The sequence below is a fragment of the Curtobacterium oceanosedimentum genome, from assembly GCF_020297365.1.
Classification (GTDB): Bacteria; Actinomycetota; Actinomycetes; order Actinomycetales; family Microbacteriaceae; genus Curtobacterium.
Genome location: NZ_JAIXIG010000024.1, coordinates 1 through 55,213, shown reverse-complemented (window position 1 = coordinate 55,213; position 55,213 = coordinate 1). Strand labels below are relative to the sequence as shown.

At 72.3% G+C, this 55,213-nt stretch carries 54 protein-coding genes and 1 other RNA gene (1 of these 55 cut by a window edge); 33 read left to right on the top strand and 22 right to left on the bottom strand.

Features of this window, described 5'->3' with window-relative positions; genetic code table 11:
* Both LEL83_RS11765 and LEL83_RS11760 read left to right on the top strand, forming a co-directional pair.
* Nucleotides 1-296, top strand: the 3' portion of a protein-coding gene (locus LEL83_RS11765) for a phenolic acid decarboxylase (protein ID WP_225558954.1). The gene continues 232 nt to the left of window position 1, outside the view; only the last 296 of its 528 coding nucleotides appear in the window; its start codon lies beyond the left edge, outside the window; its stop codon occupies nt 294-296.
* The gene (locus tag LEL83_RS11760) at nt 296-1,096 is read left to right on the top strand and encodes an alpha/beta fold hydrolase (RefSeq protein WP_225558953.1); all 801 of its coding nucleotides are present in this window, start codon (nt 296-298) and stop codon (nt 1,094-1,096) included. The genes LEL83_RS11765 and LEL83_RS11760 overlap by 1 nt, the downstream gene beginning before the upstream one ends.
* Here the strand turns inward: LEL83_RS11760 and LEL83_RS11755 are convergent.
* Both LEL83_RS11755 and chrA read right to left on the bottom strand, forming a co-directional pair.
* Entirely contained in the window at nt 1,074-1,478 is a 405-nt protein-coding gene (locus tag LEL83_RS11755; RefSeq protein WP_225558952.1) for an arsenate reductase ArsC, read from the bottom strand. The two genes, LEL83_RS11760 and LEL83_RS11755, sit on opposite strands and share 23 nt — an antisense overlap.
* Nucleotides 1,479-1,495: 17 nt before the next feature.
* Nucleotides 1,496-2,716 carry a chromate efflux transporter gene (gene chrA / locus LEL83_RS11750; RefSeq protein WP_225558951.1) on the bottom strand — a complete coding sequence of 407 codons (1,221 nt, stop codon included), beginning with the start codon at nt 2,714-2,716 and terminating at the stop codon, nt 1,496-1,498.
* Nucleotides 2,717-2,761: 45 nt separating this feature from the next.
* Here chrA and LEL83_RS11745 point away from each other — a divergent pair, with 45 nt between their 5' ends.
* The 4 genes from LEL83_RS11745 (at nt 2,762) to LEL83_RS11730 (ending at nt 8,776) form a co-directional block, all read left to right on the top strand.
* Nucleotides 2,762-3,430 (top strand): arsenate reductase/protein-tyrosine-phosphatase family protein, encoded by a 669-nt coding sequence (locus LEL83_RS11745; protein ID WP_225558950.1) that lies wholly within the window; start codon nt 2,762-2,764, stop codon nt 3,428-3,430.
* Nucleotides 3,431-3,663: 233 nt separating this feature from the next.
* The gene (locus LEL83_RS11740; protein ID WP_225558949.1) at nt 3,664-5,370 is read left to right on the top strand and encodes an aspartate:alanine exchanger family transporter; all 1,707 of its coding nucleotides are present in this window, start codon (nt 3,664-3,666) and stop codon (nt 5,368-5,370) included.
* 17 nt (nt 5,371-5,387) lie between these two features.
* Complete coding sequence (locus LEL83_RS11735) at nt 5,388-7,046, top strand: bifunctional aspartate transaminase/aspartate 4-decarboxylase (protein WP_225558948.1); 1,659 nt, start codon at nt 5,388-5,390, stop codon at nt 7,044-7,046.
* Entirely contained in the window at nt 7,043-8,776 is a 1,734-nt protein-coding gene (locus LEL83_RS11730; RefSeq protein WP_225558947.1) for a collagen-binding domain-containing protein, read from the top strand. Before LEL83_RS11735 ends, LEL83_RS11730 begins: the two co-directional genes overlap by 4 nt.
* An 85-nt stretch (nt 8,777-8,861) precedes the next feature.
* Here the strand turns inward: LEL83_RS11730 and LEL83_RS11725 are convergent, their stop codons facing one another.
* Both LEL83_RS11725 and LEL83_RS11720 read right to left on the bottom strand, forming a co-directional pair.
* Nucleotides 8,862-9,359, bottom strand: a complete 498-nt coding sequence (locus LEL83_RS11725; protein WP_198658398.1) for a hypothetical protein — start codon at nt 9,357-9,359, stop codon at nt 8,862-8,864.
* A 116-nt stretch (nt 9,360-9,475) separates the two neighbouring features.
* A complete protein-coding gene (locus tag LEL83_RS11720) occupies nt 9,476-10,309 on the bottom strand; it encodes an SDR family oxidoreductase (RefSeq protein WP_198658399.1) in 834 nt (277 codons plus the stop codon).
* Nucleotides 10,310-10,548: 239 nt separating this feature from the next.
* Here LEL83_RS11720 and LEL83_RS11715 point away from each other — a divergent pair, with 239 nt between their 5' ends.
* Entirely contained in the window at nt 10,549-10,863 is a 315-nt protein-coding gene (locus LEL83_RS11715; RefSeq protein ID WP_225558946.1) for a hypothetical protein, read from the top strand.
* Nucleotides 10,864-10,882: 19 nt separating this feature from the next.
* On the opposite strand, the gene LEL83_RS11710 is transcribed toward LEL83_RS11715, so the two are convergent.
* Nucleotides 10,883-11,221, bottom strand: a complete 339-nt coding sequence (locus LEL83_RS11710) for a hypothetical protein (protein WP_225558945.1) — start codon at nt 11,219-11,221, stop codon at nt 10,883-10,885.
* A 104-nt stretch (nt 11,222-11,325) separates the two neighbouring features.
* On the opposite strand from LEL83_RS11710, the gene LEL83_RS16270 reads away from it, so the two are divergent.
* Both LEL83_RS16270 and LEL83_RS11700 read left to right on the top strand, forming a co-directional pair.
* On the top strand, nt 11,326-12,279 hold the full coding sequence (locus tag LEL83_RS16270) for an AraC family transcriptional regulator (RefSeq protein ID WP_225558944.1): 954 nt from the start codon (nt 11,326-11,328) through the stop codon (nt 12,277-12,279).
* 156 nt (nt 12,280-12,435) lie between these two features.
* Entirely contained in the window at nt 12,436-12,852 is a 417-nt protein-coding gene (locus LEL83_RS11700) for a VOC family protein (RefSeq protein ID WP_225558943.1), read from the top strand.
* Here LEL83_RS11700 and LEL83_RS11695 read toward each other — a convergent pair.
* The 3 genes from LEL83_RS11695 to LEL83_RS11685 all read right to left on the bottom strand — a co-directional run bounded on the left by LEL83_RS11695 (nt 12,833) and on the right by LEL83_RS11685 (nt 15,067).
* Entirely contained in the window at nt 12,833-13,819 is a 987-nt protein-coding gene (locus LEL83_RS11695) for a methyltransferase family protein (RefSeq protein WP_225558942.1), read from the bottom strand. The genes LEL83_RS11700 and LEL83_RS11695 overlap by 20 nt on opposite strands.
* 106 nt (nt 13,820-13,925) lie before the next feature.
* Complete coding sequence (locus LEL83_RS11690) at nt 13,926-14,063, bottom strand: hypothetical protein (protein ID WP_225558941.1); 138 nt, start codon at nt 14,061-14,063, stop codon at nt 13,926-13,928.
* A gap of 104 nt (nt 14,064-14,167) precedes the next feature.
* A complete protein-coding gene (locus LEL83_RS11685; protein WP_198658406.1) occupies nt 14,168-15,067 on the bottom strand; it encodes an SDR family oxidoreductase in 900 nt (299 codons plus the stop codon).
* Nucleotides 15,068-15,183: 116 nt separating this feature from the next.
* On the opposite strand from LEL83_RS11685, the gene LEL83_RS11680 reads away from it, so the two are divergent.
* Together LEL83_RS11680 and LEL83_RS11675 are read left to right on the top strand one after the other, a co-directional pair.
* A complete protein-coding gene (locus LEL83_RS11680) occupies nt 15,184-15,522 on the top strand; it encodes a DUF3140 domain-containing protein (protein WP_225558940.1) in 339 nt (112 codons plus the stop codon).
* Between the two features lie 37 nt (nt 15,523-15,559).
* Nucleotides 15,560-15,757 carry a hypothetical protein gene (locus LEL83_RS11675; protein ID WP_198658408.1) on the top strand — a complete coding sequence of 66 codons (198 nt, stop codon included), beginning with the start codon at nt 15,560-15,562 and terminating at the stop codon, nt 15,755-15,757.
* Nucleotides 15,758-15,763: 6 nt separating this feature from the next.
* Here LEL83_RS11675 and LEL83_RS11670 read toward each other — a convergent pair whose 3' ends face one another.
* Nucleotides 15,764-16,570: a glycoside hydrolase family 16 protein gene (locus LEL83_RS11670; RefSeq protein ID WP_225558939.1), complete on the bottom strand. Its 807-nt coding sequence runs from the start codon at nt 16,568-16,570 to the stop codon at nt 15,764-15,766.
* Nucleotides 16,571-16,697: 127 nt separating this feature from the next.
* A complete protein-coding gene (locus LEL83_RS11665; RefSeq protein ID WP_198658410.1) occupies nt 16,698-16,958 on the bottom strand; it encodes a hypothetical protein in 261 nt (86 codons plus the stop codon).
* A 76-nt stretch (nt 16,959-17,034) separates the two neighbouring features.
* On the opposite strand from LEL83_RS11665, the gene LEL83_RS11660 reads away from it, so the two are divergent.
* Nucleotides 17,035-17,997, top strand: coding sequence for an SDR family NAD(P)-dependent oxidoreductase (locus LEL83_RS11660; RefSeq protein ID WP_225558938.1), 963 nt, complete (start codon nt 17,035-17,037; stop codon nt 17,995-17,997).
* A gap of 120 nt (nt 17,998-18,117) precedes the next feature.
* Here LEL83_RS11660 and LEL83_RS11655 read toward each other — a convergent pair whose 3' ends face one another.
* From LEL83_RS11655 to LEL83_RS11640, 4 genes are all read right to left on the bottom strand, one after another.
* Nucleotides 18,118-19,506 carry an ABC transporter substrate-binding protein gene (locus LEL83_RS11655; protein WP_225558937.1) on the bottom strand — a complete coding sequence of 463 codons (1,389 nt, stop codon included), beginning with the start codon at nt 19,504-19,506 and terminating at the stop codon, nt 18,118-18,120.
* A complete protein-coding gene (locus LEL83_RS11650) occupies nt 19,503-20,420 on the bottom strand; it encodes a carbohydrate ABC transporter permease (RefSeq protein WP_225558936.1) in 918 nt (305 codons plus the stop codon). The genes LEL83_RS11655 and LEL83_RS11650 overlap by 4 nt, the downstream gene beginning before the upstream one ends.
* Nucleotides 20,421-20,424: 4 nt before the next feature.
* The gene (locus tag LEL83_RS11645; protein WP_225558935.1) at nt 20,425-21,426 is read right to left on the bottom strand and encodes a carbohydrate ABC transporter permease; all 1,002 of its coding nucleotides are present in this window, start codon (nt 21,424-21,426) and stop codon (nt 20,425-20,427) included.
* A gap of 162 nt (nt 21,427-21,588) precedes the next feature.
* Nucleotides 21,589-22,149, bottom strand: a complete 561-nt coding sequence (locus LEL83_RS11640; protein ID WP_225558934.1) for a histidine phosphatase family protein — start codon at nt 22,147-22,149, stop codon at nt 21,589-21,591.
* A gap of 36 nt (nt 22,150-22,185) precedes the next feature.
* Here LEL83_RS11640 and LEL83_RS11635 point away from each other — a divergent pair, with 36 nt between their 5' ends.
* From LEL83_RS11635 to LEL83_RS11620, 4 genes are all read left to right on the top strand, one after another.
* Nucleotides 22,186-22,437: a DUF4287 domain-containing protein gene (locus LEL83_RS11635; protein ID WP_225558933.1), complete on the top strand. Its 252-nt coding sequence runs from the start codon at nt 22,186-22,188 to the stop codon at nt 22,435-22,437.
* Between the two features lie 39 nt (nt 22,438-22,476).
* Nucleotides 22,477-23,445 (top strand): putative endonuclease domain-containing protein, encoded by a 969-nt coding sequence (locus tag LEL83_RS11630; protein WP_225558932.1) that lies wholly within the window; start codon nt 22,477-22,479, stop codon nt 23,443-23,445.
* A gap of 76 nt (nt 23,446-23,521) precedes the next feature.
* Nucleotides 23,522-24,895, top strand: a complete 1,374-nt coding sequence (locus LEL83_RS11625; RefSeq protein WP_225558931.1) for an alpha/beta fold hydrolase — start codon at nt 23,522-23,524, stop codon at nt 24,893-24,895.
* On the top strand, nt 24,892-26,442 hold the full coding sequence (locus LEL83_RS11620; RefSeq protein ID WP_225558930.1) for a GMC family oxidoreductase: 1,551 nt from the start codon (nt 24,892-24,894) through the stop codon (nt 26,440-26,442). Before LEL83_RS11625 ends, LEL83_RS11620 begins: the two co-directional genes overlap by 4 nt.
* Nucleotides 26,443-26,450: 8 nt before the next feature.
* On the opposite strand, the gene LEL83_RS11615 is transcribed toward LEL83_RS11620, so the two are convergent.
* Nucleotides 26,451-27,017: a GIY-YIG nuclease family protein gene (locus tag LEL83_RS11615; protein WP_198658419.1), complete on the bottom strand. Its 567-nt coding sequence runs from the start codon at nt 27,015-27,017 to the stop codon at nt 26,451-26,453.
* 64 nt (nt 27,018-27,081) lie between these two features.
* Complete coding sequence (locus LEL83_RS11610; protein WP_225558929.1) at nt 27,082-27,927, bottom strand: siderophore-interacting protein; 846 nt, start codon at nt 27,925-27,927, stop codon at nt 27,082-27,084.
* Between the two features lie 81 nt (nt 27,928-28,008).
* Here LEL83_RS11610 and LEL83_RS11605 point away from each other — a divergent pair, with 81 nt between their 5' ends.
* The 9 genes from LEL83_RS11605 (at nt 28,009) to LEL83_RS11565 (ending at nt 37,473) form a co-directional block, all read left to right on the top strand.
* Entirely contained in the window at nt 28,009-28,692 is a 684-nt protein-coding gene (locus tag LEL83_RS11605; protein WP_225558928.1) for a biliverdin-producing heme oxygenase, read from the top strand.
* A gap of 124 nt (nt 28,693-28,816) precedes the next feature.
* A complete protein-coding gene (locus tag LEL83_RS11600) occupies nt 28,817-31,474 on the top strand; it encodes a phosphoenolpyruvate carboxylase (RefSeq protein WP_225558927.1) in 2,658 nt (885 codons plus the stop codon).
* A gap of 60 nt (nt 31,475-31,534) precedes the next feature.
* The gene (locus LEL83_RS11595) at nt 31,535-32,743 is read left to right on the top strand and encodes a multidrug effflux MFS transporter (protein ID WP_225558926.1); all 1,209 of its coding nucleotides are present in this window, start codon (nt 31,535-31,537) and stop codon (nt 32,741-32,743) included.
* A gap of 61 nt (nt 32,744-32,804) precedes the next feature.
* Entirely contained in the window at nt 32,805-33,140 is a 336-nt protein-coding gene (locus tag LEL83_RS11590; protein WP_017886068.1) for an STAS domain-containing protein, read from the top strand.
* Nucleotides 33,140-33,553 carry an ATP-binding protein gene (locus LEL83_RS11585; RefSeq protein ID WP_225558925.1) on the top strand — a complete coding sequence of 138 codons (414 nt, stop codon included), beginning with the start codon at nt 33,140-33,142 and terminating at the stop codon, nt 33,551-33,553. Before LEL83_RS11590 ends, LEL83_RS11585 begins: the two co-directional genes overlap by 1 nt.
* Nucleotides 33,554-33,653: 100 nt before the next feature.
* Nucleotides 33,654-34,637, top strand: coding sequence for a helix-turn-helix transcriptional regulator (locus tag LEL83_RS11580; protein ID WP_225558924.1), 984 nt, complete (start codon nt 33,654-33,656; stop codon nt 34,635-34,637).
* A gap of 181 nt (nt 34,638-34,818) precedes the next feature.
* Nucleotides 34,819-35,817, top strand: a complete 999-nt coding sequence (locus LEL83_RS11575) for a hypothetical protein (RefSeq protein ID WP_225558923.1) — start codon at nt 34,819-34,821, stop codon at nt 35,815-35,817.
* Between the two features lie 73 nt (nt 35,818-35,890).
* The gene (locus LEL83_RS11570; protein ID WP_225558922.1) at nt 35,891-36,736 is read left to right on the top strand and encodes a Nif3-like dinuclear metal center hexameric protein; all 846 of its coding nucleotides are present in this window, start codon (nt 35,891-35,893) and stop codon (nt 36,734-36,736) included.
* A gap of 2 nt (nt 36,737-36,738) precedes the next feature.
* The gene (locus LEL83_RS11565; RefSeq protein WP_225558921.1) at nt 36,739-37,473 is read left to right on the top strand and encodes a zinc ribbon domain-containing protein; all 735 of its coding nucleotides are present in this window, start codon (nt 36,739-36,741) and stop codon (nt 37,471-37,473) included.
* A 350-nt stretch (nt 37,474-37,823) separates the two neighbouring features.
* Here the strand turns inward: LEL83_RS11565 and rnpB are convergent.
* The 3 genes from rnpB to map all read right to left on the bottom strand — a co-directional run bounded on the left by rnpB (nt 37,824) and on the right by map (nt 39,953).
* Nucleotides 37,824-38,184, bottom strand: an RNA gene (gene rnpB, locus LEL83_RS11560) — RNase P RNA component class A.
* A gap of 62 nt (nt 38,185-38,246) precedes the next feature.
* Nucleotides 38,247-38,996 carry a polyphosphate--glucose phosphotransferase gene (gene ppgK / locus LEL83_RS11555; protein WP_198658428.1) on the bottom strand — a complete coding sequence of 250 codons (750 nt, stop codon included), beginning with the start codon at nt 38,994-38,996 and terminating at the stop codon, nt 38,247-38,249.
* A gap of 93 nt (nt 38,997-39,089) precedes the next feature.
* Nucleotides 39,090-39,953, bottom strand: a complete 864-nt coding sequence (gene map / locus LEL83_RS11550; protein ID WP_225558920.1) for a type I methionyl aminopeptidase — start codon at nt 39,951-39,953, stop codon at nt 39,090-39,092.
* An 86-nt stretch (nt 39,954-40,039) separates the two neighbouring features.
* Between map and LEL83_RS11545 the strand changes: the two genes are divergently transcribed.
* From LEL83_RS11545 to LEL83_RS11520, 6 genes are all read left to right on the top strand, one after another.
* The gene (locus tag LEL83_RS11545) at nt 40,040-40,219 is read left to right on the top strand and encodes an SPOR domain-containing protein (protein WP_225558919.1); all 180 of its coding nucleotides are present in this window, start codon (nt 40,040-40,042) and stop codon (nt 40,217-40,219) included.
* 184 nt (nt 40,220-40,403) lie between these two features.
* On the top strand, nt 40,404-41,741 hold the full coding sequence (glnA, locus tag LEL83_RS11540; protein ID WP_225558918.1) for a type I glutamate--ammonia ligase: 1,338 nt from the start codon (nt 40,404-40,406) through the stop codon (nt 41,739-41,741).
* Between the two features lie 36 nt (nt 41,742-41,777).
* Entirely contained in the window at nt 41,778-44,729 is a 2,952-nt protein-coding gene (locus LEL83_RS11535; protein WP_225558917.1) for a bifunctional [glutamine synthetase] adenylyltransferase/[glutamine synthetase]-adenylyl-L-tyrosine phosphorylase, read from the top strand.
* 527 nt (nt 44,730-45,256) lie between these two features.
* Entirely contained in the window at nt 45,257-46,903 is a 1,647-nt protein-coding gene (locus LEL83_RS11530; RefSeq protein WP_225558916.1) for a glycosyltransferase family 2 protein, read from the top strand.
* Complete coding sequence (locus LEL83_RS11525; RefSeq protein WP_225558915.1) at nt 46,896-48,467, top strand: glycoside hydrolase family 26 protein; 1,572 nt, start codon at nt 46,896-46,898, stop codon at nt 48,465-48,467. Before LEL83_RS11530 ends, LEL83_RS11525 begins: the two co-directional genes overlap by 8 nt.
* On the top strand, nt 48,464-49,891 hold the full coding sequence (locus LEL83_RS11520; RefSeq protein ID WP_225558914.1) for a UDP-glucose dehydrogenase family protein: 1,428 nt from the start codon (nt 48,464-48,466) through the stop codon (nt 49,889-49,891). Before LEL83_RS11525 ends, LEL83_RS11520 begins: the two co-directional genes overlap by 4 nt.
* Before the next feature lie 274 nt (nt 49,892-50,165).
* Here LEL83_RS11520 and glnA (LEL83_RS11515) read toward each other — a convergent pair whose 3' ends face one another.
* The gene (glnA, locus tag LEL83_RS11515) at nt 50,166-51,590 is read right to left on the bottom strand and encodes a type I glutamate--ammonia ligase (protein ID WP_198658436.1); all 1,425 of its coding nucleotides are present in this window, start codon (nt 51,588-51,590) and stop codon (nt 50,166-50,168) included.
* A 142-nt stretch (nt 51,591-51,732) separates the two neighbouring features.
* On the opposite strand from glnA (LEL83_RS11515), the gene LEL83_RS11510 reads away from it, so the two are divergent.
* The gene (locus LEL83_RS11510) at nt 51,733-52,188 is read left to right on the top strand and encodes an RDD family protein (RefSeq protein ID WP_225558913.1); all 456 of its coding nucleotides are present in this window, start codon (nt 51,733-51,735) and stop codon (nt 52,186-52,188) included.
* Nucleotides 52,189-52,306: 118 nt separating this feature from the next.
* Here the strand turns inward: LEL83_RS11510 and LEL83_RS11505 are convergent, their stop codons facing one another.
* The gene (locus LEL83_RS11505) at nt 52,307-53,023 is read right to left on the bottom strand and encodes a DUF4191 domain-containing protein (protein ID WP_225558912.1); all 717 of its coding nucleotides are present in this window, start codon (nt 53,021-53,023) and stop codon (nt 52,307-52,309) included.
* A gap of 128 nt (nt 53,024-53,151) precedes the next feature.
* On the opposite strand from LEL83_RS11505, the gene LEL83_RS11500 reads away from it, so the two are divergent.
* A complete protein-coding gene (locus LEL83_RS11500) occupies nt 53,152-53,970 on the top strand; it encodes a hypothetical protein (protein ID WP_225558911.1) in 819 nt (272 codons plus the stop codon).
* Between the two features lie 133 nt (nt 53,971-54,103).
* Here LEL83_RS11500 and sucB read toward each other — a convergent pair.
* Nucleotides 54,104-55,213, bottom strand: a 1,110-nt coding sequence (gene sucB / locus LEL83_RS11495; protein ID WP_225558910.1) for a 2-oxoglutarate dehydrogenase, E2 component, dihydrolipoamide succinyltransferase, incomplete at its 5' end; no start/stop codon positions are given.

Sequence of the window (55,213 nt, the reverse complement as noted above, 5' to 3'; positions counted from 1 at the left end):
ACGAACCGACCGGCACCAGCGTCGTCGTGAACGTGGTGCCGGGGGAGCGCGTGCTGCACGGCACGATCTTCTTCCCGCACTGGGTGGAGCAGGACGGCAGCAAGACCGTGCTGTTCCAGAACGACCACCTGGACCGGATGCGGGCGTTCCGCGACGCCGGCCCGACCTACCCGATCTACGTCGTCCCGGAGTTCGCGCACATCACCCTGTTCGAGTACGTCGGCGCGGACGACGAGACCGTGGTCGACACCGCGCCGGGCGACCTGCCCGCGGGCTTCGCCGACCGGAGCAACTGATGGCGGCCCTCGACCGCCCGCGGCACCGCGACCTGACGGCCGTCGACCTCGACCACCGCGGCGGCACGCTGCGCGGCTGGGAGCTCCGGCCCGCCGCTCCCGACGCGCACGCAGCGCCGGTGCTGTTCGTGCACGGCTTCGGCGACACCGCGACGGGCCCGCGGCAGCTGTTCGTGCAGGCCGCGGACGCGCTGGCGGCGGTCGGGGTGTCGGCGCGCTCGTACCACCGGCTCGGGCACGGCACGAGCGACGGCACCTTCGCCGACATCACCATCCGGGACGAGGTCGACCAGGTCACCGCGATGATCGACGCCCTGGCCTCGGAGCGCGGCGGGGCCGTCCACGTCGTCGCGCACAGCCTGGGTGCCGTCGAGTCGGCGATGGCCGCCGCGCGGGTGCCGGAGCGGGTGCGGTCCCTGACGCTCTGGTCGCCGGCCGGCGTCGTCGTGGACGACATCACCGTGCACGACGCGATCCAGGGACAGCCCCTGGCCCCGGTCCGCGAGCGCGGCTGGTTCGACTTCGGTGGGATGCGGCTCGGCCGGGTGTTCATCGACGACGTGCAGGACGGCCTCGACGTCTACGCCGAGGCCACCGGTTACGACGGGCCGGTCGACGTGCTGCACGGCACCGCCGACGAGATCGTGCCGGTCGCGTACGGACAGCGCTACGGCGAGCTCCTGCGCGGGGCGTCGTTCACGGCCGTCGAGGGTGCGGACCACGCGTGGTCGGCGGTCCCGTTCCGCGAGCAGCTCGTCGGACGGCTGCTCGAGCGGGTCACTGGACGGTCCGCGCGATGAGGTCCTCGACCCGGGCCCGCACGTCGTCGCGGATCGGCCGGACGGCCTCCAGGTCCAGGCCGGCGGGGTCGCGCAGCTCCCAGTCCTCGTAGCGCTTGCCCGGGAAGACCGGGCAGGCGTCCCCGCACCCCATCGTGACGACGACGTCCGCTGCCCGGACGGCGTCGGTGCTGAGCAGGGCGGGCTGCTCGGCCCGGATGTCGATGCCCTCCTCGAGCATCGCCTGCGCGACGACCGGGTTGAGCTGGTCGGCGGGTTCGGAGCCGGCGCTGCGCACGTCGACCCGATCGCCGGCCAGGTGCTGCAGGTACCCGGCCGCCATCTGCGAGCGACCGGCGTTGTGGACGCAGACGAACAGGACGGTGGGGACGGTGGTGGTCATGGTGGGGGCTCTTCCGGTCAGAGGACGACGGCGCCGAGTAGACCGGCGCCGATGACGACGGCCCACGGGGGTGCGGACCAACGGGTGAGTGCGACGAACGCCGCGACGGCGAGCGCGAGTGCCACGGGGGACCGCACCCCCTCGGTCAGCACGGGGTCCCACAGCGCCGCTGCCAGCAGACCGACGACGCCCGCGTTCACGCCGGCCAGCACGCGGCGCGCCCACGGCAGCCGGCGGAGCGTGTGCCACGACGGCAGGGCGGCGACCACCAGGAGCGCCGCGGGCAGGAAGACGGCGACGAGTGCCACCGCCGCGCCGACGATGCCGCCCGCTCCGCCGTCCGACACGGCACCGAGGTAGGCGGCGAACGTGAACAACGGACCGGGCACGGCCTGCGCGGCACCGTAGCCGGCCAGGAAGTCCGCGTGCCCGACCAGGTCGGTGGCGACGGTCTGCGACTCGAGCAGCGGCAGCACGACGTGGCCGCCCCCGAAGACGAGCGCCCCCGCCTGCGCGAAGAGCCCGGCCGACCGGACCAGGCCGGTGCCCGCCGCCGCGGCCACCGGGGCGGCGACGAGCACGGCCCCGAACGCCACGAACGCGGTCGGTGCGACCCAGCGGGGGAGCCGCACCACGATGCCGTCGCCGGTGTCGTCGCCCGCGGGCTGGACGACGCCGCGCAGCCACAGGGCGCCGACGAGGCCGCACGCCGCGATGACCGCGACCTGCGCTGCCGGTCCGGGCGCCAGGAGCACCACGATCGTCACGGCCGCGGCGATGGTCGCGCGTCGGGCGTCCGGGGCCAGCGACCGGGCCATCCCGAGCACGGCCTGGGCGACGACCGCGGCCGCGGCGGCCTGCAGCCCGAGCAGCCAGCCGGCGTCGGCGAGGTCGGGTGTGCCGGACACGAGCAGGGCGAACGCCACCAGGAGCACCGCGGACGGCAGCGTGAACCCGCACCACGCGGCGAGCAGCCCGAGCAACCCGGCCCGCTGCAGTCCCAGGGCCATCCCGACCTGGCTCGAGGCCGGCCCGGGCAGGAACTGGCAGAGCGCGACGAGGTCGGCGTAGGCGGCCTCGGTCACCCACCGTCGCCGCACCACGAACGCGTCGCGGAAGTACGCCAGGTGCGCGACCGGGCCGCCGAACGAGGTCAGCCCGAGCCGCAGGAACACCAGGAAGACCGACACGGCGGAGGACGACGACGCCGTCGGCGCGGTCGGGTCGGTCGTCGTCACGGGCTCATCTTGACGGCGGCCGATGGTTCAGTCAACATTGAACAGATGAACGACCGGCAACCGGAGCGCGAGCGACGTGCGGCGCAGCACGCGGCCCTCGGCGACGCCGCCCGGCTCGCGATCGTCGACCTGCTCGCCGCGTCCGACGCCACCCCGACCGAGGTCCGGCGCGCCGTCGGGATCTCCGCACCGCTGCTCGCCCACCACCTCCGCGTCCTCGAACAGGCGGGCCTCGTCACCCGGCGCCGGTCCGACGGCGACGGGCGCCGGAGCTACCTGCACCTCGAGCCGGTCGGCCTCGCGCACGGCGTCCCCGCGGTCGGCAGGGACGTCACCCGGGTGCTGTTCGTCTGCACCGGCAACTCGTCACGCTCCCCGCTGGCGGCGGGCGTGTGGTCCCAGGTGAGCGACGTCCGCGCCCTCTCCGGCGGCACCCGGCCCGCCGTCGCCGTCGCGCCGGGAGCCGTCGCCGTCGCCGAACGGCACGGCCTCGACCTCGGTCACCACGTGCCCCGGTCGTTCCGCGACGTCGCGACGGACGGCGACCTCGTGGTCACCGTCTGCGACCAGGCGCACGAGACGATCGACGACCGCGGCAGCCTGCACTGGTCGCTCCCGAACCCGGCACGCCGGGGGACGGCCGAGGCGTACGAGGACACGTACGCGGCCCTCCGCTCCCGTGCCGCCGCGCTGGCCGAGCGCATCGCCGCCTGACGCGGCCTCACGAACGGAACGCCCCGATGGGATCCCCCCTCCTCATCGGGGCGTTCTCTGCGTGCGCGCGACCCCGCTGCGGACGGGAGGCACGGGGCGGCGCCGCACCGCGCCTCCCGTCCGTCGGGTGGTGACCCCACTGCTGGACACAGGTTCCTGGGAACGACCGGTGTGCGCGTGGTTGTCTGTCCGCCGTCGGCACAATCAGGGGTGCCGGGGGCGAAGGCGGCCGCATGTCGTGGTTCAGGGACACCATCATCGAGCACCCGGAGATCGCCGTGTTCCTGGCGCTCGGGATCGGCTTCTTCGTCGGACGGTTCAGCTACCGCGGCATCGGTCTCGGGGCGGTGACCGGGACCCTGCTCGCGGGCGTCGTCATCGGCGCGGTCCTCGGTGACGACCTGCAGGTCGACCCGATCGTGAAGCAGATCTTCTTCCTGGTCTTCCTGTTCGCCCTGGGGTACAAGCTCGGGCCGCAGTTCGTCGCGGGGCTCAAGGGCTCCGGGCTGCCGCAGGCGGTGTTCGCGGTCGTGCTGGCCGTGGTCGGGTTCGGCACCACCATCGCCATCAGCAGCATCCTCGGGTACAACCCGGGTCTCGCCGCGGGACTGGCCGGCGGCGGGCTGACCCAGTCGTCGATCATCGGCGTGGCGCAGGACTCCATCGCCGGGCTGCCGGTGCGCGCGGAGACCGCCGAGGCGTGGAGTGACCTCGTCCCGGTGGCCTACGCGGTCACCTACATCTTCGGCACGGTGGGGGCCGCGCTCTACATCTCGCTCGTGGCCCCGCGGTTCCTCGGCATCCGGGACCTGCCAGCAGCGGCGCACGAGCTCGAACAGCAGCTCGGCGTGCACGACGACAACCCCGACGTCCACAGCGCGTACCAGCAGGTCGTCCGGCGCGCGTACCGCCTGACGTCTGCGTTCCGAGCCCAGACCGTGGGCGAGTTCGAGGACGCCTCGGACGCCCGGGTCGGGTCGCGCGTCTTCATCGCCCGGGTCCGCCACGGGGACGAGATCGTGGAACCGCACCTGGACCAGCCGCTCGCGCCTGGCGACGTCGTCGTGGTCGCCGGGCACCACGCCGCCGTCATCGAGGACCACCTGACCTCGTTCGCCGAGAAGGTCGACGACCCGGCGCTGCTCGACATCCCGATCGAGGAACTGACGGTCGTCGTGACGAACACGGCCGTCGTCGGCAGGACGGTCGAGCAGCTCCGCCGCACCCGTCGCGCCCGCGAGATCTTCCTGAAGCGCGTCACGCGCGGCGGCCAGTCCATCCCGTTCGGGTCGGACACCGTGCTGCACGCGGGCGACGAGCTGCGGGTGCAGGGTCCGCTGCCGTTGCTGGAGCAGGGCATCCGGTACGTCGGGTTCCCGGAGCGGACCGACCCGAAGACCGACATGGTGACCGTGGCGCTCGGGATCACCGTCGGTGCCGTCGTCGGCGTCCCCTCGATCACGCTCGGCACCGTCCCGCTGTCGCTGACGACGAGTGTCGGCGCCCTGATCGTCGGCCTCCTGCTGGGGTGGCGGCGGTCGAAGAGCCCGACGTTCGGGCACGTCCCGCCGGGAGCGCAGTGGTTCTTCGAGACCGTCGGACTGACACTCTTCGTCGCCGTCGTCGGCATCGACGCGGGTCCGGGATTCGTCGACGGCCTGGCGCAGTACGGCGTGCAGCTGCTCGTCGCGGGCGTGGTCGTCACCCTCGTCCCACTCGTCGTCATGACCTTCGTCGGACGCTTCTGCTTCCGGAGGACGCACCCCGTCCTCATCCTCGGCATGCTCACCGGCGCCCAGACCACCACGGCGGCGGTCGGGTCCCTGCAGGAGACGGCGAAGAGCACCGTGCCCCTGCTCGGCTTCACCGTCCCGTACGCGATCGGGAACATCGTCCTCAGCATCGGCGGCGCCGTCGTCGTCGCGATCACCGCCCACTGACCGTCCAAGGAGTCCACATGCCCGTCGCCAGCGTGTCCCGCGAGGAGATCGCGCGGTTGCAGCAACCTTCCCCGTTCGAGCTGAAGGCCGAGCTCCAGCGCATCGCCGGCGAGCACGAGGCGCGCACCGCGTTCCAGATGCTCAACGCGGGTCGCGGCAACCCGAACTTCATCGCGCCGACCCCGCGCGAGGCGTTCTTCGCGCTCGGACAGTTCGCCCTCACCGTGTCGCGCGAGAACCGGGAGTGGGACCACGAGCTGGTCGGCGTCCCGCAGAAGGACGGCATCGCCGAACGCTTCGGGTCCTGGCTGACCGAGCACGAGGGTGAACCGGGCGTCGACCTGCTCCGCCGGGTGCTCCGGCACGGCGTCGACGACCTCGGGTTCTCGCCCGACTCGTTCGTGTGGGAACTCGCCGACTCGGTCATCGGCGACCACTACCCGGAGCCGGACCGGATGCTGCACCACGCCGAGCAGATCGTCCACGAGTACCTCGTGCAGGAGATGTGCGACGGACAGCCGCCCGCGGCGCCGTACGACCTCTTCGCGGTCGAGGGCGGCACCGCCGCCATGTGCTACGTCTTCGACACCCTGCTGGAGAACCGGCTCGTGCACCGCGGCGACCGGATCGCGTTGATGACGCCGATCTTCACCCCGTACCTCGAGATCCCGGCGCTGGAGGACTACGCGCTCGAGCAGGTGCACCTGCACGCCAGCACCGTGGACGACGACGGTGTGCACACCTGGCAGTACCCGCCCGAGGAGATCGACCGTCTCCGTGACCCCTCCATCAGGGCCCTGTTCGTCGTCAACCCGACCAACCCGCCCTCGGTCCGCATCGCGCAGGAGACGCTCGACGCGATCGCGGACGTCGTCGCGACGGACAACCCGGAGCTCACGATCATCACCGACGACGTGTACGGCACGTTCATCGACGGCTTCCGCTCCCTGATGTCCGTCGTCCCGAGGAACACCATCGGCGTCTACTCGTTCTCGAAGTACTTCGGCGCGACCGGATGGCGTCTCGGCGTCGTCGCGGTGAACCAGGACAACGTCTTCGACGACCGGCTCGCGGCCCTGCCCGAGGAGGACCTCCGAGCGCTCGACGCCCGCTACGGGTCGCTGTCGCTGCACCCCAGGGACATCCGGTTCGTCGACCGGCTGGTGGCGGACAGCCGGTCCGTCGCGCTGAACCACACCGCCGGGCTCTCGCTGCCGCAGCAGTGCCAGATGCTGCTCTTCGCAGCGTACGCCGTGCTCGACGAGACCGGGCACTACAAGCGCGAGGCACAGGCACTCATCCGACGGCGCCTGCAGCTGCTGCTCGACGGCATGCAGGTCACCCTGCCCGAGGACGTCGACCGCGTCGGGTACTACGTGGAGCTCGACGTGCTCGCCTACGCCGAGCGCCTGCGCGGTCCGGGGATCGGCGCGTTCCTGCGCGAGCACTACGAACCGACCGACATCCTGTTCCGGCTCGCCGACCAGACGGGCATCATCCTGCTGAACGGCGGCGGGTTCGACGGTCCGGAGTGGTCCGTCCGGGTGTCCCTCGCCAACCTGCGGGACGAGGACTACACGCAGATCGGGCGGAGTATGCGCGCCATCGGCAAGCAGTACTTCGACGAGTGGCGGGCCGAGCAGGGGACCGACGTCGACCAGGAGACAGCACGATGAACCGAAGCGTGTTCCGCCGCTGCGCGATCGCGGGGGTCGCCGCGCTCGCGGTGCCAGCCGCCCTGTTCGCCTCGGCGCCGGCGACGGCCGCCGACGTCGCGCCGGTCAACCCGGTCTCGGTGCCGGTCGACGGCCACCCGGCGAACCAGGGGTTCCTGGTGTTCGTCGAGGGCGACGTCCAGCTCGCTGCCGACGAGTCCGAGGGCACCCTCGCGGCCGGCGGCGACCTGGGCTTCGCGACCAGCTACAACGTCGGCGCCGGCAACACGCCGCCGGACGCGCTGACGCTACCGGGCGACGACCGGCCGACCTTCCTGTACGTCGGCGGCGGGATCCGGTTCCCCGCTGACCAGTCGTCGGTGCTCCGCGTGCTGAACGGTGGGTACACCCACGTCGGGGACACCACGACGTACGACGCCTTCGACACCGACCAGAACGGGGCGACGATCAACTACCGGCTCGCTCCCGAGGGCACGACGGCGGAGACCGTGCCCCGCATCGAGGGGACCGTACAGCAACCGGCGGCCGACGTCCCGGTGCTGGCGGACCCCGCAGTGCTCGACTTCACGGCGTCCTTCGCCCGCTACCGGTCGCTCTCGACGGACATCGGGACGTGCCCCACGACCACCGAGCTGCAGGACGCGTCGGGCGCTCCGGTGGCGTCACCGGTACCGCAGGGCACCGCCGCGTTCGTCGACGTCCGTCCGGGCGCCACCAACGTCCTCACCGTGCCCGGGACCGACCTCGACGCGCTCGACCTGCTGACCTTCCGCGGCCTGCCCGACCCGTCGTCGCCGCTCGTCGTCAACGTCACCGGTTCGTCCTTCGACGGGACGATCCCGAACCTGGCCAACCTGACGAGCGCGAACGCCCCCTTCGTGCTCTGGAACTTCCCGGAGGCCACGAGCGTCCACGTGACCGGCGCCGACGTGCTCGAGGGCACGATCTACGCCCCGCGCGCCGACGTCCGGTGGGACGTCACCCAGAACATCGAGGGCAACGTCATCGCGGCGTCCTTCACGCACGGCGTCGCCTCCGCACCGGGCCCGCTGCCCCTGGAGATCCACTCGTTCCCCTTCTCGACCACCGTGTCCTGCCTGTCGACGACCGTGGCGGAGGGATCGCTCACACTGGTGAAGCGGGTCGTCGGCGGTGACGCAGCCCCCGACGACTGGACGCTCACCGCGACCGGTCCGGCGACGGTCAGCGGTCGTTCCGGCAGCGATGCCGTGACCGACCAGACGGTGCCGGCGGGGGACTACCAGCTGAGCGAGTCGGACGGACCGGACGGCTACGAGTCCGGTGACTGGGCCTGCACGGGGGCCCCGGTGGCCGACGCCGTCGTGTCCGTCTCGGACGGCGACGACGTCGTGTGCACGATCGTGAACACCGCGACCGAGACGCCGGGCGGCGGGGACGGCAACCCCGGTGGGGGAGACCCGAGCACGCCACCTGGCGACCCCGGGACGGGCGGGACACCGCCGGGCGACGGCGGCAGCACGCCACCGCCCCCGTCCGGCGGGTCCGGCGGTGGCGGGCAGGTCGGCGACGGCGGGACCGGGCCGATCGACGCCGGCGACCCGGGAGCGTCCGACGGTGAGGCGGCCGACGGAGGTTCCCTCGCGTTCACCGGGTACGACCCCGGTCCGCTCGCCGTGCTGGCCGTCGGGCTGCTGGCGTCGGGCGCCGCGCTCGGTCTCCGCCGAAACCGTAGGGACCATCAGCGCTGACCCACCGCGGGAGGTCAGCGCTGACCCACCGCCGGGAGGGTCAGCGCTGCTCCACGACCGGGACCGACAGCGCTGACCCGGAGCCTCAGCGGTCGGACGCCTCCACGACGCAGCTCTCGACCTGCTGGGCGGCCTCGGAGTCGTCGGCGAAGGGCGACGGTGCGTCCGAGGTCGTCGTCGACTCGTCGGCCACGGCGGTCTTCGCGACGTCGTTCACCGCGTACAGCGGGCCGTCGAAGTCCTCGGACGTCGGGTCGGCGGTGGTCGCCCAGATCGTGACCTCGTCGTCGTTCGAGTCGTTGCTGTCGGCGGGGACGATCGCGGCACCGAGGTACCACCCGCCGTCGCCCTCCTGGACGTTCGCGAACTCCGTGGTGTCGTGCGAGCCGACGGCCTCGTCGATCATGTCGACGACGGCGCTCGAGGCGACGTCGCACTGCGCCGCCTGCGACTTCTCCTCGGAGCCGGGCACCTTGCCGACGGGGTTGATGTTCTGCGCCCCACCGGGGTCGCAGGCGGTCAGCATGAGGGCCAGGGTGGCGGCGCCGAGCAGCGCCGTGACGGTCTTCGCTCGCGTGGACATGCCCTGACCGTAGGCTCCGCGCGGTGGGTGGGGACTCAGGAGGGACGCACCCCGCGGACGGACGGGAGGCCCGGCGCACGACGTGCACCGGGCCTCCCGTCCGTCGTCGGGTGCGGTCAGAGGATCGGCGTCCCGCCGGTGACGGCGACGCGCGCGCCGGAGACGTAGCTGCCGTCGTCGCTGGCGAGCAGGACGTAGACGGGGGCCAGTTCGGCCGGCTGCCCGGCGCGGCCGAGCGGCGTCTGCTTGCCGAACTGTTCGACCTCCTCCGACGGCATCGTCGACGGGATGAGCGGCGTCCAGATCGGACCGGGCGCCACGCTGTTCACCCGGACCCCGCGGCTGCCGAGCAGCTGGGCGAGGGCGGCGGACAGGTTCGCGACGCCGGCCTTGGTGACGTCGTACGGGGCCAGCGTCGGCTTCGGGTTGTCCGAGTTGATCGAACTCGACCCGATGATCGAGGACCCGGCACCGAGGTGGGGGAGCGCCGCCTTGACGAGGTGGAAGTAGGCGCTGAGGTTCGTCGCGATGGTGTGGTCCCACTCCTCGTCGCTGATCTCCTCGAGCGTCTCGTGGCTCATCTGGAACGCGGCGTTGTTGACCAGGACGTCGAGCCCGCCGAGCTCGCTGACCGCGCGGTCGATCACCGAACGGCAGTAGGCGGGATCGCTGAGGTCGCCGGGGAACAGCACCGCGGTGCGGCCGGCGTCCTCGACCCACCGCTTGGTGTCCTGCGCGTCGTCCTCCTCGTCGGGGAGGTAGCTGATCAGGACGTCGGCCCCCTCGCGGGCGAAGGCGATGGCGACGGCCTTCCCGATGCCGCTGTCGCCACCGGTGATGACGGCACGCTTGCCGGTGAGCTTGCCGGATCCGCGGTACGACTGCTCGCCGTGGTCGGCCTGCGGGCTGAGCTCGTGGTCGCTGCCCGGGGGCTGCTGCTGGTCGGTCATGGCACTCCCTGTCGTCGCTGCGTCCGACCCGGTGGTCGGCTCTGACCACCACGATGGTCGGCGACACGCACTGGGCGTCCGTCCAGCCGCGGCTGCGTCGAGTACGAGGCCGTGCGATCGACGCCTCCTGGACAGCGGTCGTCGCCGAACATGTGAGCCGCGCAGCGACCGCCGCCTATCGTCCGACGGGACCAGGGGGTCGTCATCTCGGCGGTTCCCCCGGCCGGTCGGGAGCCGTCGTGAAGTACGTGAACTACGCGGGCACGGTCCGCATCCTCACGAGCGATGCGGTGGCCGACGCCGTGATCCGCTACGCGGCAGCGCTGCACCAGAGCCGTCTGAGCGACGTCGTCTCGGTGCCGACGAGCGACGAGTTCGGCTGTGCGACCACCGTCGAGGTCCTGCTCGCCCCCGCGGTCGCGCTGGCGGTCGAGCCGGCACCGGACGACGACCTCGAGCCGGAGGGCGCCGCGTTCCTGCGCGAGATCGACGCCCGCACCGGCGCGGTGCTGTCGATGGACGACCACGCGGCGCGGATCGGCCGGCGGCGCTGACACCGACGCTGCCTGCCGGTCACACCGGGTCCGGTGCGTCACCCTCGACGAGGTCGGTCCGCTGGTCGGCGTGGATCGCCGCCTCGTGCTCGAACGTCAGCGTCGCCGCCCGCAGCCGGGCGACGAACTGGTCGTGCTCGCCCTCGAGCTCGTCCTCCTCGGCGTCCTCGACGACGAGTTGGCTCGCGGGTCCGATGAGCACCTTCGTCGTCGTCATCGTGCCGTCGGCGGCGACGGCCGGGATGGAGACCGTGTCGGCGCGGTCACCACCGGCCAGTGCCGCGGCGTACTCGATCACGGCGTCGGCGACGTCATCGGTCGTCAGGATCGACGAACGGTCGTACTGGATGTGCTTCATCTCCGGGCCTCCACGACTCACCCAACCGCCCGGAGGCTGGTGATCGTCCAGGAACCGGCGCGTCGCCCGTTGCGCGGAGTGCCCGTTGTCGTCAGGATCGACTCGTGCCCGAGACGATGCACCGCATGCAGCGGGAGATCCAGACCGACCAGCCCTCCGTGGCGGCCGAGGCGATGGTCCGGACGCACGTCATCCACGAACTGTCGGTCGAGCCGGGGGACGCAGACTTCGTGTTCGAGGAGCGGGTGCGGGGGACCGATCTGCTGTCCCTCGAGTCCACGAACTGCTCGGGCACGCTCAGCGGGTCCATGGAGCCCGGCAGCACCGTGATGATCTACTGGATGAAGACCGGTGCCGGGTCCGTCGACGACGAGCCCGTGGCGATCGGACGGCCGGTGCTGTTCCGCCAGCGGCCGCAGCGCTTCCGGTGGACCGAGTGCAGCAAGGACCTGCTGCGCATCGATCGCAGCATCGTCGAGCAGGTCGCTGCCGAGCGCGGGGACTGGGCGCCGGGTCCGCTCGAGTTCCGCCCGCACCACGTCCCCGAGGGGCCCACGCTGGCCGCCTGGTGGTTGATGGTGCGTGCGGTGGCGCAGGAGGTCATGGCCGGCCCGGACGAGGTCCCCGTGGAGCGCGAACGCGAGCTCGCTCGGTTCGCCGCCGGTGGCCTGCTCTCCGCGATCCCGCACTGGCCGGTCGGCCAGGTCGAGCGACCGCTCGCCGCCACGGCGCGCTTCGCTCGCGCCGAGACCTTCCTGCTGGAGCACGCGACCGAGCAGATCACCGTCGACGACGTCGCCGCGGCCGCGGGACTGAGCGTCCGCGGTGTGCAGGCGGCGTTCCAACGGCACCACGGCATCACGCCGACGATGTACCTGCGCCGGATCCGACTGCTGCTCGCGCGCGAACAGCTCGAGGCGGCGGACGGCCGCAGCGTCGCGGAGATCGCCCGGGCAACCGGGTTCGCCCACCTCGGACGGTTCGCCGGCAGCTACCGCCGCGAGTTCGGCGAGCTGCCCCGGCAGACCGCCGCCTCGGCCCGCGACGACCGCCCCTGACGCGCGCGCCGGCCGACCCCGACGCGCGGGCGTGGACCGCCCCTGACGCGGGCGCCGCACCGCCACGTGCGACGAGCTGTTCCGTCCGGGCCGGCGGTCTGCCACGATGAGCGTGTCGCGGGCGGACGGTGCCCGCGCGGGACGAAGGAGACCGTGATGTCCGTGCGCCTCAACCCCTACCTCGGGTTCCGCGACGGGGCCCGTGCAGCCCTGGAGTTCTACCACTCCGTCTTCGGCGGGACGCTCACCGTCGGCACGTTCGGCGAGGCGGGGATGAGCCAGGACCCGGCGGAGGCCGACAAGGTGATGCACGGGCAGCTCGACGGCGAGCACGACCTCGTGCTGATGGCCTCGGACGCCCCCTCGGGCATGCCGATGCCCCCGGCGAGCAGCATCTCCCTGTCGCTGAGCGGCGACGACCCCGAGGTGCTCACGCGCTGGTGGAACGGCCTGGCCGAGGGTGCGACGATCATCGAACCGCTGACGGTGGCACCGTGGGGCGACACCTTCGGCATGCTGACCGACCGTCACGGGGTGTCGTGGATGGTGAACATCAGCGGCGCGTCGAGCTGACCGACGCCGACGCCGACCCCGGCGTCGGCCCTGGCAGGACCGGCACCGCGCCCACCCGGGCGGGCACCGGCCACCGCGGCACCCAGCACCGGACCTGCCGGGCGTAGCGCCGGAAGTCGTCGCCGAAGCGGGCCTCCAGGTCGGCCTCCTCGAGCGGCCGGACGACGCAGTTCCAGACGACGGAGCCGGCGACGGCGTAGACGACGACGAGCCACGACGACATCGCCAGTCCCACCGCCGCACCCTGCGTGATGCCGGCGAGCGCCATCGGGTTGCGCACCGAGCGGTACGGGCCGGCGACGACCAGCCGGTTCGCCGTGGCCGAGGGCAGCGGGGTGCCGTCGCCCTTCGTGGACATCGCGGCGGCCGATGCGATGCCGAGCGCACTCGCCAGGGCGAAGACGACCGCGCCGACGACGGCGAGGCCGTCGGCGAGCGGTGCTGGCAGGGTGGGGTGCAGCCGCCACCGGTGCTCGGCCGCGGCGATGACGAGCGGGAACACGCCGAGGAACAGCCCCCAGAACACGACGATCTGCACCGCCGTCGCCGTCACGTGCCGCCAGCGGGGTGCGTCCGGGTCCGCCGTGCGCAACCGCAGCGGCCCGGTCGTCACCCACTCCGTCGGGATCCGACCGAGCACGACCAGCGCGAGCGCCAGGACCGAGCCGATCGCCGCACCGACCATGACGAGCACGCCTGCGCCGGCCTCACCCGTGACGGTCGCCCAGACGGCGAGCGCGGCGAGCACGAGGAGCGTCCACACGGTGGTGACGACCGCGGCGGTCCGCAGGCCCAGTGCCGCCAGCGCCGACGCGACGACGAACAGCGGGACGTCGAAGACCGCGACGGCGACGGGGTCGAGCGACCCGAGTGTGGCGGTGCGGACCCCGGGCAGCACGGCGACGGCGATCCACCAGGCCGCTCCGCCGAGGGCCTGCAGTGCGAAGTACAGCCGACCCCGTGCCATGCGTGCACGCTAGCAGGGCACGTGGCGGGTGCCGCGGGGCACCGGGCGATCCGGGACCGGGGCCGGGCCCGGACCCGGGGCCAGGCCGGGGCCGTCCGGCCCGGGGTCAGTCGGCGTGGTTGATCTGACCGAGCCACCGTCCGAACGACGCCGACGGCTCGTCGTGCAGCGAGGTCAGCACGGGCTTCGGCAGGCAGCTGCGGTCGTCGTCGAGTCCGGTGCTCCCGTGCAGGTCGATGCTCATGGTGTGCTCCTTCGTGGTCGGTGGAGTGTTCGACACCGGACGGGCCCGATCCATTCCCACCCGGTGTCGGTGACCGCGGAGCGCGGCCGGACGACGGGCTGCGGTCAGGGGGTGACCATGCCGCCGTTCACGTTGAGCGTCTCGCCGGCGACGAAGCTCGACTCCTGCGAGGCCAGGAAGACGTACGCGGGTGCGAGCTCGGCCGGCTGGGCCGCCCGGCCCATCGGGGACTCGCTGCTGCCGAACTCCGGCAGGGTCGACGGGTCGACACCGCCGCTCGGCTGCAGGACGGTCCAGGTCGGTCCCGGTGCGACGACGTTCACGCGGATGCCGCGCTCGACGAGCGACTGCGACAGCCCCTTCGAGAAGTTGTTGATCGCACCCTTCGACGCGGCGTAGTCGAGCCGGTCGGGAGCGGGCTGGTACGCCTCCATCGACGCTGTCGTGGTGATGGTCGCGCCCGGCTGCAGGTGCGGCAGGGCGGCCTTCACCAGTCGGAACAGCCCGAAGACGTTCACGTCGAAGGTCGCCTCGAACTGCTCGTCGGTGATGTCGAGCAGGTCGGGCTGCCAGCGCTGCTTGCCGGCGACGCTGACCAGGGCGTCGATGCCGCCCAGGCCCTCGACGGCCTGGTCGACGAGCTGCTGCGCGTACGCGCGGTCGCGCAGGTCGCCGGGGATCGCGACGGCCGTGCGTCCGGCTGCCCGGATCTGCTCGATCACGTGGTCGGCGTCGGACTGTTCCTCGGGCAGGTAGGCGAGCGCGACGTCGGCGCCCTCGCGGGCGAACGCGATCGCGACCGCCCCGCCGATGCCGGAGTCGGCGCCGGTGATGAGCGCCTTGCGGCCGGCGAGCCGGCCGGTGCCCCGGTAGCTCGTCTCACCGAGGTCGGGCACCGGGTCCATGGCGGACTGGAGGCCCGGCTCGGCCTGGGTCTGCGGCTTCGGCTCGACGTTCGGGTACCGCGTGCGCGGGTCGCCGTGTTCGTACTGGTCGGTGGGCATGGAATCCTCCTGACGGTTTCGCTCGACCAGCAAACGCTCCACCGCTGGACGACCGGGGGACGCCGTCCGCGGTGCGCACTCCGCCGTCGTCCAGGACCGGCGGGTTGGCTCGGCGCATGAGCGAGCACGACGACGAGCAGACCCGGGCCGACTTCGACCAGGCGGTCACCATGACGGCCACGCAGCTGCGGAAGTGGCTCGACACCGACGAGTCGAAGTCCGTCGGACAGAAGCCCTCCGGCGGTGGGGAGTCGACCGGGCACGAGAGCGGTCGGCACATCGTGCGGATCCTCGAGAAGCACAAGGCCGACCTGACCGACGACGACCTCGCCCACATGCGCAAGGTCGTCGGGTACGTCGCCCGGCACACCAAGCAGCGCCCGGACGGCGACGTGCACGACACCCCGTGGCGGTACTCCCTGATGAACTGGGGACACGACCCGGAGCAGCACTGACGGCATCGGGCAGAATGGTCCCGTGAACGAGACGGGCATGCCACGCTTCCGACGGATCTGGTCGACCGTGCAGGTCGGGGTCCTCGCCGTGGCCGTGGCGTTCTGCATCGTCATGCTCGTGATCGGGCAGGGCGAACTCGACCGCGTCTACGCCGTCGGTGCCGTGTTCTTCGGGCTGGCGCTCGTCGGACACAGCACCTACCTGTGGCTCCTCGCGCGGAACCGACGCCCCTGACCCCGCCTAGGCGTTCTGGAAGACGCGGAGCCAGTCGATCGTCATCTGCTGCGGGAACGACGTCGACGCGTCCGGCGACCCGGGCCACGTCCCGCCGACCGCCACGTTGAGGATGACGAAGAACGGCTTGTCGAACACCCACGGGTTCGAGCCGACGTCGGCTCGGGTGATCGTGCGGTACGCGACGCCGTCGACGGTCCAGGTGACCGACCCGGGGCGCCAGTCCACCCCGTAGACGTGGAAGTCGTCGGCGAAGGGCGCTCCCGTCGGGTTCTGGCGGGTCGACGAGATGCCCTGCGCGCCGGAGTACCCCGGCCCGTGCACGGTGCCGTGCACCAGGGTGGGCTCGTACCCGACGTTCTCCATGACGTCGATCTCGCCGCACGCCGGCCAACCGACCTGGCCGATGTCGGCGCCGAGCATCCAGAACGCCGGCCAGATGCCCTGGCCGCGGGGGATCCGGATCCGGGCCTCGATGCGCCCGTACTGCGCGGTGTACGTGCCCTCGGTCTTCAGACGGGCGGACGTGTACGTCCCGTCGGCCTCGCGTCGTGCGGTGATGACGAGGTTGCCCGCCCCGTCGAGCGCGGAGTTGCGCCGGGTGTCCGTGTAGGTCTGCAGCTCGGCGTTGCCCCACCCGCCGGCACCGAGGTCGTACCGCCAGATGGCGGGGTTCGGTGCGCTGCCTGCCGGACCGTCGAACTCGTCCGCGGCGAGCAGGACCGGTGCGGTCGCGGCCGTCCCGAACGCGGTGGCAGCGGCCCCCGCGAGTCCGAGTGCCATGAAGCGGCGTCGATCGAGGTGCTCTCCCATGTCGTGCTCCCTGCAGCGCGATGGTGGTGTGGTGGTCGGATCATGCCCCACTCGGAGCCGTGACTCCAGCACCGGGACGGAATCGTCCGCAGGACGCAGGACGAAGGACCGCCGGACGCAGGACCGCTCAACCGAAGTGCACGGCGAGCGGCCCGATCAGCGCCGCGACCCACACGAGCACCATCACGAGGGCACCGACGGCGATGATCCGCCTGCGTCGCCGGAGCTTCGGGCTCCGCTCCTCGCCCCACATCTGTGTGCGGACGAGCACCCGGTTCGCCTGCTCGACGACCTTGCGGACCTCGGGGTCCTGCAGGTCGAGTGCGCCGGAGCGCGCGTGCTCGGCGATGACCGTGGCCTCGTCGACGGTCAGGTCGTCGTTGCGCATGCTCCATCATCGCACCGGGCGGCGGGGTACGCCGGGACTGGACGGTGCCGCACCGACGTGCGGGTACCAAGGACCCATGGGACATCGGTACCGCGGGAAGATCGTCGTCATCACCGGAGCATCGAGCGGCATCGGGAGGGCCGCAGCGCACGAGTTCGCCCGACAGGGCGCCACGCTCGTCCTCGCTGCACGTGGTCACGACTCGCTCGAGGCCGCGGCCGCCGAGTGCCGGAAGCTCGGTGCCGAGGCGATCGCGATCCGTACCGACGTGGCCGACGAGCACCAGGTCAAGGACCTCATCAGCACGGTGACCACCCGGTTCGGCCGCATCGACGTCTTCGTCGGCAACGCCGCGCTGTTCGTCTACGGGCTGTTCGAGCAGACCCCGACCGAGGCGTTCAAGCGTGTCGTGGACACGAACCTGTACGGGCACCTCAACGCGATCACCCACCTGCTGCCGCACTGGAAGCAGCGCGGCAAGGGCACGTACGTGCTCGTCGGCTCGATCCAGTCGCTGCTGTCGGCGCCGTACCAGTCGGCGTACGTCACGAGCAAGCACGCGGCGCTCGGCCTGGTCGACGTGCTCGGCGACGAGTTCGCGGGCACCGGCATCCAGTTCACGGCGCTGCTGCCGTCGACCATCGACACCCCGATCTACCAGAACGGGGCCAACTACACCGGCAAGGCCTCGCACCCGCTGCCGCCGACGGTGTCCGTCGAGCGCGCCGGCCGCGCCGTCGTCACGGCCGCCACCCACCCCAAGCGGTACCGCTTCGTCGGTCGCATCCAGGCCTCGCTCGTGCCGCTGCAGTACGTGTTCCCGGGGCTGTTCCACAAGATCACGAAGCCGATGGTGCAGACGTTCGCGCTGCGCGGCAAGCAGCAGCCGACCGACGGCAACCTGTACGCGCCCGCCGACGCGGGCAACGCCACGAACGGCGGCTGGGTCGCGAAGCGACGGCGCGTCACGCGCCCGCTCGTCTGGCTCGGCGCGGCCGCGGCGGTCGGCGCGGTCGTGCTCGGCCGCTCTCGGCGGTAGTCGCGAGCCACGTCGGACGGGAGGCGCGGTGCCAGCTGGCACCGCGCCTCCCGTCCGACGTGTGTCTGCGCACACCCCGCAGCGTCGCGCGGGCGGTGCCGGGCTCCGGTCCTGGGCTCGTCAGACCCGGATGTCGTCGTAGTCCTCGGGCAGGGCGAACGGCGCGAAGGTCTGCATCATCGGGTCGACGCGGTCCTGGGCGCGTGCGACGGCCTGCTCCGCGGTCGCCGTGCCGAGCAGGACGCTCGACCGCGCATCGGCCAGGGCGTCCCACCAGGCGCCGCCCACGGGCAGCGGCGGGCGGCAGGTCGAGGCCGCGATCGACTCGACGAAGTAGCGGATCGACGGTGCCGAACCCTCCGGGTCCTCGAGCGCGGCGATGTTCGTCGGGACGCTCGTGGCCGGCACCATGTAGGTCCGCTGGCCGCGTTCGCCCGTGAAGTACTTCATCAGGTCCCACACGGCCTTGGTCTTCTTCGACCCCTTCGGCAGGCACAGGGCGTACCCGCCGGACCAGGTGTACTCCGGATCGTCGGCCTGCTGCACCGGCAGGAAGGCCGTGGTCCAGTCCAGGTCGTCGGGGCCGTGGTTGTCGAACGTCTGGATGGTCGAGGGCACGCTCACCATGAAGGCCATGCGGTTCGCCAGGAACGCGGTCTGCCCGGGCGGGTGGCCGGTCGGCTCGTAGGTGGCGATGAAGGTGTCGGCGGCCTTGTAGCCGTAGCGTCCCGCCCAGTCCTCGTAGAACTCGAAGACCCGCCGCACGCCCGGGTCGGTCATCGTCATGTGCGAGGTCTGCTGGTCGTAGTACGAGGCACCGAGCCCCAGGCCCCAGGTGAACGGCCATCCCTCGCCGTACCAGGGGAGCAGGCCCACGTGCGTGTAGTCGTCGCCGGAGCGCTTCGTGACGCGCTCGCTGACCTCCCACATCCGGTCCATCGTGACGGGTCCGTTCCGTTCCCAGTCGAACTCGTCGGGGTCGACGCCCGCGTCGCGGAGCATCGTGCGGTTGACGAACATGCCCCGGGCATCGGTGTCGTGCGGCAGGCCGTAGGTCTTGCCCTCGTAGGTGACCTCGCCGACGGCGAAGCCGAGCCACTGCGCCAGGAAGTCCTCCTTCGACTGGTCCTCGTACTGCGCGATGAGATCGTCGATCGGTTCGATGAGGCCGATGGCCGCGTACTGGGCCGCGCTGAACCGGTCGAGCAGCCACAGGTCCGGTGCGGTGCCGCCGCGGACCGCGGTGATGATGCTCGTCGCGTCGCCGGTGCCCTGCGACGGGACGACGTCGACGTGCACCGTGACCTCGGGGTGGAGTCGCTGGAACTGCTCGATGACCTTCGTCTGGAACGGGACGAACGTGCCGCCCACACCCCAGAGCGAGACCTCGTCGGGGTTGCCCCGACCCGGGTTGCTCGCACACGACGCGGCGAGGAGCGCGAGCGCTCCGGCACCGACCGTGGCGGCGGATCCGCGCAGGAAGGTGCGGCGGTCGAATGCGCTGGTCACTTGAAGCTCCCGATCTGGACGCCCTTCAGGAACGTCCGCTGGAACACGAAGAACAGGACGACGAGCGGCAGGATGATGAGCACCGACGCCGCCATCAGCTGGTTGAACTGGAAGTCCTCGGAGTTGGTGAGGCGGAACACCTGCAGGCCGATCGACAGCGTCTGCACGTCCTGGTCCTGCAGGTAGATGAGCGGCCCGAGGAAGTCGTTCCACGCCCCGACCGCGGCGAAGATGCCGACCGTGACGAGCGCCGCCCGCGCCTGCGGGAAGACGATCGTCCACAGGATCCGCCACTCCGACGCCCCGTCCATCCGGGCCGCGTCGAGCAGGTCCTTCGGCACCTGCAGCAGGAACTGCCGGAGCAGGAACGTGTAGAACGCCGACCCGAACATCGCCGGCACGACGAGCGGCAGGAACGTGTTGATCCAGCCGAGCCGGGCGTACAGGTCGAACATCGGGATGAGCGTGACCGGGAACGGGATGAACAGCGTCGCGAGCACCACGTAGAAGAGCCGGTCGCGGCCGCGCCACTCGATGCACGCGAAGCCGTAGGCGATCACCAGGTTCGACAGCACCGAGAAGACGGTCACGAGCGCCGTGATGACGAGCGTGTTCCGGAAGAACGTGAGGAACGGCATCGCCTGGACGGCCTGCGCGAAGTTCCCCCAGTCGAGCCAGTGCGGGTACCAGGTGGCCGGGAACGCGCCGAGCTCGGTGTTGCCCTTGAGGGCGGAGATGACCATCCAGTAGATCGGCACGAGGAACAGGACGCTCATCGCGATCAGGATGATCCGGGCCGTGACGGACGACCAGACGGACCGCACGGAACCGTCGGCGTTCCGGGAACGGCCGCGGTCCCCACGGGTGGCGGCGGTCGTGACGGACTCGGTGGTCACGGGGGTCTCGGTGGTCACGTCGTCACTCCCCGGTCACGTCGTAGTTGACGAAGCGCTTGGACAGCCAGTAGACGAGCCCCGACAGGAGCATGCCGGCCAGGAACAGCAGGACGGCCATCGCACTCGCGAAGCCGAGCTGCGCGTAGCTGAACGCGTTCTTGTACAGGTAGAGCATGTAGAAGAGCGTCCCGTTGTCCGGGCTGCCGAGGCCGCCGGTGCCCGACGAGATGACGTACGCCTCGGTGAAGACCTGCAGCCCGTTGCTGATGCCCGTGATGAGGTTGAACAGGATCACCGGCGACAGCAGCGGCAGCGTCAGCGCGAAGAACTGGCGGACCGGACCGGCGCCGTCCACGCGAGCAGCCTCGTAGAGCGTCTTCGGGATCCCGCGCATGCCCGCGAGGAAGATGAGTGCCGCGTTCCCGGCACCCATCTGTGCGAGCGCGATGATCACGAGCTTCGCCGTCGTCGGGTCGCCGAGCAGGTTCGTCGCGGGCACGCCGAACACCTTGAGGGCCTGGTTCACCAGGCCGGTCTGCGGGTTGACGAGCACCACGAAGATGAACGCCAGCGCGAACGTCGGGATGAGCGACGGGATGTAGAGCGCCGTGCGGTACCAGCTGATCTCGCGGACGTCCTGGTTCATGGCGATGGCGATCACGATCGCCACGACGATGCCGAGCGGCACGGCGATGGCGGCGTAGAACACCGTGTTGCCGACGGCGGTGTGCACGAGCGGGTCGATGAACGCCGCGGCGTAGTTGCCGAAGCCGACCCAGGTCGCCTCCTGCATGCCCGAGTACCGGGTCAGGCTGATCGCGAACGAGTACACGAGCGGGTACCCGACGAACACGAGCACACCGATGATCCACGGCGAGACGAAGGCGAGTCCGAGCCGGACCCGGCGCTTCTCGGCGGCGGTCCACGGATGCCGCTCGCGTGGCCGTCGTCGCGGTGGCGTGGCCCGGAGGTCGGTGGTGGGTCTGGCTGCTGCTGCCGTGCCGGTCCGTGTCGTCGTCGTCACGAGCGCCCCTTCGCGTCCTGGCCACCCCGATGTGGCCGAGCGGTTCCGTCCATTCGATGGACGAAACCCTTCGGGTGCGATGTTAAAGAGGGGTCGAACGTGCGGTCAACCGTCCGGACTGCTCGTGCTGCAGGGCAGAACCGGGTGAGCGCTCCGGCTCCGTCAGTGCTGCGGCAGCCGGATCCAGTCGCCCGTGGCCTGCCAGGCGGTCGCGTCGAAGGAGAAGACGCTCCCCATGCCGGGCTGGTCGAGCGCGCGGGTGATCGGCACCCCGCGCAGGTGGGCGAGGAGGAGCGCGCCCACGGCGCCGTGCGAGACGATCGTGACGTCGCCGGCGGCGCAGTGCGCCCGCACGGCCCGGACGATCCGCGCCTGCGCGTCGACCGCGCGCTCCCACCCGCGGACGGACCGCTCGGGCTCCGCGAAGAACGCGTCGACCACCGCGTCGAACGCAGCCGGGGGCAGGTACCCCGTGGCGCTGCGGTCGATCTCGCCGAGCAGCGGGTCGCGGTCGACCGGCGTGCCGACCGCCGCACCGAGCACCTCGGCGGTCTCGACGGCCTTGCGTTCGGTGCTCGAGACGATGCGGCGGTCGCCGGGTCCCCACGCCAGGGCGGGTGCCTGCGCGGCGCGGCATCGGCCCTCGGGGGACAGTCCCCACGACCCGATCGGCACGGCGGGGTCGACGACGACCTCGGCGTGGGTCAGGAAGGACGACACCATCCGGCGATCCTCGCACGGCGGCGCTACCGTGGCCGCATGACAGCGCACCGCGTGACCGCCCCGGGACCCCCGGCGGACGGCAAGCCGGCGAAGGGGCCGGCGTCGTACTTCCCGAGCATCGAGCAGACGTACGGTCGGCCGGTCCAGGAGTGGCTGGACCTGGTCGCGGCTCGCCTGGACGACCACCGGCACATGGAGGTCGTCGCCTGGCTGAAGACCGAGCACGGTCTCGGACACGGCCACGCGAACGCCCTCGTCGCGTACGTCCGGCAGGCACTCGGGTCCTGAGGGGGATCCGCTGTCGGTGGTCCTGCCTAGCGTGACGACGTGGTCGAACCCGTCGATGCGTGGTGGCGCCGCCGGCAGTGGTCGCGCGGCCAGCAGGTGCCGTACGACGTCGGGCAGTTCCGCGCCGACTGGGCCTCCTACCCGGTGCTCATCCGCCAGTACCACCCGGACCGGAACCACGGCGTCGTCCTGACCCAGGTGCCCCCGGCGGCCGAGGTGCTCCTGACCTGGGAGTGCGACGTCGGGCACCTCTTCGTGGCGACCCCGGCCGAGCAGCGCTCCCGACCCGGCCGCGAACGCCGGCGGTCCGTCTGGTGCCCGGAGTGCGCCGTGCAGGCGAGCCCGCAGCGCTGGCCGGTGCTGCCGTCGGACTGGCCGGCCGCCGTGCCGGTGCCCCAGCGGGTGGTCCGCACCACGGGACGGCAGACGCTCCCCGCCGCCCCGGCGCGCGGTGTGCCGGCCGGAGCGGTCGCGTCGAGCCGGGCCGGCGGGCGGCGACCGGCCGTGGGTGCCCCGAGACGGACGGCTCCCGCCGCACCACGCACGATCTGCCCGAAGACCCCGCGCCTGCCCTCGGGGGAGTCCTTCACGAGCGTGTGCGCCCCCGCGACGGCCTCGGCGGTCGAGGCGGAGCTCCGGGCCGCGCTGTCCGAACGGTTCGCCTTCACCGACGGCCACTCGGCGATCCGGCTGGACCGCCCGTTCTTCGACCACGTCGAGGTGTGGCCGGACATCCTCCTGCCCGAGCTCCGCGTCGCCATCGAGTACGACTCGACCGGACGCCACGGCCTCGAGCACGTCGGCGCGCGGCAGGACACGGACCGCCGGAAGGACCGCGCCGTCCGGGCCGTCGGGTGGGAGGTCGTGCGCATCCGGACCGGCCGGCTGCCGGCGATCGGGCCGTACGACCTCGAGGTCTCCGGGATCTCGGGCCGCACCCTCGCGCGCCTCGCGGACACCCTGCGCGAGATCCGCGGTGCCCTGTTCGTGGACGCGTACGCGCGATGACGGGACCGATGTACCCCGGATCACCCTTCGGGGTACAGGACCGCTGTGAGGCCCCGCGGACGACCGGTAGGCATGCATGGTGATCACCGCCTTCTGCCTGCACGCGCTCGGCGCGAGTTCCGAGGAGTTCGCCCTGCTGCGCTCCGAGCTCGCCGGGGACCTCGACCTCATCGGGATCGACCTGCCCGGCTTCGGCCGCAGCCCGGCGTCGTCGGGTACCACGGTCGAGGAGATGGCCGTCCTGGTCGAGCGCGCCGTCGGGGCGAGCGGCGTGACGGAGTGGGTGCTCGTCGGCCACTCGATGGGCGGCAAGGTCGCGACCGTCGTCGCCGACCGGACGATGTCTGGCGCGAACGGGCTGTTCGGCCTCCGCGCCGTGGTGCTGCTCGCGGCGTCGCCGCTGTCCCCGGAGCCGATGGACGACGAGCGCCGCCGGACGATGCTGGCCTGGGCGGCGGACGGCCCGATCACGCCCGTGCACGCCGAGGAGTTCGTCGCCGCGAACACCGCGTCCACGCTGTCGCCGGAGCGCCACGTGACGGCGGTGCAGGACGTCGAGCGGGCCGACCCGCGAGCCTGGACCGACTGGCTCACGCGCGGCAGTCGCGAGGACTGGTCGGCCGCTGCGCCGAACCCGGTGCCGGCCCTGGTGCTCGCCGGTGCCGAGGACGGCGACCTGGACGCCGACGCGCAGCGGGCCCTGACGCTCCCGCACTGGCCGGACAGCGAACTGCACGTGGTGGACGGTGCCGCACACCTGTTGCCGTGGGAGCAGCCCGCGGCGGTCGCGGCGCTCGTCCGCGACTTCGTGCACCGCCGCCTGGTCGGCAGCCCCGTCGTGCCCGTCGAGCACGCCCGGGTGATCGCCTCGCCGCGCGTGAGCGCCCGCACGCGCGGGCTGCTCGCCGAGCGGGCGCTGCCGGACGACCCCGCCGCCGCACCGCGCGCGCTGACCGACGTGCAGCTGCAGACCCTCCGTGCGATCGCCCGCGTGGTCGTGCCGCAGCCCGGTGGCGCGCAGGTCGACCTCGCCCTGCGCGTCGACGCCCAGCTCGCCGCGGGCCTCGGGGACGGGTGGCGGCCGGACGGCATGCCCGCCGACGTCGACGCCTACCGCGCCGCCCTCGACGTCCTCGCGGCGCCGGCACGCGACGGCGCCCTCGACCGAGCGCTCGAGGCGGTGGCCGTCGGCCGCTACCGGGCCGACGGTGCGCTCGACGCCGAGCAGCTCCGTGCCTGGTTCGAGGACGCCAGCGTCGACCTCGTGAAGCAGTGGCTCGCCCACCCCGCGACCATGGCGGCCATCGACTTCGACGGCTACGCGAACGGCGGCGACGGCGTCCGCAAGCAGGGCTTCCAGCTGTTCGCCGCGGACACCCGCGAGGCCTGGGAGCCGGACGCCCCGACCACCACCCACCCCACCGCACCGACGACCGGAGCAGCACGATGAGACTCGACGGACAGCGCACCCACGGCACGGACGACGTCGTCGACGTGGTCGTGGTCGGCACGGGAGCCGGCGGAGCACCCCTGCTGGCCTCCCTGGCGCGCCGCGGCCTGACGGTCGTCGCGCTCGAGGCCGGCCGCAACACCGAGCCGGGCGACCACGTCCCCGACGAGGTCGCGGCCCCCGGCGACATCAACTGGATGGACGACCGCCTGAGCGGCGGCGGCGCCCCCACCGCCTTCGGCCCGAACAACAGCGGCACCGGCGTCGGCGGGTCGACGCTGCACTGGGGCGCGTTCACCCCGCGTCCGAGCGAGCACGACCTGCGGCTGCGGACCGAGACCGGTGCGGGGCAGGACTGGCCGATCAGTCACGCCGAGCTGACCGGCTGGATCGAGCAGGTCGAGCACGACGTCGGCGTCGCCGGCCCCGAGCACTACCCGTGGGACCCGTCCCGCCGCTACCGGATGCGCCCGCCGGCCCGGAACGCGTCGTCCGACATGATGATGCGCGGCACCGCCGCCGTGGGCATCACGGCCACCGACGCCCCCGTCGGCCTGACCACCGAGGACCGCCACCAGGAGCACCACGGCCTGCGGCAGGCGTGCGTCTCGTGCGGCTCCTGCCACCAGGGCTGCCGCAACGGCGCGAAGGTGTCGATGGACACGACGTACCTGCCCGCCGCGGTGGCGTTCGGCGCGGAGATCCGTCCGGAGTCGTTCGTGCACGGCATCGAGCTCGACGCCGCGGGTCGGGTCGAGGCGGTCGTGTACACGAGCGGCGGCCGCGAACACCGGCAGCGCTGCCGTGCCCTGGTGCTGGCCGCCGGCGGCGTCGAGACCCCCCGGCTGCTCCTGCACACCGGCGTCGCGAACGGCAGCGGGCAGGTCGGCCGGAACTTCACGGCCCACGGCGCGACCCAGGTGTGGGCGCGGTTCGACGAGTCGATGCGCTCGTACCGCGGCTACCCGTCGTCGATCATCACCGAGGACTTCGTTCGCCCGGCCGACGCCGACTTCGCGGGCGGCTACCTGATCCAGAGCCTCGGCGTGCAGCCCCTGACCTTCGCGACCACGCTGGTGCGCGGCGGCGGCCTGCGCGGTGCCGAGCTCGTCCGTGCGCTGCAGGACTACCCGTTCTCGGCGGGGGTCGGCATCAACGCCGAGTGCCTGCCGTACGAGCAGAACCGGCTGGAGCTGTCCGACGAACTCGACGAGCACGGCGTGCCCCGGGCGCGGGTCGCGTTCACCCCGGGCTCCAACGAGGAGGCCATCCGTGCCCACGCCGTCCGGACCATGACGACGATCGTCGAGGCCGCCGGGGGCAGGGACGTCCGCGTGCTCGAGCGCACCGCCCACACCATCGGCACGGCACGCATGGGCACCGACCGCGAGACCTCCGTCGTCGACGCCGACGGTCGCTCGTGGGACGTCCCGAACCTGTGGATCGCCGACAACTCGGTCTTCCCGAGCGCCGTGATCGCGAACCCGGCCCTGACGATCATGGCGCTCTCGCTCCGGACCGCCGACCGCGTGCTGCAGACCGCCTGACCGACGGGTCAGCCGCGCAGCGCGAGCGCCTCGCTCGTCCACCGGGCGTGCAGGTCCCACGGGTCCTGCACCCCGGCGGCGACCGTGTCCACGTGGGCGAGCAGTTCCGGGGTGACCCGGAACCACTCGGTGCCCGGGTACCGCGATCCGGCGAAGGTCGCGTGGCGTCGGCGCTCGAGCGTGCGGTCGCCGCGTTCGAACGCGAGCAGGTCCTGGTGGGGGATGGCGGCCAACCGCTGCCGGGGGTTCGTCGTGGTGCCGATCTTGATCCGGTCGCCGAAGTCGTCGCGCATCCGCAGGTAGTACACGACGTCCACGCGCGGGGGAGCGAGGTCACCGTCGGGCACCTCGCCCCACCGCCACTCGCAGCGCGCGCACACCGTGCCGGACGGGTAGCGGACCCCGGTGCGCGAGCCGCAGAGCGGGCACGGGCCGGGCAGGACGTCCTCGACACCGGCGTGCTCGGCGGCGAGGTCGGCGACGAGCACGACGTGCGCGCCGCACAGCGGGACGCCCGTGAGTCCGGGCGCGGGCACGCCGGCGCAGCCCGGGACGCAGCACGACGAGGTGACCATGTCCGGAACGCTAGCCGCGGCCACCGACGTGCCGCGGGCCTCCGGGCCCACGCCGACGGCGTGCTCAGTCGGCGAAGACGGCGCCGACGGGCTCGCGCTTCTCCTCCTGGAACCGGTCCTCGCCGCGACCGACCGCCCAGTACGCCGACAGCGACATCTCGGACTTCTCGACTCCCCAGTCGTCCTGCAGCAGCCGGCGGATCCCCTTCATCGCGGTCCGCTCGCCGTGCGCGAAGACCTGCACCGGCCGGGAGGCGCGGGGCAGCGCCCGCGCCGTCTCCAGCAGGAGCGTGCCCGGCTGGGCGCCGGTGGCGTCGCGGTGCAGCCACCGCAGGTCGACCCCGGCCGGGTGCGGGACGTCCTGCTCGTCGGCCGGACCGGCGACCTCGACCAGGGCGACGCCCGTCGCGGTGGCGGGCATCGTCTCGAGCGCGGCGCCGATGGCGGGCAGGGCGCTGTCGTCGCCCAGCAGGACGTGCGTCACGGCCGGGTCGACCGACGGCGCGTAGCCGCCGCCCGGCCCGGACAGTGCGAGCCGGTCGCCGGGCTGCGCGGACGCTGCCCAGGGTCCCGCGAGCCCGTCGTCGCCGTGCACGACGAAGTCGATCGCGATGGTCCGCGTGGTGTGATCGACGGTGCGGACCGTGTAGGTGCGGCGGGCGGGCCGGTCCTGCTTCGGCAGGGTCTCGCGCAGCGCCTCGAGGTCGTACGGCGGTTCGAGGCCCAGCGACGGCTTCGCGAGCAGGAGCTTCACGTACTTGTCGGTGGCGGCGAGCCGGTCCGGGTCGGCCTCGGCGACGAAGTCCTCGAAGGCCGAACCGCCCAGGTGGACCCGCACCATGTGGGGCGAGAGCCGCTCGGTGCGGTCGACGACGAAGACGTGCTGGGGGCGTTTCGGCTTGGCGCTCATCGCGGACTGCTTCCTCTCGGTGGTCGGCGGCTCCTGGGTGAACCCTGGTGGACGCGCCGCAACTGAGGTTAGCCTCACCTCATGGACACGACCGTCACCCCGTTCTCCGAGGTGCTGCGACGACGCACGCAGCGCTCGCACGGCGACCCGGCCGGCAGCGGCTTCCTGCGGGACCTGCTCGGTGGGCGTGACGTCGACGTCGCCGACCACGCGGACCTGCTCGGCCAGTACGCCTTCGTGTACGACGCCCTCGAGCGTGCGGCCGAGCGGATGGCGGACCACCCGGTGGCGGCCCCGTTCGTGACCTCGCAGCTCACCCGCATGCCCGCCATCCGTGCGGACCTGGAGTACCTGATCGGCCCGGACTGGTCGGAGCTCGTGTGCCCGCTGCCCGCGACGACCGCCTACGTCCGACGGCTCAACGAGGTCGCCGCGACCTGGCCGGGCGGCTTCGTCGCGCACCACTACACGCGGTACCTCGGTGACGTGTCCGGTGGGCAGCTGATCGGCCGGCTCCTGGGGGAGCGGTTCGGGTTCGAGACGAACGGCGTGCTGTTCTACATCTTCGACCAGGTCGCCGACCCGAGCGGTTTCGAGGAGACCTACCGTGCGCAGCTCGACGCGGCGCCGTGGTCGGCCGAGGAACAGGAGCGCGTGATCGCCGAGGTCGAGCTCGCCGCCGCACTCGACCGGGGGCTGCTCGCCGGTCTCGACGCCCGCCGCGGTCCGACCGCCGGGCCGACGGCCGTGCCGGTCCCGGCCTGAGCCCCGTCGCCCGACATCCGTCGGGGCCGGTGGTCCGTCCGGACGGTCGACGTCATGCGACCCCGGGGGCCGATACGCTGCTGGGACCCGGGAGGAGCCTCCCGGACGACCACGGAAGGACTCCATGACGGCCATCGACGGAGCGACGCGCCACGAGCGCGCGCGGGACGACGTCAGCGGCGCGGTCGACAGCGACCTGCGCGCCGACGTGCGGTACCTCGGCAACCTGCTCGGCCGGGTGCTGCGCGAGAACGGCGGCGACGAGCTGCTCCACGACGTGGAGTCACTGCGCGCCGCGGTGATCGACGCCTACGAGGGCGACCACGCCGAGGGGGCCGCACGCGCCCAGGCGATCGTGTCGGCGATGTCGGCCGAGCGGGCCGAGGCCGTCGCCCAGGCGTTCACGACGTACTTCCACCTGACGAACCTGGCCGAGGAGCACCACCGCGTGCGCGTGCTGCGCCAGCGCGGCGACGACGGCGGCACGGCGGGCGACTCGTTCCCCGCCACCTACGCCGAGCTCGTGTCCGAGGTCGGCGAGGCCCGGGCGGCCGAGCGCCTCCGCAGCCTGCGCTTCCACCCCGTGCTCACGGCGCACCCGACCGAGGCCCGTCGGCGCGCGGTGACCACCGGGGTCCGGCGCATCACCGACCTCATCGACGAGCGCGACCGCACCCGCAACGCGACGGCCCGTGCCGAGAACGAGCGCCGGCTGCTCGAGGAGATCACGACCCTCCTGCGCACCTCGCCGCTCCGCACCACCCGCCCGACTCCGCTCGACGAGGTCCGCACCGCGATGAGCGTGTTCGACCAGACGCTGTTCGAGATCGTCCCGCAGGTCTACCGCCTGCTCGACGACCGGCTGCAGGGCGACGACGCCGGCCGCGCCCCCGTGGTCGCCCCCGCGTTCGTGCGGTTCGGCACCTGGATCGGCGGCGACCGCGACGGCAACCCGCACGTCACCGCCGAGGTCACCCGCCAGGCGGCCGAGATCGCCGCCGAGCACGTCCTGCTCGGGCTGGCGCGGGCGACGACCCGCATCGGCAGCGCCCTCACGCTGAGCGCGACGGACACCCCCGCCGACGCCGGGCTCACCGCGCTCGTCGCCGCACAGGAGTCGCTCGACCCCGCCATCGCGGAACGCATCGGCGTCCGTGCGCCGAACGAGACCCACCGCCGCGCGCTGCTGTTCGTCGCCGCCCGGATCGACGCCACCCGCACCGGCACCGCGCCGCTCGCGTACGACGGCCCCGAGGCGCTGCTCGTCGACCTCCGCACCGTGCAGTCGTCGCTCGTCGCTGCCGGTGCGGTCCGTCCGGCGAACGGCGAGCTGCAGAACCTCATCTGGCAGGTCGAGACCTTCGGGTTCCACCTGGCCGAACTCGAGGTCCGCCAGCACTCGCAGGTGCACCGCACGGCCCTGGCCGAGATCCGCGCCGGTGGCGACCTGAGCGAGACCACGGAAGAGGTCCTCGCCGTCTTCCGCACGATCGCCGCACTGCAGGCGCGCTACGGCGTCCGCGCCGCGCACCGCTACATCGTCTCGTTCACGCAGTCGCCCGCCGATCTGGCGAACGTGCACGAACTCGCGGCCGCCGCGCTCGGCTCGCCTGAGGCAGCGCCCGTCCTCGACGTCATCCCGCTGTTCGAGACCTTCGCCGACCTGCACGCCAGCGTCGACATCCTCGACGAGGCCGTGCGCACCGAGGCGTTCCAGCGCCGCCTGGCCGTCACGGGTCGTCGTCTCGAGGTCATGCTCGGGTACTCGGACTCGTCGAAGGACGTCGGCCCGGTGTCCGCGAACCTCGCGCTCTACGAGGCGCAGGCCCGCATTGCCGACTGGGCGCGCGACAACGACATCGAGCTCACGCTGTTCCACGGTCGGGGCGGATCGCTCGGACGCGGCGGCGGACCGGCGAACGAGGCCGTCCTCGCGCAGCCGCCGGGGTCGATCGACGGGCGCCTCAAGCTCACCGAGCAGGGCGAGGTCATCTTCGCCCAGTACGGCGACCAGGACATCGCGGCCCGGCACCTCGAGCAGATGGCCTCGGCGACGCTGTTCGCCTCGTCGCCGTCGAACGAGGGCCGCACGGCCGACGCCGCGAGCCGGTTCACCGACCTGGCGCAGCAGCTCGACGACGTCTCACGGGCCGCGTTCTACGACCTCGTGAAGGCCGACGGCTTCGCACCGTGGTTCGCCCGCGTGACCCCGATGGAGGAGATCGGCCTGCTGCCGCTCGGCTCCCGCCCGGCGCGCCGTGGTCTGTCGGTGGAGTCCTTGGAGGACCTCCGCGCCATCCCGTGGGTGTTCTCGTGGACGCAGGCGCGCATCAACCTGGCCGGCTGGTACGGGCTGGGGTCCGCGCTCGAGGCCGTCGGCGACGTCGACGTGCTCCGGGCAGCCGCCGCCGAGTGGCCGCTGTTCGGCGCGATGGTGAAGAACGTCGAGATGTCGCTCGCGAAGACCGACGAGCACATCGCCCGCCGGTACCTCGAGCTCGCCGACCGCGACGACCTCGCCGCGAAGGTGCTCGACGAGATGGCGCGCACCCGTGACTGGGTGCTCCGCATCTCCGGTGGCAGCGACGTGCTCGCCGACCGCCCGGTCCTCGCCCGCGCCGTCCGTCTGCGCAGCCCGTACGTCGACGCGTTGTCGCACCTGCAGCTGCGCGCACTCCGCGCCATCCGGACGTCCGGCAGCACCGACCCGACGGACGCGGACCACCGCCTGCTGCTGCTCACCGTGAACGGGATCGCCGCCGGCCTGCAGAACACGGGCTGACGCCCGCGCGGGACGGACGGTGACGGACCGTCGGCTCCGCCGTCGCGTAGCGTGGCGGCGGTGACGACGGAGCGCATGCGGAGACCGAGGACCACCGGGCTGCCACCGATCGTGCCGCTGGCGCTCGTGGTCGGGGTGTCGCCGTTCGCGACGGACATGTACATCCCCGCGCTGCCGGCCATCGCCCGCGACCTCGGCACGACGCCCGGCGCGGTGCAGCTGTCGCTCACGGCGTTCCTGGTGGCGTTCGCGGTCGGGCAGCTGCTCGTCGGGCCCGTCAGTGACGGCGTGGGACGGCGGCCGATGCTCGTCGTCGGCACGGCGCTGTTCGCCCTGGCGTCGCTGGGGTGTGCGCTCGCGCCGGATGTGGTGACCCTGATCGTCGCCCGGGTCGTCCAGGGGCTCGCCGGGGCCGCCGGTGCCGTCGCGGGCCGGGCGATGGTGTCCGACGTCACTAGCGGCGCCCGGATGGCCCGGGTCTTCGGCACCCTCGCGGCGATCAACGCGATCGGGCCGGTCGTGGCGCCGCTCGCCGGTGGCGCGGTGCTCACGGTCGGCACGTGGCGGTGGATGTTCGTCGTGCTCGCGGTGCTCGGGGCGGTGTTCTTCGTGGTCGTGGTGCTGCGGTTCCGCGAGACCCTGCCCCCGGAGCGTCGTGGAGGGGTCGGGTTCGCCGCCAACGGCCGCCGCATCCGGGAGCTCCTGGCGATCCCGCGGTTCCGTGCCTACGTGCTGAGCGGGGTGCTGTCCACCGTCGGCTTCTTCGCGTACATCGCCACGAGCTCCTTCGTGTTCCAGCGCGAGTTCGGGTTCTCCGAGGAGCTGTACACCCTGGTCTTCGCCACGAACGCCTCGATGATGATCGTGACGACGCTGCTGTTCGGCCGCCTGGTCGGACGGTTCTCCGAGGACGCCCTGCTCAGCCTCGGGCTCGCGGTCGGCACCCTCGGCGCGACCGCGATCGTGGTGTCCGCGCTGCTCGGACTCGGACCGGTCCCCGTGTGGTGCGCCCTCGCCGTCGTCACGGCCGCGTGGGGCTTCGTGCTGCCGGCCGCGATGACGCGCACGCAGCACGTCGGCGCGGCGCATCCGGGCACCGCGGCGGCGCTGCAGGGCGGCCTCACCTTCGGCATCGGAGGCCTCGGCACCCCGCTGGCCGGAGCCCTCGGCGGCACCGCGCTGGCCATGGGCGGGGTGATGGCCGTGCTGATGGCGGCGGCGGTCGTCGTCCAGGTCACGGCGTCCCGTCGGCACGGCCTCGACACGTGACGGCTCGCAGCCGGTAGGTTGCTGGTTGCAAGGCGCACCGATCCGAGGGAGACCCACCGACATGGACATCGTCGTACACGAGGCGGAGACCGACACCGCCGTCCTGGAGTGCAGCGGCCGGCTGAACATGGTCTCCGCGCCCACGTTCCGCGAGACCGTCGCCCAGATCGTCGGCAACGGCCGGTCCCGCCTGGTCGTCGAGCTGTCCGGGGTCGAGTTCATGGACTCGTCCGGGCTCGGCGCGCTGGTCGGCAGCCTGAAGACCGCGCGGCAGGCCGGCGGCGACCTGCGCATCGCCGCACCGTCCGAGCAGGTCCAGATGGTGCTCAAACTGTCCAACATCGACAAGATCCTGCGCACGTACCCCGACGGGGACGCCGCGGTGACCGACTGGTGATGACCGCACCCGTCGCCGAGCACATGCTCGCACTGGCGTGCCCGCCGGACGACGTGTCCGCCGTGCACGAGTTCCTCGCCGGCGTCTGGCGGGACGAGCCCACGGTCTCCGCCGAGGACCGCATGGCGCTCGAGCTCGCCATCGTCGAGCTCACCTCGAACGTGATCGAGCACGGCGCACGTCGTGACGGCGTCTCGTGCGAGCTCCGGCTCGAGATCGGGCGTGACCGGTTCCAGGCGCTGCTCTCCGACGACGGCGTCGCGGCCGCAGTCGACACCGACGCCGCGGAGCTGCCGGACGACCTCGCCGAGAGCGGGCGAGGACTCGCACTCGTGCGCATGGTGGTCGACGACCTGCGGTACGAACGCGTCGCCGACCGGAACCGGTGGACGGTGCTGCGCGACCGCCACTGAGGCTCTTCCGTCGTCCACGGAGCGCACTCGACCGGACGGAATCCGCAGGACCGCCGCGTCGGTTTCGGTCGAGCGGGTGCGCCGTGTGACGATTCGCGCGATGGATGCCGAACCCGATCCCCGGATCAGCTTCGAGGCGTCGGGCACCGAACTCGACTCGGCCGTGCAGTTGTACGAAGAGGCCTACGCGAGCGCGGGCTTCTCGGCGACCCGGACGGACCGACCGTTCGCGTACCGGTTCCGCGTCGTCGGCGACGACGCGATGACGCTGCGGTCGACCCGGTTCGACGGGCGCATGCAGGGCGAGCTCCAGGTCGACGACGAGTTCGTCGCCATGTGGACCTCGGACGGCGGCGGCCGGCTCCGGGTCGGACGGCAGGACGTCGACTTCGTCCCCGGCGCGCCGCGGCTGTTCCCGAACGATCGCCCCTTCGCCTTCGACCTGCAGGACCTCCGGCAGAACCTGGTGCAGTTCGACCGCGACCACCTGGAGGGCGTCGCCGCCGAGCTGCACGGCACCCGCCGCGGATCCCTCGTGTTCGACCACACCGCGATCCCGACGTCCGCCGACCTGCGGGCTTGGAACGAACAGGTCCAGCGGGCCGCGGCAGCCGTGTTCGGGCCTGCTCCGCTCACCGAGCTGGCCCTGGCCGAGACGGTCCGCGAGACCGCGATCGCCTTCCTCCGGACCTTCCCGCACGAGCACCGCGCGCCGGAGATCCCGCTGCTCGCCGGCGCCGCCGGCCGCGTCCGCCAGGCGGTCGAGTTCATGCACGCGTTCGCGCACACCCCGATCACCACCACCGACGTCGCCGAACACGTCGGCCTGAGCGTGCGCGGTCTGCAGCAGGCGTTCCAGCGTCAGGTGGGGGTCGCCCCGAACGCGCTGCTCCGCGGCATCCGGCTCGACCGGGTGCACGAGGAGCTCGAGCGCGCGTCGGCGGCGGAGACCACGGTGGCGAGCGTCGCGGTGCGGTGGGGGTTCGCGCACCTCGGCCGGTTCTCGGCGGCCTACGCGGCGCGCTTCGGCCAGTACCCCCGCGACACGCTGCAGCAGCCCCGCCCCGTCACGCGTCGGCCCTGAACCAGGGCGGACCCTCCACGGGCGTCCCGGTCCCGCACCGATCAGCTCGGCTCGACCCGCTGGCGGTGCTCCCGTCGACCGCTGCGACACGCCGCTCACGTCCGTGACCGCGAGGGGTCTCGTGCCGCGACACACCGCGGATGTGCGCGGTTCCGGGCCGTCCGATATTTATGCTTCGGGCATGGAGACCCAGTCCGGCGCACGCACCCCGCTCGTGGACCCGTTCGGCCGCGAGCTCGAGGCCTGGCTCCGCGACGCCCCCGCCACCCGCGCCCCGTACGTGCCGGACCTCGTCGTCCCGCCCGTCACCGGCCCGATCCGGCGCCCGGACACCGCGGCGCACGTCGCGACGACCGCGGACGCCGAGGCGACGGACGCCGTCGTCGCACCCGCCTTCCGCCGTGACCGCGCCCGCCACGCGGCGGCCTGCGCTCCGTCGTTCCCCGAGCCGCCGGAGCGCCTGGCCCTGCGCATCGAGGACCTCGCCGTCCAGGTCTCGTCGTCGACCGGCCGCAGCACCATCGAGCGCATCGTCCTGCTCGAGGACGAGGTCCGCCGCCGCGACGAGGACCTCGCCCGACTCGCCGCGTGGGAGGCCTCCGTGGCCGGCTCGGACGACCCCGAGGTCACCGCCGCCCGCGCCTTCGCGCACACCGTCTTCGCCGACCTGCTCGCCGACGCCGCGCTCGAGGCCGACCGCCGCGAGCAGTCCGCCCTGCGTCGCGCCGGGACCGCGCCCGTCGCGGTCCCCGTCCGGCCCGCACCGGTCCCGACCGCCGCCACGACGGACGTCGCCGCGGCCCCCGCGGGTGCCGCACCCGCCGTGACCCCCGTCACCCCGGTCGTCGAGCTGGTCACCCCGGAACGCGACGAGCCGGCACGACCGGTGCTGGGCCTCCCGTCCGTCTCACCGGTGTCCGCGACCACGCGACCCACCCCGCTCGTCCTGCCGGCCACCGGCCCCACGGTCATCGACCGGGCGGCCTTCGCCGCAGCGCTCACCGCGCACCAGGGCGTCACCGCCAGCACCCCGGTCGTGCTGCCGGACGCCGTCGCGGCGCCGCTCGCCCCGACCGTGCCGGAGGCGCCCGTCGCGTCGCCCACCCCCGCCGAGCCGGCCGCTGCCGGATGGTGGTCGCGGCTCGTCGCCCGCCTGCTCGGCGTCCTCGGTCGCCGCTGACGGCCGGGAGGCGCGCACGGCTCGTGCGGGTCGGCGACCGCCGCCGGGGCGGTCGCCTCGGTAGACTGACGGGATGCCGACGCTCCGCGAACTCCAGGCCGTCATCGAGGACCTGTGGCCCGCCGCCGGTGCCGAGTCGTGGGACGCCGTCGGGCTCGTCGCGGGTGACCCGGACGCCACGGTCGACCACGTGCACCTCGCCGTCGACGCCGTGCCGGACACCGCTCGCGAGGCCGTTCAGCTCGGTGCCGGCCTGCTGCTCACGCACCACCCGCTGCTGCTCCGCGGCGTCACGACCATCGCGGAGACGACCTACAAGGGCAGCGTCCTCGCCACCCTGGTGCGCGGCGGAAGCGCCCTCGTCGCGGCCCACACCAACGCCGACGTCGTCACGACCGGCACCTCGGCCGTGCTCGCCGACCGCCTGGGCCTGACCGAGCAGCGTCCGCTCGACGCCGGTGCCGACCCCGCGACGGGCATCGGTCGGGTCGGGGTGCTCCCCGAGGGCACCACCCTGGGGCTGCTCGCCCGCCGACTCGTCGACCTGCTGCCGCCCACCGCGACCGGGGTCCGCGTCTCCGGCGCCTTCGACCAGCCCGTCCGCACCGTGGCGCTCTGCGCGGGAGCCGGGGACTCGTTGCTCGGGCGCCCCGCCGTGCTCGACGCCGACGTGTACATCACGAGCGACCTGCGCCACCACCCGGCGTCCGAGTTCCGCGAGCAGGCCCTGCTCGGCGGCGGCCCGGCTCTCATCGACACCTCGCACTGGGCCACCGAGTGGCTCTGGCTCGACGTCGCCGCCGAGCAACTCCGCTCCCGCGCGGGCGTCCGCGTCACCGTGAGCGACCTCCGAACCGACCCGTGGGACTTCGCCGTCCTGCCGGCAGCCGACCCCACCACCCCCACAGAAGGAGCCTGACCATGAAGGCAGCACCCGATGACCAGGTCATCCTCCTCGACGTCCAGCGTCTCGACAACGACGTCACGCGCATCGCGCACCGCATCACCTCGTTGCAGAAGGGCGACCGCCTGACCGAGCTCGGCAAGCAGGCCGCGGGGCTGCGCAGCGAGCTCGTCGCGGCGACCGGCGAGGTCGAGGACGCCGAGCGCGAGCTCGCCCGACTCGAGTCCGACACCGCGGTGGCCCAGGCCCGGGTCGAGCGCGACACCACCATGCTGCAGAACGTCGGCAACGCGAAGGACGCCGCCGGGCTGCAGAGCGAGCTGGAGTCGCTGCAGCGGCGCATCGGCGGCCTCGAGACCGCCGAGCTCGAGATCATGGAGAACCTGGACGGGCTCCGCGCCCGGGTCGGCGACGTCGAGGCGAAGCTCGCCGACGTCGAGGCCGCACGCGCCGGGCTGGTCGCCGAGCGCGACGCCGAGATCGCCCGGCTGACCTCGGACCGCGAGTCCGCCGAGCAGGCGCGCGCCGACGTCGCCGCCAAGGTGCCGGCCGACCTGCTCGCGCTGTACGACCGGCAGCGCGCCCGGTACGGGTTCGGTGCCTCGCTGCTGCAGGGTGGCGTGTCGACGGCCTCGGGCGTGACGCTCACCAACTCCGACCTGCAGACGATCCGTCAGGCCGCTCCCGACGACGTCGTGCTGTGCCCGGACAGCGACGCGATCCTGGTGCGGACGGCCGAGTCCGGGCTGTAGTCGCGCGCGGCGACGGACGGGAGGCGCGGTGCCGGCTGGCACCGCGCCTCCCGTCCGTCGTGGCGTGCGTGCGCGGCGGCGTCTTGTTGTCTGCTGCTGCACGACGCCGTCGTGTCGGTCTGACGCCGCGGTGTGCGCGAGACGCCGCAGCTTTGTGCGGCGTCTCGGCGGGATGCGGGCGTGCAGCGATGACGCCGGCGTGTCGTCCCTCGACGCACGACTTTCGACGCACGACGCCGTCGTGTCGGCGCGACGCCGCGTCGTGCCCGAGACGCCGCAGGATCCAGGGGCGTCTCGACAGGATGCGGGCGCGTCGAGAAGACGCCGGCGTGTTCCAGCTGCAGGGGGGGCGAATGGGCCGGCCGTACGCCGGGTTCTGTCCCGCCGCTCGCGCAGCGGTGACGGCCATCTCTCTCGGACCGACGTTGCCGTCGGCCTCCAGCGGTCTACCCGAGGACTCGGCGAGCAGCCTCAGCGTCCTCTGTCTGACCTTGCTCCGGGCGAGGTTTACCGAGCGGATCCGGTCACCCGGACCCCTGGTGGTCTCTTACACCACCGTTTCACCCTTACCGACGTCGCCGCCGGCGGTCTGTTCTCTGTGGCACTGTCTCGCGGATTGCTCCGGGTGGGTGTTACCCACCGCCCTGCTCTGTGGAGCCCGGACGTTCCTCGGCACTCCCGGGGGAGTGACGCGACCGTCTCACCGACCCATTCGCGTTGCCGAGTCTACCGGCCTCACGGTGGGGTGCTGCGCCGGCCCGAGCGACCTCGGCTCAGCGCGAGCGAGCCGCCAGGGTCGCGGCGCCGATGATGCCGGCGTTGTTCCGCAGGGTGGCGGGGATGATGTCGGCCTGCAGGTCGAGCAGCGGCAGGAACTCCTCGTGCTGCTTCGACACCCCGCCACCGACGACGAACAGCTCGGGGGAGAGCAGCGCCTCGAGCGTGGAGTAGTACTTCTGCAGTCGCTTCGCCCAGTGCTTCCACGACAGGTCGTCGCGTTCCTTGGCGGCGAACGATGCCCGCGTCTCGGCGTCGTGCCCGTCGATCTCCAGGTGCCCGAGCTCGGAGTTGACGATGAGCACGCCGTCGTTGATGAGCGCCGTGCCGATGCCGGTGCCGAGCGTGGTGACGACGACCAGGCCGTCCTTGCCCTTGGCGGCGCCGAACTGCTGCTCCGCGAACCCGGCGGCGTCGGCGTCGTTGACGAAGTGGATCGCACGGCCGAGCTCCTTCTCGAACAGTGCCTCGGCCTCGAACCCGATCCACTTCTTCGAGACGTTCGCCGCGGACATCGTCTTGCCGTCGCGCACGATCGCCGGGAAGCACACACCGACGGCCACGTCGTCGGCCGGTGCGAGCTCGCCGATGATCTCGCGGACGACCGCGGTGATGTCGTTGGGCTTGCCACCCTCGGGGGTGGCCTTCTTGATGCGGTCCGTGGTGAGGGCGCCGGTCGCGACGTCGACGATCGCGCCCTTGATGCCCGTTCCGCCGATGTCGACGCCGACTGCGAGGGAGGTCATGAGGTGTCGTGCCTTTCGGTTGCCTGCCGGCGGTGCCCGGTCAGGAAGGGGTCCCGGTCAGGGAACGGCTCCCGGTCAGGGAACGGCTCCCGGTCAGGAGACGGTGAGGAGTTCCGCGCCGCGCTCGGTGACGACGAGGGTGTGCTCGAACTGGGCGGTCCACGACTTGTCGCGCGTCGAGACCGTCCAGTCGTCCGACCAGATGTCCGCCTCGGTGCCGCCGAGCGTCAGCATGGGCTCGATCGTGAACACCATGCCCGGCTCGATGACGGTGTCGTACTGCGGGGCGTCGTGGTGGGGGATGATCAGGCCGGAGTGGAAGGCCCTGCCGACGCCGTGCCCGGTGTAGTCGCGGACGACGCCGTAGCCGAAGCGCTTCGCGTACGCCTCGATCGCCCGGCCGATCACGTTGACCTGGCGACCCGGGGCGACGGCCTTGATGCCGCGTTCCATCGCGGTGCGCGTGCGCTCCACCAGGTCGGTGACCTCCTGCGAGGCCTGCCCGACGACGAACGTGCGGTTCGTGTCCCCGTGCATGCCGTCCTTGTAGGCGGTGATGTCGATGTTGACGAGGTCGCCCTCCTGCAGCACGGTGTCGTCGGGGATGCCGTGGCAGATGACCTCGTTCAGCGACGAGCAGAGCGACTTCGGGTACCCGCGGTAGCCGAGCGTCGAGGGGTAGGCGCCGTGGGCGACGACGAACTCGTGCCCGATGCGGTCGAGTTCGTCCGTGGTGATGCCGGGGCGGATGGCGGCCCCGACGGCGTCGATGGCCTGCGACGCGATGCGACCGGCGGCGCGGATGCGCTCGACCTCGTCGGGGGAGTACGTGTCGCCCAGCCCGTGCTCGTGCGGCTCGACCTTCCCGACGTACTCGGGGCGCTCGATGTCCTTCGGGACGGGGCGGTGCGGGGAGATCCGGCCGGCGGTCAGGTGTCCGTGTTCATCCCGGGGCATGCCGACCACTCTAGCCGCGGCTCGACGCGCCGACCGCAACCGCCCGCCCCCGGACCGCTCGACCCCTGCGTGGGTACGGTGGCGGCATGAGCGACGAACGCATCGAGTCCCAGTGGTGGTTCAACGACAAGACCGGCCAGGTCGAGCAGGGCCCGCAGTCCCCGCAGCGCGACCGGATCGGCCCGTTCGCGACCCGTGACGAGGCGCAGCACGCCCTCGACCGCATTGCGGCCAACAACGAGAAGTGGGACGCCGAGGACCGCTGACCCCGACCACGGACGCCGCCGCGGCCCCGGCCGCGACCCCGGGGCGGACGGGAGGCACGGGGCGGCGTCGCCACGGGCCTCCCGTCCGACCCGGGGTGCGTCGCAGGCGCCCCTGGCGGGGTCCGGACCACTAGCCTGGGGAGACGGTCGCCCGGCGACCACCCGATACACGGAAAGGTCGTGCATGGACAAGCAGACGGACTTCGTGCTCCGCACCATCGAGGAGCGCGGCATCAAGTTCATCCGACTCTGGTTCACGGACGTCATCGGGACGCTGAAGTCGGTGGCGATCGCGCCGGCCGAGGTCGAGGGCGCGTTCGCCGAGGGCATCGGGTTCGACGGTTCCGCGATCGAGGGCCTCACCCGCTCCTACGAGGCCGACGTCCTGGCACACCCGGACCCCTCGACCTTCCAGATCCTGCCGTGGCGCGGCGAGATCGACCCGACCGCGCGGATGTTCTGCGACATCACGACGCCGGACGGCCAGCCCGCCGTGGCCGACCCCCGCAACGTGCTCAAGCGCACGCTGGCCCGGGCGAGCGACCGCGGGTTCACGTTCTACACGCACCCCGAGATCGAGTTCTACCTGCTCAAGAGCCGCGACTGGAAGGACGGCGGTCCGCAGCCCGTCGACCAGGCCGGCTACTTCGACAACGTCCCCGGTGGCAGCGCCCACGACTTCCGACGCCGTTCGGTCCGGATGCTCGAGGACCTCGGCATCTCGGTGGAGTACAGCCACCACGAGGCCGGGCCGGGCCAGAACGAGATCGACCTGCGGTACGCCGACGCCCTGACGATGGCCGACAACATCATGACCTTCCGCACGGTCGTCAAGGAGGTCGCGATCGAGCAGGGCGTCTACGCGACGTTCATGCCGAAGCCGCTCTCCGGGAAGCCGGGGTCGGGCATGCACACGCACGTGTCCCTGTTCGAGGGCGACCAGAACGCCTTCTACGAGGCCGGCGGCCAGTACCAGCTCTCGCAGACCGCGAAGCACTTCATCGCCGGTGTGCTCAAGCACGCGCCGGAGATCACGGCGGTCACGAACCAGTTCGTCAACTCGTACAAGCGCCTCTGGGGCGGTGACGAGGCCCCGTCGTTCGTGACCTGGGGCCACAACAACCGCTCGGCACTGGTGCGCGTCCCGCTGTACAAGCCGAACAAGGGCCAGTCCTCGCGGATCGAGTACCGCGGCATCGACTCCGCAGCGAACCCGTACCTCGCCTACTCGCTGCTGCTCGCGGCCGGGCTCAAGGGCATCGAGGAGGAGTACGAGCTCCCCGCCGAGGCCGAGGACAACGTCTGGAGCCTGAGCGACTCGGAGCGCAAGGCCCTGGGCTACAGCCAGCTGCCGGCGAGCCTGGACCACGCCCTGAGCCTGATGGAGGACTCGGAGCTGGTGGCCGAGACGCTGGGCGAGCAGGTCTTCAACTTCGTGCTGCTCAACAAGCGGCAGGAGTGGAAACGCTACCGCGACCAGGTCACGCCGTTCGAACTCGACACCAACCTCGGCGCGCTCTAGGTCGAGCGCCGACGACCCCTCGGGAGCACGTTCCACATGACCGGTCGGACGACGACGTCGCGTTCGGAGCTGGCCCGGCTGGGCTTCGCGGAGCTGTCGGAGAGCCTGACCCGCGCCGCCGACCTGGAGGCCCGGTTCGGCCCCGACGTGCCGCTGCCGGTCGGCGGGTCTGCCGCACTCTGGGGCGGGGCCGCCGACCCGGACGGCGCGCTGCGGATGCTCGAGCGGCTGCTCGAACGCGCCGCCGACGAGCTCCGTCCGGTGCTGGCGGACGGCGCGGCGACCGAGCGGCTGGTCCGCCTGCTCGGGGCGTCGATCGGGCTCGGCGAGTTCCTGCACCGCCGGCCCGCCGAACTCGACCTGCTGCTCGAACCCGTCGCCGAGCCGTGGAGCCAGGAGCGGTACACCGAGTCACTGACCGCGGCGGTGGACGGTGCGACCGGCGAGGACGCCCGGGTGCGCCTGCGGGTCCGCTACCGCCGCCACCTGGCCCAGATCGCCCTGTACGACGTGCTCCACCCGGCGCCGACGGACGCGTTCCCGGCCGTGGCAGCCGGCCTGGCCGACCTCGCCGGCGCGGCGCTCGAGGCCGCGGTGGCGGTGGCCCGGCACGAGGTGCGGTTCCCGGCCGACGAGGTCGCGGCGACGCCGCTCGCGGTGATCGCGATGGGCAAGGCCGGCGCGCGCGAGCTGAACTACGTCAGCGACGTCGACGTCATCTTCGTGACCGAGCCGACCGAGACGGTGCCCACGGATCGTGCGGTACTCGTCTCGACGCGCATCGCCATCGCCGCCATGCACGTCATCACCGACCTCGCGCCGGAGCCCGGGCTGTGGGAGGTCGACGCCAACCTGCGCCCCGAGGGCAAGGACGGCGCGCTCGTCCGCACGCTCGACTCGCACGTGGCGTACTACGAACGCTGGGCGAAGGCGTGGGAGTTCCAGGCGCTCCTCAAGGCCCGACCGATCGCCGGCTCCGCCGACCTCGGGGCGCGGTACGCGCAGGCGATGGCGCCCTTCGTGTGGAACTCGTCGACCCGGCCGGGGTTCGTGGAGTCCGTGCAGCGGATGCGCGAGCGTGTCACCGAGCACATCCCCGACGCCGAGGTCGACCGGCAGCTCAAGCTCGGCCCCGGCGGGCTGCGCGACGTCGAGTTCACCGTGCAGCTGCTGCAGCTCGTGCACGGGCGCGACGACGAGTCGGTGCGCGTCCGGTCCACGCTCGAGGCGATGGATGCCCTGACCGACGCGGGCTACGTCGGCCGCGCCGAGGCGGCACGCTTCGGGCCGGACTACGCCCTGCTCCGCGTGCTCGAGCACCGGATCCAGCTCCGGCGGCTGCAGCGCACGCACCTCGTCCCCACCGACGAGGAAGAGCTGCGCGTGCTGGCCCGGTCGAGCGGGGTCGCGTCGTCGGCCTCCGCCGTCGAGGCCCGGTGGCGTGCCGTGAAGCTCGAGGTCCGCGGCCTGCACGAGCGGCTGTTCTACCGCCCGCTGCTGTCGGCGGTCGCCTCCACCGAGGACGAGATCGTCCTGACGAACGACCAGGTGGTCGACCGGCTCGCGGGCGTCGGGTTCGTCGACCCCGCCGGTGCGGTCGGGCACATCCGCGCCCTCACGCAGGGCACGAGCCGTCGCGCGGCGATCCAGCGGAACCTGCTGCCGGTGCTGCTGCGGTGGATGGCCGAGGGGCCGGCGCCGGACCGGGCGCTCCTGGCGTTCCGTCGGCTGAGCGACGCACTGGGGGAGTCGAGCTGGTTCCTCCGGATGCTCCGGGACTCGTCCGGCGCGGCGCACTCGCTCACCACCGTGCTGTCCGAGTCGGCGTTCCTGTCCGGGCTGCTCGAGCGGTTCCCCGAGGCGGTCGCCTGGCTCGACGAACCCGAGGCGCTGCTGCGGCCCCGGCCGGTCGAGGCCCTGCTCGCCGAGATGACCGCCACCACCGCTCGGCACGGCAACGACGTCGACGGCGCGGCCGCCCTGCTGCGGTCCACCCGCCGCCGCGAGACCCTGCGGCTCGGCATGGCCGCGGTGCTCGGATCCCTGGACGTCGACGCGCTCGGACCCGCCCTGAGCGACGTCACCGAGGCCACGCTGGCCGGTGCCCTCGCGCTCGCACGCCGTGACGCACCCGAGGGCTTCGCGTTCGGGATCATCGCGATGGGCCGGTTCGGCGGCCGGGAGCTCGGCTTCGGTTCCGACGCCGACGTGCTCTACGTGTACCGCGCCCCGGACCTGCCGTCCGAGGTGGCCTCGCGCACCGCACAGAACGTCGTCCGTGAACTGAAGCGGCTGACCGAGGACACCATCCACCCGCTCGACCTCGACATCGACCTGCGACCGGAGGGCAAGAACGGCCCCGTCGCGCGGACGCTCGAGTCGTACGGTGCCTACTACGCCCGGTGGTCGCTCACGTGGGAGGCCCAGGCGCTCCTCCGTGCCCGCGGGGCCGTGGGGGACCAGCAGCTGCTCCGGGACTTCGAGCACCTGGCCGACCGCACGCGCTACCCGGAACGGATCGACGACCACGAGGTGCGCGAGGTCCGGCGGATCAAGGCGCGCGTCGAGTCGGAGCGCCTGCCGCGCGGCGCGGACCCGGCCCGGCACCTCAAGCTCGGGCGGGGGTCGTTGAGCGACGTCGAGTGGTTCGTGCAGCTCCTGCAGCTGCAACACGCCCTCGAGACGCCGTCGCTCCGGACCACGTCGACGCTCGAGGCGCTCGACGCCGCGGTCGCCGCGGGCCTGGTCGACCCCGAGGACGGCGAACGGCTCGGGGCGGCGTGGCGGTTCGCCTCGCGGACGCGCAGTGCCCTGGTGCTGTGGTCCGGCAAGACCACCGACGTGCTGCCCGTCGACCGGGTGCAGCTCGAGGGCGTGGCACGGCTGATGGAGTACCCGCCGGGGTCCGCGAGCCAGCTCGAGGACGACTACCTCGGCGTCACCCGGCGTGCCCGACAGGTGTTCGAGCGCGAGTTCTACGGCGCCTGAACCGCCGCCCCTCCGGTGCCGGGAACGGGCGCGACACGCCCGAGCGGCGTCGGAACGGCGCGGACCGGGCAGACGCTCCAGGTGAATTCTCCGTGTCGCGGGACGTCCCCCGGTGGGCGTCCGGCCGTACCCCTGTCCGCCGTGCCCTCCCGGCCGTTCCCGTGTCGTGATCGGTTTCCGACCGAGCCGCCGGGGCGGCGTGCGCCACGCTCGTGGCGCAACGAGGTGACCACCCGCTGACCGGGGCTTTCCGTCGGCGGCGGCCCGCGCCTCCAGGCCGCACCCGTCGTCGATCGTGCCGATCGTGCGCGACCGGCGGGTCCGCAGGAGTGCTGTCAGCACGACGGGGGACCGTCGTGACCCGCCGCAAGGGGGACCGGTGTGTCCCCCGTAACACGCACGAAACGCCCCCGGACGGGGGCCGCGTTGCGCGGGCGTCCAGGTTTCTGCATCAATTGCCTCACCCGAACCGGCCCTGATTCCCCGATGAAGCGGAATCTCCACCTCGAACGTTGAAGCAGGGATCGATGTTCACCTTCATTCTGCAGATCAGGCAGATGGTCGAAGGGCACCCCGAGTTCTACCTGTTCGCCGTGTACTCCGCGGTGATCTGGTTGCTCTGGCTGCTCAAGGTCGTCCTGTCCGCCCGCTACCGCCCCTTCACCGGCACCTTCGTCGGCACGACCAGCGTCGTCGTCCCCGTCGTGGACGAGCCGCTCGACCTGTTCCGCGACGTCATCGGCCGCATGGTCGAGCAGCGTCCCGGCGAGATCATCGTCGTCATCAACGGCGCCCGCAACGAGGCGCTCGAAGCGGTCTGCGACGAGTTCGCCCCGCTCGTCCGCTGGACCCACACGCCCATCCCGGGCAAGCGCAACGCCGTCAAGGTCGGCACCGAGATGTCGAACGGCGACATCACGGTGCTCGTCGACTCCGACACCGTCTGGACGCCCGGCACGCTCGACGAGCTGCTCAAGCCGTTCGCCGACGAGTCCGTCGGCGGCGTCACGACGCGGCAGCGGATCCTCGAGCCGGAGCGCAGCTGGATCACCCGCTGGGCCGACTGGCTGGAGAACTCGCGCGCGCTCTACTCGATGCCGGCGCAGAGCGTCCTCGGACAGATCGGCTGCCTGCCGGGCCGCACGATCGCGTTCCGTCGGAACATCCTCGTGCGGGTGATGGACCGGTTCATGCACGAGAAGTTCATGGGCGTGTTCCTCGAGGTCTCCGACGACCGCACGCTCACGAACCTCACGCTCACCGAGGGGTACCGCACCGTCTACCAGTACACGTCGCTGGTCTACACGGACGCCCCGCTGCAGGTGAAGAAGCTGTTCAAGCAGCAGCTCCGCTGGGCCCGCGGCTCGCAGTACAACACGCTGCGGATGCTCCCGTGGATGCTCGGACACGCCCCGATCCTGGCGGCGTTCTTCATCACCGACATCATCCTGCCGTTCATGCTCTTCGGCGTGATCGCGGGCTGGATCTACCGGGCACTGACCGGCCAGGGCGAGAACCTGTACCAGGGCATCCTGTCGCAGTACGGCTTCTCGACGGGCTTCGTGTACGTCGCCGCGCTGATGGTCGTGTCGAGCGTGCTGAGCATGGCGATCCGGCAGATGCGGCACCTGGCCGAGAAGCCGAGCGACTTCTTCCGCCTGCCGATGTTCATCATCGTGTCGACGTTCTTCCTCATGCCGATCCGGCTCATCGGCTTCTTCCGTCTGGCGCACGCGTCCGGCTGGGGGACCCGTGCCGGTGCCTACGCCGGTGGACCGGTGCAGGAGGACCCGGCCGACGCCGTGCAGCCCCTGTCGTCCACCGCGCAGGTGCCGGTCAGCCCGATCGACGCCGAACGTGCCCGGCTGACCGGGTCGGCCGGGTCCGGCTCGGTCGGGTCTGCTCCGGCTGCTCCGGCTGCTCCGCTCGAGACCGTCGACCAGGTGGCGGTGGACCGCGCCTTCGACGAGCTCTTCGGCGCCGACGCGGCCACCAACTCCACCACCACCGTGCTCGCCACCCGGCGCGAGGCAGCAGCAGCGGCCGCGCAGCAGGACGCACAGCGAGCAGCCACGCCGGCTCCCGCCCGAGCGCGCCGGTACAACCCGTACGCAGCGATCCCGTACTGCATCGGCTTCGCGATCTTCGCCCTGGAGGCGTTCCTCATTGTCTGACATCATCCGCTCCTCGAGCACCTGGTGGGCGCAGTCGAGCAAGCACGCCCGCTGGACCGCGGTCGGGACGACGGCCATCGTCCTCGCCCTCGCCCTCATCACCTGGTCCGTCTGGGTGTCACCCTCCGGCCCCGTGTCGACCGCCGTGCACCAGGCGCTCGGGGTCCAGCCCCCGAAGGCCAAGAAGGTCTCGGCGGCCGAACTGCAGACGCAGCTCGACGCCGCCCAGGAGCGCATCTGGGCGCTCGAGGGCAAGCTCGACTCCCGCACCGCCCAGGCCGGGTCGCGTGGCGACCAGATCACCGAGCTCCAGGCGCAGATCGCGTCGCTGCGGTCGCAGCTCGGTGCCGCGAAGGGCTCGGGAGGCTCGTCCCGGGTCGACGCGTCGGGTTCCCGTGACGGCGGGGCCGGTTCCTCCGACTGGGGGACCGGATCGGGGTCCGGCACGTCCGGTGGGTCCGCTTCCGCCGGGTCCGGCGGGGGCGCGAGCGGCGGCTCCGGTGCGGCCGGCGGCGCCGGGACGGGCGCGACGAAGTCCAACCCGGGCCCGTCGACCGACCCCGGGACGACGCCCGTCGACGTCCCGACGAAGGCCGAGATCCTCGGGCAGCAGTCCCGCTGGTACGGCCTGTACACCGCGCAGTCCCCGTTCAACTGGGCCGAGTACGACGAGGTCTCCCGACAGGTCGGCACCGCGTCGAACATGACCGGGTTCTTCCAGGGCTTCGACCAGGCGTTCAACGCCTCGGCGGTGCAGCGCTCCTGGGCCAACGGCCGCGTCCCGCTCATGACGTGGGAGACGGTGCCGGCCCAGACCGGCAACGACCAGAAGTACGTGCCCGGCTACACCAACCAGGACATCGCCGGCGGGGCCTTCGACGCCTACCTGACGAAGTACGCGAAGGCGCTGGCGGCCAACGGGCAGCCGCTGGTCATCCGGCTCGACCACGAGATGAACGGCTCCTGGTACAACTGGTCCGAGGGCAGCGCCCAGCAGAACCCCGCCGGCTCGTACGTCGCGATGTGGCAGCACGTGCACGACGTCTTCCAGGCGAACGGCGCGAACCGGTACGTCATCTGGGACTGGTCGCCGAGCCGCATCGACAAGCTCGGCAACCCGAAGTACCAGACCCTCGACTACATGCGTCAGTACTACCCGGGCGCCGACTACGTCGACTGGGTGGGGATGAGCGGTTACTACCGCGACGCCACCGAGCAGCCGACGTTCGCCACGACCTTCGGCGCGACGCTCGCGCAGCTCCGACAGGTCGCGCCGGGCAAGGGCATCATGCTCAACGAGATCGGGGCGACCGAGACCGGCACCAGCGTCGCGAACCCGCAGAAGACGCAGTGGATCAACTCGCTCTTCGACGCCCTGGCCGACCCCGCCAACGACGACATCATCGGTTTCGCGTACTTCAGCGAGACCGCCACCACCATCGTCGACGGCAAGCGCACCACGAACGACTGGCGCCTCAACTCCCGCGCCGATTCCCTCAAGGCCTTCGCCGAGGGCATCACGCGCAACGACATCGACTACGACCTGCAGGAGGTCACGCAATGAGCGAGTCCAAGAAGTCGACCGCATCGGCCGACACCCGTCCCGCACCCGTCATCAGCGTCATCGGCACCGGGTACCTCGGTGCCACCCACGCGGCCGCCATGGCCGAGATGGGCTTCGAGACCATCGGCGTGGACGTCGACCCGGCGAAGCTCGCCGCCCTGTCCGCCGGCGAGGTCCCGTTCTTCGAACCCGGACTGCCCGAGCTCATCACGAAGCACGTCGCCAGTGGCACGCTCCGCTTCACCTCGGACCTCGCCTCCGCCGTCGCCGCGGCCGACGTGCACTTCGTGTGCGTCGGCACCCCGCAGAAGGCCGGGTCGCACGCCGCGAACCTCGCCTACGTCGAGAGCGCCACGCGCGGTGTCGCCGAGCACCTCACCCACCCGGGCCTCATCGTCGGCAAGTCGACGGTCCCGGTCGGCACCGCGGCGCGGCTGCGGGGCATCGTCCGCGAGTTCACGCCGTCCGGCATCACGGCCGAGCTCATCTGGAACCCCGAGTTCCTGCGCGAGGGCAAGGCCGTCGAGGACACGCTGCACCCGGACCGCCTGGTGTGGGGCGGCGCCTCCGAGGCCGCCGACGCCGTGATCCGCGAGGTCTACGCCGCGCCGATCAGCGAGGGCACCCCGGTCATCACGACCGACCTGGCCACCGCCGAGCTCGTCAAGGTGAGCGCCAACGCGTTCCTCGCCACGAAGATCTCGTTCATCAACGCCATCTCCGAGATGTGCGCGATCACCGGCGCCGACGTCACGACCCTCGCCGACGCCCTCGGGCACGACGCCCGCATCGGGCGGAAGTTCCTCAACGCCGGTCTCGGCTTCGGCGGCGGCTGCCTGCCGAAGGACATCCGGGCGCTCATGCACCGTGCGAACGAGATCGGCGCCGGTCAGGTCGTCGGGCTCATGCAGCAGGTCGACGAGATCAACATGGGCCAGCGCCAGCGGGTCATCGACATGGCGATCGACTCGGCCGGGGGATCCGTGCTCAACCGCCGCGTGGCCGTCATAGGCGCCGCGTTCAAGCCCCTCACCGACGACGTCCGGGACTCCCCGGCGCTCAACGTCGCCGCGGCGCTGCACCTGCGCGGCGCCCAGGTGACGCTCTGGGACCCCGAGGCGCTGGAGCCCGCGAAGCGCTCGTTCCCGACGCTGAGCTACGCCGCGTCGATGTCCGACGCGATCGAGGGTGCCGACGTCGTGCTCGTGCTCACCGAGTGGGACGACGTCGTCACCGCCGACCCGGTCGCCCTCGGTGACCTCGTCGGACGCCGCGTCGTCATCGACGCGCGCAACTGCCTCCCGGTCGCCGACTGGGTCAGAGCGGGGTGGACCGTCCGTTCCCTGGGACGTCCCACGCCGGTCACGGGTGCACCCGTGAGCGTCGCAGCGGGGACGAACGACGCGTTGGCCACGAGTCGCTAGTCACCGTTCGCGAGACGGGGTCCGTGCCGGGCGGCGCGGGCCCCGTTCCCGTGCGTCGCGACCGCCTGGAGGCCCGGCACCCGCCCGGCGGACCGGCACCGGGCCTCCAGGCGGTCGCCTCCGCACCCCGCGGCTCCCGGTGGCCGCGTCCGCTCGCGCTGGGCGACACCCCACGGGTGGCGCAGCCCGTGAGATGTCGCCCAGCGCGAACCGTGGCCGGCACGGCGAAGGGCCCCGCACCGGACGGTGCGGGGCCCTTCGTGCTCAGCGGGGCTCAGACGCCGAAGTACAGCTCGTACTCGAACGGGTGCGGGCGCTGGGCCAGCGGCAGGATCTCGTTCTCGCGCTTGTAGTCGATCCAGGTCTGGATGAGGTCCTCGGTGAACACGTTGCCCTTGGTGAGGAACTCGTGGTCGGCCTCGAGTGCCTCGAGCGCCTCGTCGAGGGAGCCGGGGACCTGCGGGATGCCCTTCGCCTCCTCGGGCGGGAGCTCGTACAGGTCCTTGTCGACCGGCTCGTGCGGCTCGATGCGGTTCTGGATGCCGTCGAGGCCCGCCATGAGCTGCGCCGCGAAGGCGAGGTAGGGGTTGCCCGAGGCATCCGGCGCGCGGAACTCGATGCGCTTGGCCTTCGGGTTCGTGCCCGTGATCGGGATGCGGATCGCGGCGGAGCGGTTGCCGGCCGAGTAGACCAGGTTCACCGGCGCCTCGAAGCCCTTCACCAGGCGGTGGTACGAGTTGATCGAGGGGTTGGTGAAGGCGAGGAGCGCGGGGGCGTGCTTGAGGATGCCGCCGATGTACCAACGCGCGACGTCGGAGAGACCGCCGTAGCCGTTCTCGTCGTAGAACAGCGGCTTGCCGTCCGACCAGAGCGACTGGTGGGTGTGCATGCCCGAGCCGTTGTCACCGAAGAGCGGCTTCGGCATGAACGTGGCGACCTTGCCCCACTGGTCGGCCGTGTTCTTGACGATGTACTTGAACTTCAGGATGTCGTCCGCGGCGTGGACCATCGTGTCGAACTTGTAGTTGATCTCCTGCTGGCCGCCGGTGCCCACCTCGTGGTGCGAGCGCTCGAGTTCGAAGCCGGCGTCGATCAGCTTGAGGGTGATGTCGTCGCGCAGGTCGGCGGTCTTGTCGACCGGCGACACGGGGAAGTAGCCGCCCTTGTACGGGGTCTTGTTGGCGAGGTTGCCGCCCTCTTCGTCGCGACCGGTGTTCCACGCGCCCTCTTCGGAGTCGACCGCGTAGAAGGACTCGTTCTGCGTGACCGAGTAGCGGACGTCGTCGAAGATGTAGAACTCGGCCTCGGGGGCGAAGAACGCCGTGTCCGCGATGCCCGTCGACGCGAGGTACTTCTCGGCCTTCTTCGCCACCTGGCGCGGGTCACGGCCGTAGATCTCGCCGTTCCGCGGGTTGTAGATGTCGAAGATCATGATGAGCGTGCGCTCGGCGCGGAACTGGTCGACGTACGCCGTGGTGACGTCGGGGATCAGCTGCATGTCCGACTCGTGGATCGACGCGAAGCCCCGGATGGACGAGCCGTCGAACAGCTGCCCGACCGAGAAGAAGTCCTCGTCGACGGTCGATGCGGGGATGTTGAAGTGCTGCTGCACACCCGGCAGGTCCGTGAAGCGGATGTCGAGGAACTTGACGTCGGTGTCCTTGATGAAGGCCAGGACCTCGGAGGAATCGCTGAACATGGGGGCCGATCTCCAATGGGTTGGGTGATGTCGGAGGCACCGGTCAAGGCACCTCCGACGAGGCTATTGACAAGGAGTTTCCCGGACATGACTGGGTTGTTTCAGGCGTGTTACGCCCGGGTGGTCGCCTACGCTGGAGTGCATGGCCCGCCCCACTCCCAGTCCGTCCGCGCCCTCCGAGCACCCGGACGGGTGGCCGGGCAAGGACCTCGGACTGCCCGAGACCGGGCCCAGGAGCGTCGGTCGGATCGGCCGTCGGATCGTCGCGCTCCTGATCGACGGCGCCCTGGCCGACCTCGTCGCCTACGTCACCGGGGTGTGGTCGCCGGTGAACGGGTCCGGTGACATCGCGCACACGTGGATCCAGCTCGCGATCTTCGCCGTGCTGCAGATCGTGTTCATCTGCCTGCTGTCCGGGTCGTTCGGCCACATCTGCGTCGGGCTCCGGGTCGTGCCGATGCGGGGCGGCTACGTCGGTGTCTGGCGGCCCGTGGTCCGGACGCTGCTCCTCTGCCTGGTCGTGCCGGCGCTCATCATCGACCGCGACAGCCGCGGCGCGCACGACCGCATCGCGGGGACGGTGCTCGTCCGCCGCTGAGCGGCTCCCGCTGGACCCGAGCGGCTCCCGCGCACCCCCGGAACACACGACGACGCCCCCGACCAGTCCAGGTCGGGGGCGTCCTGTGTCCGGGTCGATCCGGATCAGCGCAGACGGATCAGCGCGGACGACCGGCGCGAGCGCGCATCGGGTCCATGCCCTTGGGGATCGCGGCGGCGGGGCTCTGCGTCAGCGAGTCGAGGCGGTTCGCGACGGCCAGCACCTCGTTGCGGTTGAGCGACTTCCCGAGCTTGTTCATGGCGCGGGGGAGCTTGTGCAGCGTCAGGCTGTCACCGGTACCGTCGCCCACGTGGAGCACGTGCACGGCGACGTTCGGCACGATCCGCTGCACCTTGCGGCGCTCCTCGTCGACCTGACGGTTGAGGTTGCCGCGCTGGCCCTCGGTGATGAGGACGACGCCGGGGCGTCCGACGGCGCGGTAGACCGCGGCCTGCGAGCGGCCGTGCACGGCGACGGGCATCTCGCTCGACCGCCACTGCCGACGAAGCGAGTTCGACAGGACGGCACCGACGGCGCCGGGCTGCCCTTCGATCTGCGAGTACGCGGCACGTTCGGCCAGCCGACCCAGCACGATCAGGAACAGCAGCACGCCGAGCAGCACGCCGGCGACGATCCACAGGGTGATCGCGAGCCAGTTCTGCCCCGGCAGGAGCAGCGCGAGCAGGACACCGAGCACGACGGGCCCGATGAAGGCCAGGGCGAACCACCAGACCGACGACGGGTCGGCCCGACGGGTCATCTGGAAGACCTGGAACATCTGCTTGAGACGCCCGGGCTCCTTCGCCTTCTTGTCCGTTGAAGAGCTGCGTGCCATGGCAACAGGATACGGCCTCTGCGCGGCGGGGGAGACCGCACGACGTCCGGCTGTGGGCGAACAGCATCCGTCCACAGGTGGGGTGCGTGGACCGGGAGGCGCGGCTCACGTCCGCCACGCTGGCGGACATGCAACCGAGCACCGTCCACCCCACCCGCTGGGTCGCGGACCCCGACGAGTCGGCCCTGCTGGGGTGGGTCGCCGACCGCTCTGCGACCGCCGATCGGCACCTCGTTCCGGTCGTCGACGTCGGTCGCTCCCCGGACGGCCGCCTGGTCGTGGAGGTCGATCGTCCGGGCGGCATGCCGATCGATGCTGCGCTCGAACGACTCGGCACACCGACCACCGGCGTCGCGGTCACCCTCTCCGTGCCGCTCCTCGAACTCGTCGTCGCCGCGCACGACGGCACGGTGATGCTCGGGGCCGCCGAGATCGACGACGTCGTGGTGGACGACGCGGGGGCGGTCGTGCTGTGCGACCGTCCGCCGGGTGCGACGGCCACGAGGGCCGTGGACCCCACCCCGACCGCCGCTCCCCGAGGGGGCACTGCACCGGACGCGCTCCGCACGCTCGTCCTGGCGGCACGCACCGTGTGGGACCGCGTCGACCCTGCCGACCCCGAGCTGCCGGCGGTGGCCGCGGCACTGCAGGGGGCGCTCGACGGCGACGGACAGAGCGCCAGGACGGCCCTCGAGCTGGTCCGTGACGCCGCTCCGCCCCGACCCTTCCGGTGGACGCCGGTGCCGAGCGACCTGGTGTTCGCCGACCCCGACGCGGCGTCAGCCGCCAGCGGACCGCTCGGGTTCGTCGAGCAGCTCCGCCTCGTCGTCGAGCAGGGCCTGCTCGTCGGCGTGGGCCGTCGACTCCCGCTGCGCCACGTGCTGGTCGGTGCGATCGTCGTTGTGGGTCTCGTCGTCGCGGGGCTGACGGTGGTCGGGGGCGGGTGAGGGCCGCGTCAAGGGTGCTGTCGGCACCTGTCGGACCGACGTGTCACCGCGCCCGCGCTGGACGCCGCACCGGGAACGGGGACGGCCCCGGCTCCCACCAGGGGAACCGGGGCCGTCGGCCGTGCAGCGGGGATCAGTACCCGAGGTTGGGCGCGAAGTTGCCTTCCTCCAGGCGGTTCTTCACCGCGACGAGGTAGCGCGACGCGTCCGCGCCGTCGATGATCCGGTGGTCGTACGACAGCGCCAGGTAGACGAACGAGCGGATCGCGATCGCCTCCTGCCCGTCGACCTTGACGACCGCCGGGCGCTTCGTGACGATGCCCGTGCCGAGGATCGCCGACTGCGGCAGGAACACGACGGGAGTGTCGAACAGCGCGCCACGCGAACCGGTGTTGGTCAGCGTGAACGTGCCACCGGCCAGCTCGTCGGGCTTGAGCTGGTTGTTCCGAGTGCGCTCGGCCAGGTCGGCGATCGACTTCGAGAACTGTGCCAGGTCGAGCGAGGCGGCGTCCTTGATGACCGGCGTCAGCAGACCGCGCTCCGTGTCCACCGCGATGGAGACGTTCTCGGTCTCCGGGTAGACGATCTCGTCGCCGTCCACGGTCGAGTTGATCTTCGGGTGGGCCTTGAGCGCCTCGGACGCGGCGAGGGCGAAGAACGGCATGAAGGAGAGCTTCGAACCGGTCTTCTCGAGGAACTCCGCCTTGTGGGCGTCGCGGAACTGCGCCACCTTCGTGACGTCCACCTCGACGACGCTCGTCAGCTGTGCGGTCGAGGTCATCGACTGCACCGCCCGCTCGGCGACGACCTTGCGCAGGCGCGTCATCTTCTCGCGGGTGCCGCGCAGCGGCGAGACCTCGGCGACGAACGGACCGGACGCGGCGGCGGGTGCTGCTGCACCGGTGGCGGCCGGAGCCTTCGCGGCGGCGGCGAGCACGTCCTCCTTGCGGATGCGTCCACCGACACCGGACCCGGTGACGGTGGACAGGTCGACGCCCTGCTCGTTGGCGAGCTTGCGCACGAGCGGGGTGACGTAGCCGCTGGCTGCGCCGTCCTGCGTCGGGTTCGGCACCGCTGCGGCCGGGGTCGGAGCAGCGGCCGGCGCGGCCTGGGCCGGCACGGCTGCCGGGGGAGCGGCGGCGGGCGGCGGGACCGGAGCGGCGGCCGGCACGGGCGCGGCGGCAGGCGGCGCGGACGGTGCCTGCGGGGCGGCCGGCTGGGTCTGTCCGGCGGGGGCCGGCCC

Bases quoted from the DNA above. Each gene is read 5' to 3' on its own strand.
- LEL83_RS11760 (WP_225558953.1), top strand. From the start codon at position 296: ATGGCGGCCCTCGACCGCCCGCGGCACCGCGACCTGACGGCCGTCGAC.
- LEL83_RS11755 (WP_225558952.1), bottom strand. From the start codon at position 1,478: ATGACCACCACCGTCCCCACCGTCCTGTTCGTCTGCGTCCACAACGCC.
- LEL83_RS11745 (WP_225558950.1), top strand. From the start codon at position 2,762: ATGAACGACCGGCAACCGGAGCGCGAGCGACGTGCGGCGCAGCACGCG.
- LEL83_RS11740 (WP_225558949.1), top strand. From the start codon at position 3,664: ATGTCGTGGTTCAGGGACACCATCATCGAGCACCCGGAGATCGCCGTG.
- LEL83_RS11735 (WP_225558948.1), top strand. From the start codon at position 5,388: ATGCCCGTCGCCAGCGTGTCCCGCGAGGAGATCGCGCGGTTGCAGCAA.
- LEL83_RS11730 (WP_225558947.1), top strand. From the start codon at position 7,043: ATGAACCGAAGCGTGTTCCGCCGCTGCGCGATCGCGGGGGTCGCCGCG.
- LEL83_RS11725 (WP_198658398.1), bottom strand. From the start codon at position 9,359: ATGTCCACGCGAGCGAAGACCGTCACGGCGCTGCTCGGCGCCGCCACC.
- LEL83_RS11720 (WP_198658399.1), bottom strand. From the start codon at position 10,309: ATGACCGACCAGCAGCAGCCCCCGGGCAGCGACCACGAGCTCAGCCCG.
- LEL83_RS11710 (WP_225558945.1), bottom strand. From the start codon at position 11,221: ATGAAGCACATCCAGTACGACCGTTCGTCGATCCTGACGACCGATGAC.
- LEL83_RS11700 (WP_225558943.1), top strand. From the start codon at position 12,436: ATGTCCGTGCGCCTCAACCCCTACCTCGGGTTCCGCGACGGGGCCCGT.
- LEL83_RS11695 (WP_225558942.1), bottom strand. From the start codon at position 13,819: ATGGCACGGGGTCGGCTGTACTTCGCACTGCAGGCCCTCGGCGGAGCG.
- LEL83_RS11690 (WP_225558941.1), bottom strand. From the start codon at position 14,063: ATGAGCATCGACCTGCACGGGAGCACCGGACTCGACGACGACCGCAGC.
- LEL83_RS11685 (WP_198658406.1), bottom strand. From the start codon at position 15,067: ATGCCCACCGACCAGTACGAACACGGCGACCCGCGCACGCGGTACCCG.
- LEL83_RS11680 (WP_225558940.1), top strand. From the start codon at position 15,184: ATGAGCGAGCACGACGACGAGCAGACCCGGGCCGACTTCGACCAGGCG.
- LEL83_RS11675 (WP_198658408.1), top strand. From the start codon at position 15,560: ATGCCACGCTTCCGACGGATCTGGTCGACCGTGCAGGTCGGGGTCCTC.
- LEL83_RS11670 (WP_225558939.1), bottom strand. From the start codon at position 16,570: ATGGGAGAGCACCTCGATCGACGCCGCTTCATGGCACTCGGACTCGCG.
- LEL83_RS11665 (WP_198658410.1), bottom strand. From the start codon at position 16,958: ATGCGCAACGACGACCTGACCGTCGACGAGGCCACGGTCATCGCCGAG.
- LEL83_RS11660 (WP_225558938.1), top strand. From the start codon at position 17,035: ATGGGACATCGGTACCGCGGGAAGATCGTCGTCATCACCGGAGCATCG.
- LEL83_RS11640 (WP_225558934.1), bottom strand. From the start codon at position 22,149: ATGGTGTCGTCCTTCCTGACCCACGCCGAGGTCGTCGTCGACCCCGCC.
- LEL83_RS11635 (WP_225558933.1), top strand. From the start codon at position 22,186: ATGACAGCGCACCGCGTGACCGCCCCGGGACCCCCGGCGGACGGCAAG.
- LEL83_RS11625 (WP_225558931.1), top strand. From the start codon at position 23,522: ATGGTGATCACCGCCTTCTGCCTGCACGCGCTCGGCGCGAGTTCCGAG.
- LEL83_RS11620 (WP_225558930.1), top strand. From the start codon at position 24,892: ATGAGACTCGACGGACAGCGCACCCACGGCACGGACGACGTCGTCGAC.
- LEL83_RS11615 (WP_198658419.1), bottom strand. From the start codon at position 27,017: ATGGTCACCTCGTCGTGCTGCGTCCCGGGCTGCGCCGGCGTGCCCGCG.
- LEL83_RS11610 (WP_225558929.1), bottom strand. From the start codon at position 27,927: ATGAGCGCCAAGCCGAAACGCCCCCAGCACGTCTTCGTCGTCGACCGC.
- LEL83_RS11605 (WP_225558928.1), top strand. From the start codon at position 28,009: ATGGACACGACCGTCACCCCGTTCTCCGAGGTGCTGCGACGACGCACG.
- LEL83_RS11600 (WP_225558927.1), top strand. From the start codon at position 28,817: ATGACGGCCATCGACGGAGCGACGCGCCACGAGCGCGCGCGGGACGAC.
- LEL83_RS11590 (WP_017886068.1), top strand. From the start codon at position 32,805: ATGGACATCGTCGTACACGAGGCGGAGACCGACACCGCCGTCCTGGAG.
- LEL83_RS11585 (WP_225558925.1), top strand. From the start codon at position 33,140: ATGACCGCACCCGTCGCCGAGCACATGCTCGCACTGGCGTGCCCGCCG.
- LEL83_RS11580 (WP_225558924.1), top strand. From the start codon at position 33,654: ATGGATGCCGAACCCGATCCCCGGATCAGCTTCGAGGCGTCGGGCACC.
- LEL83_RS11575 (WP_225558923.1), top strand. From the start codon at position 34,819: ATGGAGACCCAGTCCGGCGCACGCACCCCGCTCGTGGACCCGTTCGGC.
- LEL83_RS11570 (WP_225558922.1), top strand. From the start codon at position 35,891: ATGCCGACGCTCCGCGAACTCCAGGCCGTCATCGAGGACCTGTGGCCC.
- LEL83_RS11565 (WP_225558921.1), top strand. From the start codon at position 36,739: ATGAAGGCAGCACCCGATGACCAGGTCATCCTCCTCGACGTCCAGCGT.
- ppgK (WP_198658428.1), bottom strand. From the start codon at position 38,996: ATGACCTCCCTCGCAGTCGGCGTCGACATCGGCGGAACGGGCATCAAG.
- map (WP_225558920.1), bottom strand. From the start codon at position 39,953: ATGCCCCGGGATGAACACGGACACCTGACCGCCGGCCGGATCTCCCCG.
- LEL83_RS11545 (WP_225558919.1), top strand. From the start codon at position 40,040: ATGAGCGACGAACGCATCGAGTCCCAGTGGTGGTTCAACGACAAGACC.
- glnA (WP_225558918.1), top strand. From the start codon at position 40,404: ATGGACAAGCAGACGGACTTCGTGCTCCGCACCATCGAGGAGCGCGGC.
- LEL83_RS11535 (WP_225558917.1), top strand. From the start codon at position 41,778: ATGACCGGTCGGACGACGACGTCGCGTTCGGAGCTGGCCCGGCTGGGC.
- LEL83_RS11530 (WP_225558916.1), top strand. From the start codon at position 45,257: ATGTTCACCTTCATTCTGCAGATCAGGCAGATGGTCGAAGGGCACCCC.
- LEL83_RS11520 (WP_225558914.1), top strand. From the start codon at position 48,464: ATGAGCGAGTCCAAGAAGTCGACCGCATCGGCCGACACCCGTCCCGCA.
- glnA (WP_198658436.1), bottom strand. From the start codon at position 51,590: ATGTTCAGCGATTCCTCCGAGGTCCTGGCCTTCATCAAGGACACCGAC.
- LEL83_RS11510 (WP_225558913.1), top strand. From the start codon at position 51,733: ATGGCCCGCCCCACTCCCAGTCCGTCCGCGCCCTCCGAGCACCCGGAC.
- LEL83_RS11505 (WP_225558912.1), bottom strand. From the start codon at position 53,023: ATGGCACGCAGCTCTTCAACGGACAAGAAGGCGAAGGAGCCCGGGCGT.
- LEL83_RS11500 (WP_225558911.1), top strand. From the start codon at position 53,152: ATGCAACCGAGCACCGTCCACCCCACCCGCTGGGTCGCGGACCCCGAC.